Origin of the sequence: Microbispora siamensis, from assembly GCF_016863095.1 — a bacterium.
GTDB lineage: Bacteria > Actinomycetota > Actinomycetes > Streptosporangiales > Streptosporangiaceae > Microbispora > Microbispora siamensis.
The window spans coordinates 1-56,377 of sequence record NZ_BOOF01000022.1 but is presented as its reverse complement, the minus strand read 5'-3'; the positions used below and the strand labels follow the sequence as shown (position 1 = coordinate 56,377).

Annotated in this window: 52 protein-coding genes, 1 tRNA gene and 1 pseudogene (1 of these 54 cut by a window edge); 24 read left to right on the top strand and 30 right to left on the bottom strand. The window is 71.5% G+C overall.

The genetic code is table 11. The features are described 5' to 3' along the window. The 7 genes from Msi02_RS19520 to mfd form a co-directional block, all read right to left on the bottom strand. Positions 1-346, bottom strand: partial view of a Ppx/GppA phosphatase family protein gene (locus Msi02_RS19520; RefSeq protein ID WP_204049676.1) — the 5' portion only. Its footprint begins 596 nt before the window's first position; only the first 346 of its 942 coding nucleotides appear in the window; the start codon lies at positions 344-346; its stop codon lies off the left edge, out of view. A gap of 76 nt (positions 347-422) precedes the next feature. Beyond that, the gene (locus Msi02_RS19515; RefSeq protein WP_204049675.1) at positions 423-1,034 is read right to left on the bottom strand and encodes a DUF501 domain-containing protein; all 612 of its coding nucleotides are present in this window, start codon (positions 1,032-1,034) and stop codon (positions 423-425) included. Then, positions 1,031-1,492, bottom strand: a complete 462-nt coding sequence (locus tag Msi02_RS19510) for an FtsB family cell division protein (RefSeq protein ID WP_239108533.1) — start codon at positions 1,490-1,492, stop codon at positions 1,031-1,033. The genes Msi02_RS19515 and Msi02_RS19510 overlap by 4 nt, the downstream gene beginning before the upstream one ends. A gap of 160 nt (positions 1,493-1,652) precedes the next feature. Next, positions 1,653-2,933 carry a phosphopyruvate hydratase gene (gene eno / locus Msi02_RS19505; protein WP_079315698.1) on the bottom strand — a complete coding sequence of 427 codons (1,281 nt, stop codon included), beginning with the start codon at positions 2,931-2,933 and terminating at the stop codon, positions 1,653-1,655. Positions 2,934-3,015: 82 nt separating this feature from the next. Further along, the gene (locus tag Msi02_RS19500; RefSeq protein WP_204049674.1) at positions 3,016-4,014 is read right to left on the bottom strand and encodes a nucleoside triphosphate pyrophosphohydrolase; all 999 of its coding nucleotides are present in this window, start codon (positions 4,012-4,014) and stop codon (positions 3,016-3,018) included. A 214-nt stretch (positions 4,015-4,228) separates the two neighbouring features. Continuing rightward, entirely contained in the window at positions 4,229-4,876 is a 648-nt protein-coding gene (locus tag Msi02_RS19495; RefSeq protein ID WP_204049673.1) for a hypothetical protein, read from the bottom strand. Between the two features lie 52 nt (positions 4,877-4,928). Continuing rightward, positions 4,929-8,426, bottom strand: coding sequence for a transcription-repair coupling factor (gene mfd, locus Msi02_RS19490; protein WP_204049672.1), 3,498 nt, complete (start codon positions 8,424-8,426; stop codon positions 4,929-4,931). A gap of 227 nt (positions 8,427-8,653) precedes the next feature. On the opposite strand from mfd, the gene Msi02_RS19485 reads away from it, so the two are divergent. Continuing rightward, positions 8,654-9,385 carry a methyltransferase domain-containing protein gene (locus Msi02_RS19485; protein WP_179155213.1) on the top strand — a complete coding sequence of 244 codons (732 nt, stop codon included), beginning with the start codon at positions 8,654-8,656 and terminating at the stop codon, positions 9,383-9,385. A 4-nt stretch (positions 9,386-9,389) separates the two neighbouring features. Here the strand turns inward: Msi02_RS19485 and Msi02_RS19480 are convergent, their stop codons facing one another. Continuing rightward, complete coding sequence (locus Msi02_RS19480; RefSeq protein ID WP_204049671.1) at positions 9,390-10,652, bottom strand: WD40 repeat domain-containing protein; 1,263 nt, start codon at positions 10,650-10,652, stop codon at positions 9,390-9,392. Continuing rightward, complete coding sequence (locus tag Msi02_RS19475) at positions 10,649-11,179, bottom strand: SigE family RNA polymerase sigma factor (RefSeq protein ID WP_372974696.1); 531 nt, start codon at positions 11,177-11,179, stop codon at positions 10,649-10,651. Before Msi02_RS19475 ends, Msi02_RS19480 begins: the two co-directional genes overlap by 4 nt. A 112-nt stretch (positions 11,180-11,291) precedes the next feature. Between Msi02_RS19475 and cysC the strand changes: the two genes are divergently transcribed. Further along, positions 11,292-12,509 (top strand): adenylyl-sulfate kinase, encoded by a 1,218-nt coding sequence (gene cysC / locus Msi02_RS19470; RefSeq protein WP_204049670.1) that lies wholly within the window; start codon positions 11,292-11,294, stop codon positions 12,507-12,509. 16 nt (positions 12,510-12,525) lie between these two features. Here the strand turns inward: cysC and Msi02_RS19465 are convergent, their stop codons facing one another. Beyond that, positions 12,526-13,557, bottom strand: coding sequence for a glycoside hydrolase family 26 protein (locus Msi02_RS19465; protein ID WP_204049669.1), 1,032 nt, complete (start codon positions 13,555-13,557; stop codon positions 12,526-12,528). Positions 13,558-13,867: 310 nt separating this feature from the next. Here Msi02_RS19465 and Msi02_RS19460 point away from each other — a divergent pair, with 310 nt between their 5' ends. From Msi02_RS19460 to Msi02_RS19435, 6 genes are read left to right on the top strand one after another with little or no spacing between them, the layout of a single operon-like run. Then, positions 13,868-15,160, top strand: coding sequence for a YveK family protein (locus Msi02_RS19460; RefSeq protein WP_204049668.1), 1,293 nt, complete (start codon positions 13,868-13,870; stop codon positions 15,158-15,160). After that, complete coding sequence (locus tag Msi02_RS19455; RefSeq protein WP_239108532.1) at positions 15,157-16,521, top strand: hypothetical protein; 1,365 nt, start codon at positions 15,157-15,159, stop codon at positions 16,519-16,521. The genes Msi02_RS19460 and Msi02_RS19455 overlap by 4 nt, the downstream gene beginning before the upstream one ends. After that, positions 16,518-17,468: a hypothetical protein gene (locus tag Msi02_RS19450; protein WP_204049667.1), complete on the top strand. Its 951-nt coding sequence runs from the start codon at positions 16,518-16,520 to the stop codon at positions 17,466-17,468. Before Msi02_RS19455 ends, Msi02_RS19450 begins: the two co-directional genes overlap by 4 nt. Then, positions 17,456-18,319 carry a sulfotransferase domain-containing protein gene (locus tag Msi02_RS19445; protein WP_373308283.1) on the top strand — a complete coding sequence of 288 codons (864 nt, stop codon included), beginning with the start codon at positions 17,456-17,458 and terminating at the stop codon, positions 18,317-18,319. Before Msi02_RS19450 ends, Msi02_RS19445 begins: the two co-directional genes overlap by 13 nt. Before the next feature lie 26 nt (positions 18,320-18,345). Beyond that, positions 18,346-19,614, top strand: coding sequence for a lipopolysaccharide biosynthesis protein (locus tag Msi02_RS19440; protein WP_204049665.1), 1,269 nt, complete (start codon positions 18,346-18,348; stop codon positions 19,612-19,614). Then, complete coding sequence (locus Msi02_RS19435) at positions 19,611-20,546, top strand: sulfotransferase domain-containing protein (RefSeq protein ID WP_204049664.1); 936 nt, start codon at positions 19,611-19,613, stop codon at positions 20,544-20,546. The genes Msi02_RS19440 and Msi02_RS19435 overlap by 4 nt, the downstream gene beginning before the upstream one ends. On the opposite strand, the gene Msi02_RS19430 is transcribed toward Msi02_RS19435, so the two are convergent. Next, a complete protein-coding gene (locus Msi02_RS19430; protein WP_204049663.1) occupies positions 20,527-21,135 on the bottom strand; it encodes a TetR/AcrR family transcriptional regulator in 609 nt (202 codons plus the stop codon). The genes Msi02_RS19435 and Msi02_RS19430 overlap by 20 nt on opposite strands. Positions 21,136-21,253: 118 nt before the next feature. On the opposite strand from Msi02_RS19430, the gene Msi02_RS19425 reads away from it, so the two are divergent. Further along, complete coding sequence (locus Msi02_RS19425) at positions 21,254-21,493, top strand: hypothetical protein (RefSeq protein WP_239108531.1); 240 nt, start codon at positions 21,254-21,256, stop codon at positions 21,491-21,493. Positions 21,494-21,773: 280 nt separating this feature from the next. Here Msi02_RS19425 and Msi02_RS19420 read toward each other — a convergent pair whose 3' ends face one another. Both Msi02_RS19420 and Msi02_RS19415 read right to left on the bottom strand, forming a co-directional pair. Continuing rightward, the gene (locus tag Msi02_RS19420; RefSeq protein WP_204049662.1) at positions 21,774-23,069 is read right to left on the bottom strand and encodes a Fic family protein; all 1,296 of its coding nucleotides are present in this window, start codon (positions 23,067-23,069) and stop codon (positions 21,774-21,776) included. Positions 23,070-23,164: 95 nt separating this feature from the next. Continuing rightward, on the bottom strand, positions 23,165-23,665 hold the full coding sequence (locus Msi02_RS19415; RefSeq protein ID WP_204049661.1) for a MarR family winged helix-turn-helix transcriptional regulator: 501 nt from the start codon (positions 23,663-23,665) through the stop codon (positions 23,165-23,167). 106 nt (positions 23,666-23,771) lie between these two features. Between Msi02_RS19415 and Msi02_RS19410 the strand changes: the two genes are divergently transcribed. The 3 genes from Msi02_RS19410 (at position 23,772) to Msi02_RS19400 (ending at position 26,321) form a co-directional block, all read left to right on the top strand. Next, positions 23,772-24,716: an EamA family transporter gene (locus tag Msi02_RS19410; protein WP_204049660.1), complete on the top strand. Its 945-nt coding sequence runs from the start codon at positions 23,772-23,774 to the stop codon at positions 24,714-24,716. 109 nt (positions 24,717-24,825) lie between these two features. Beyond that, complete coding sequence (locus tag Msi02_RS19405) at positions 24,826-25,479, top strand: cyclodeaminase/cyclohydrolase family protein (RefSeq protein ID WP_239108530.1); 654 nt, start codon at positions 24,826-24,828, stop codon at positions 25,477-25,479. Further along, positions 25,476-26,321 (top strand): bifunctional 5,10-methylenetetrahydrofolate dehydrogenase/5,10-methenyltetrahydrofolate cyclohydrolase, encoded by an 846-nt coding sequence (locus tag Msi02_RS19400; RefSeq protein WP_204049659.1) that lies wholly within the window; start codon positions 25,476-25,478, stop codon positions 26,319-26,321. Before Msi02_RS19405 ends, Msi02_RS19400 begins: the two co-directional genes overlap by 4 nt. Before the next feature lie 55 nt (positions 26,322-26,376). Here Msi02_RS19400 and Msi02_RS19395 read toward each other — a convergent pair whose 3' ends face one another. The 3 genes from Msi02_RS19395 to Msi02_RS19385 are packed head-to-tail and all read right to left on the bottom strand — an operon-like array spanning position 26,377 to position 28,615. Continuing rightward, on the bottom strand, positions 26,377-27,618 hold the full coding sequence (locus Msi02_RS19395) for an RNA polymerase sigma factor (protein ID WP_204049658.1): 1,242 nt from the start codon (positions 27,616-27,618) through the stop codon (positions 26,377-26,379). Continuing rightward, complete coding sequence (locus Msi02_RS19390; protein WP_204049657.1) at positions 27,615-27,938, bottom strand: YciI family protein; 324 nt, start codon at positions 27,936-27,938, stop codon at positions 27,615-27,617. The genes Msi02_RS19395 and Msi02_RS19390 overlap by 4 nt, the downstream gene beginning before the upstream one ends. A gap of 53 nt (positions 27,939-27,991) precedes the next feature. After that, entirely contained in the window at positions 27,992-28,615 is a 624-nt protein-coding gene (locus tag Msi02_RS19385) for a dihydrofolate reductase family protein (protein WP_204049656.1), read from the bottom strand. 276 nt (positions 28,616-28,891) lie between these two features. Between Msi02_RS19385 and Msi02_RS19380 the strand changes: the two genes are divergently transcribed. Next, entirely contained in the window at positions 28,892-32,269 is a 3,378-nt protein-coding gene (locus Msi02_RS19380; protein WP_204049655.1) for a phosphodiester glycosidase family protein, read from the top strand. A 171-nt stretch (positions 32,270-32,440) separates the two neighbouring features. Then, on the top strand, positions 32,441-32,815 hold the full coding sequence (locus Msi02_RS19375; RefSeq protein WP_079320308.1) for a DoxX family protein: 375 nt from the start codon (positions 32,441-32,443) through the stop codon (positions 32,813-32,815). Positions 32,816-32,908: 93 nt separating this feature from the next. Here the strand turns inward: Msi02_RS19375 and Msi02_RS19370 are convergent, their stop codons facing one another. From Msi02_RS19370 to Msi02_RS19350, 5 genes are all read right to left on the bottom strand, one after another. Next, entirely contained in the window at positions 32,909-34,030 is a 1,122-nt protein-coding gene (locus Msi02_RS19370) for a serine hydrolase domain-containing protein (RefSeq protein ID WP_239108535.1), read from the bottom strand. Positions 34,031-34,294: 264 nt separating this feature from the next. Further along, on the bottom strand, positions 34,295-35,143 hold the full coding sequence (locus Msi02_RS19365) for a WecB/TagA/CpsF family glycosyltransferase (RefSeq protein ID WP_204049653.1): 849 nt from the start codon (positions 35,141-35,143) through the stop codon (positions 34,295-34,297). A 197-nt stretch (positions 35,144-35,340) separates the two neighbouring features. Then, a complete protein-coding gene (locus Msi02_RS19360; protein WP_204049652.1) occupies positions 35,341-36,276 on the bottom strand; it encodes a glycosyltransferase family 2 protein in 936 nt (311 codons plus the stop codon). After that, on the bottom strand, positions 36,273-37,196 hold the full coding sequence (locus Msi02_RS19355; RefSeq protein WP_239108528.1) for a sulfotransferase family protein: 924 nt from the start codon (positions 37,194-37,196) through the stop codon (positions 36,273-36,275). The genes Msi02_RS19360 and Msi02_RS19355 overlap by 4 nt, the downstream gene beginning before the upstream one ends. 167 nt (positions 37,197-37,363) lie before the next feature. Then, the gene (locus Msi02_RS19350; protein ID WP_204049651.1) at positions 37,364-38,053 is read right to left on the bottom strand and encodes a helix-turn-helix transcriptional regulator; all 690 of its coding nucleotides are present in this window, start codon (positions 38,051-38,053) and stop codon (positions 37,364-37,366) included. A 129-nt stretch (positions 38,054-38,182) separates the two neighbouring features. On the opposite strand from Msi02_RS19350, the gene Msi02_RS19345 reads away from it, so the two are divergent. The 4 genes from Msi02_RS19345 to Msi02_RS19330 are packed head-to-tail and all read left to right on the top strand — an operon-like array spanning position 38,183 to position 40,850. Next, positions 38,183-38,701: a DUF2231 domain-containing protein gene (locus Msi02_RS19345; RefSeq protein ID WP_204049650.1), complete on the top strand. Its 519-nt coding sequence runs from the start codon at positions 38,183-38,185 to the stop codon at positions 38,699-38,701. Between the two features lie 34 nt (positions 38,702-38,735). Then, positions 38,736-39,014: a hypothetical protein gene (locus Msi02_RS19340; protein ID WP_204049649.1), complete on the top strand. Its 279-nt coding sequence runs from the start codon at positions 38,736-38,738 to the stop codon at positions 39,012-39,014. Between the two features lies 1 nt (position 39,015). Continuing rightward, positions 39,016-39,615, top strand: coding sequence for a GTP cyclohydrolase I FolE (folE, locus tag Msi02_RS19335; protein WP_204049648.1), 600 nt, complete (start codon positions 39,016-39,018; stop codon positions 39,613-39,615). 17 nt (positions 39,616-39,632) lie between these two features. Continuing rightward, a complete protein-coding gene (locus Msi02_RS19330; protein ID WP_239108527.1) occupies positions 39,633-40,850 on the top strand; it encodes an NAD(P)/FAD-dependent oxidoreductase in 1,218 nt (405 codons plus the stop codon). A 119-nt stretch (positions 40,851-40,969) separates the two neighbouring features. On the opposite strand, the gene cysN is transcribed toward Msi02_RS19330, so the two are convergent. From cysN to Msi02_RS19310, 4 genes are read right to left on the bottom strand one after another with little or no spacing between them, the layout of a single operon-like run. Beyond that, positions 40,970-42,232, bottom strand: a complete 1,263-nt coding sequence (gene cysN / locus Msi02_RS19325) for a sulfate adenylyltransferase subunit CysN (RefSeq protein ID WP_079320300.1) — start codon at positions 42,230-42,232, stop codon at positions 40,970-40,972. After that, positions 42,232-43,146 carry a sulfate adenylyltransferase subunit CysD gene (cysD, locus tag Msi02_RS19320; protein WP_079320299.1) on the bottom strand — a complete coding sequence of 305 codons (915 nt, stop codon included), beginning with the start codon at positions 43,144-43,146 and terminating at the stop codon, positions 42,232-42,234. The genes cysN and cysD overlap by 1 nt, the downstream gene beginning before the upstream one ends. 12 nt (positions 43,147-43,158) lie before the next feature. Then, positions 43,159-43,947 (bottom strand): 3'(2'),5'-bisphosphate nucleotidase CysQ, encoded by a 789-nt coding sequence (locus Msi02_RS19315; RefSeq protein WP_204049647.1) that lies wholly within the window; start codon positions 43,945-43,947, stop codon positions 43,159-43,161. Positions 43,948-43,950: 3 nt separating this feature from the next. Further along, on the bottom strand, positions 43,951-45,348 hold the full coding sequence (locus Msi02_RS19310; RefSeq protein ID WP_239108534.1) for a sugar transferase: 1,398 nt from the start codon (positions 45,346-45,348) through the stop codon (positions 43,951-43,953). Between the two features lie 140 nt (positions 45,349-45,488). Here Msi02_RS19310 and Msi02_RS19305 point away from each other — a divergent pair, with 140 nt between their 5' ends. Beyond that, positions 45,489-46,112, top strand: a complete 624-nt coding sequence (locus tag Msi02_RS19305; RefSeq protein ID WP_079320296.1) for a 3'-5' exonuclease family protein — start codon at positions 45,489-45,491, stop codon at positions 46,110-46,112. Here the strand turns inward: Msi02_RS19305 and pth are convergent. Both pth and Msi02_RS19295 read right to left on the bottom strand, forming a co-directional pair. Beyond that, positions 46,087-46,698, bottom strand: coding sequence for an aminoacyl-tRNA hydrolase (gene pth / locus Msi02_RS19300; protein ID WP_079320295.1), 612 nt, complete (start codon positions 46,696-46,698; stop codon positions 46,087-46,089). The two genes, Msi02_RS19305 and pth, sit on opposite strands and share 26 nt — an antisense overlap. Positions 46,699-46,779: 81 nt before the next feature. After that, the gene (locus tag Msi02_RS19295) at positions 46,780-47,379 is read right to left on the bottom strand and encodes a 50S ribosomal protein L25/general stress protein Ctc (RefSeq protein ID WP_204049645.1); all 600 of its coding nucleotides are present in this window, start codon (positions 47,377-47,379) and stop codon (positions 46,780-46,782) included. A 194-nt stretch (positions 47,380-47,573) separates the two neighbouring features. Between Msi02_RS19295 and Msi02_RS19290 the strand changes: the two genes are divergently transcribed. The 3 genes from Msi02_RS19290 (at position 47,574) to trpS (ending at position 50,982) form a co-directional block, all read left to right on the top strand. Beyond that, positions 47,574-48,203: a TetR/AcrR family transcriptional regulator gene (locus tag Msi02_RS19290; RefSeq protein WP_204049644.1), complete on the top strand. Its 630-nt coding sequence runs from the start codon at positions 47,574-47,576 to the stop codon at positions 48,201-48,203. Between the two features lie 128 nt (positions 48,204-48,331). After that, complete coding sequence (locus tag Msi02_RS19285; protein ID WP_204049643.1) at positions 48,332-49,603, top strand: hypothetical protein; 1,272 nt, start codon at positions 48,332-48,334, stop codon at positions 49,601-49,603. A 290-nt stretch (positions 49,604-49,893) separates the two neighbouring features. Then, a complete protein-coding gene (gene trpS, locus Msi02_RS19280; protein WP_204049642.1) occupies positions 49,894-50,982 on the top strand; it encodes a tryptophan--tRNA ligase in 1,089 nt (362 codons plus the stop codon). Between the two features lie 41 nt (positions 50,983-51,023). Here trpS and Msi02_RS19275 read toward each other — a convergent pair whose 3' ends face one another. The 3 genes from Msi02_RS19275 to Msi02_RS19265 form a co-directional block, all read right to left on the bottom strand. Further along, positions 51,024-52,001, bottom strand: coding sequence for a ribose-phosphate diphosphokinase (locus Msi02_RS19275; protein WP_079321066.1), 978 nt, complete (start codon positions 51,999-52,001; stop codon positions 51,024-51,026). Positions 52,002-52,247: 246 nt separating this feature from the next. Next, a complete protein-coding gene (gene glmU / locus Msi02_RS19270; protein WP_079321065.1) occupies positions 52,248-53,717 on the bottom strand; it encodes a bifunctional UDP-N-acetylglucosamine diphosphorylase/glucosamine-1-phosphate N-acetyltransferase GlmU in 1,470 nt (489 codons plus the stop codon). 182 nt (positions 53,718-53,899) lie between these two features. Further along, positions 53,900-53,970: transfer RNA gene (locus Msi02_RS19265), tRNA-Gln, on the bottom strand. Between the two features lie 519 nt (positions 53,971-54,489). On the opposite strand from Msi02_RS19265, the gene Msi02_RS19260 reads away from it, so the two are divergent. Both Msi02_RS19260 and Msi02_RS19255 read left to right on the top strand, forming a co-directional pair. Then, on the top strand, positions 54,490-55,428 hold the full coding sequence (locus Msi02_RS19260) for an acyl-CoA desaturase (protein ID WP_204049641.1): 939 nt from the start codon (positions 54,490-54,492) through the stop codon (positions 55,426-55,428). Positions 55,429-55,675: 247 nt separating this feature from the next. Next, positions 55,676-56,311, top strand: a pseudogene (locus Msi02_RS19255) (TetR/AcrR family transcriptional regulator); the annotation flags it as partial. Between the last annotated feature and the right edge of the window lie 66 nt (positions 56,312-56,377).

Below are 56,377 nucleotides of genomic sequence, written 5' to 3'. Positions count from 1 at the left end.
CGTCACCGGTCACCACCTCGGGCTCCACGCCGAAGATGTCCCGCACGCCGGAGACGAAGTCGGCCCGGTTGGCGGCGTCGCGGGTCGCCGAGGTGGCGACCACGCGGACCGGCACGGGACCGTCCGGGGAGTGCTCCCTGATCAGCTTGGCGTACCCGCGCATGGCCGTGAACGTCCGCTCCAGGGCCTCCGGCGCGAGCCGTCCCGTACGGTCGACGTCCTGGCCGAGCCTGACGATCTCCATCCGCCGCTCGACGTCGGCAAGGTCATCGCCCGAAATGTCCGCGATGAGAAGGCGGACCGAGTTGGTCCCGCAATCGATGGCCGCGACCCGCTTCGTCTTCACGCTCATCCCCTCCGGCCTCCGGTCGGCTCCCCGCACCACGACGGCGCTCCCGTTTCGGTCCCGCGCCCGGCCGGGCTCATGACTGCTCTTCGGATTTCTCCACGGCCACGCAGGGGCCGCCGGCCCACCACTCGGGCAGCGCGTCGAGGGCCTCGCGGCCGAACGGGTTGACCCCCGGCGCGGCGAGCTCGTGGGCGACCAGCGCGTGCAGGCACTTGACCCGGCCCGGCATGCCGCCGGCACTCTGCATGCCGGGCGGCAGCGGCTCCAGGCCCTCCTCGTCGGCCGCCCGGTCGCGGCGGGCGACGTAGTCCTCGTGGGCCGCCCGGTAGGCCTCGGCCAGCTCGGGGTCCTCGGAAAGCCGGGCCTGCATGCTCTTCATCAGGCCGGAGGACTCCAGCGTGCCGATCGCCGAGGCGGCCTTCGGGCAGGTCAGGTAGAACAACGTGGGGAACGGCGCACCGTCGGGCAGCCGCGGCGCGGTCTCCAGCACGTCGGGCAGCCCGCAGGGGCACCGGTGGGCGACGGCCCGCACCCCGCGCGGCTGCCGCCCGAGCTGCGCCCACGCCGCCGCCAGGTCCGCGGGGTCCACACGGCCCGCGTGGCCCACGTGGTCCGCCTGGTCGTCCACCACGTCGATCTCCTCGCCCTTCACGATGCCCTGCCCGGGCGCGTCCGCGGTCCTCATCCCGCCGGGGCCGACGCCGGCGCGGATGCGGACGCCGTCGGTGCGGGGCTCCGCCCCGCCGCGGGCGCGGCGGGCCGCCCCTTGTCGGCCGCCTCGAACGACCGCCAGAGAGTGACGTACCAGGCGGGCCGCTCGGGCTGCTTCGCCCCCGCCTTGGCGGCGGCGGTCCCGGCCGTCTCGTCGTCGAGCACCTGGTAGCAGTCCGCGCCCGGCTCGCAGTAGAACAGCCGCTCCTTGGCCAGGCGCTTGATGTAGTCCGGGTCCTCCAGCCGCCGGCGCCGCTGCTCCAGATTCTGGAGCTTGCGCAGCGCGTTCGCCTGCTGCTCCTCCAACTGGGCGATCTGCCGGCGCTGGGCGACGTACTCCCGCACGGGGTAGGCCAGGCTCATGGCGATGGCGCACACGACGACCGCGAGGATCGCCGCGCGCCCGGTGAGCTGCGGCCGCTTCGCCGCCACGAAACCACCCCTCCCGGTCGGTCAGCGCATGGCCCGGTCAACGGCCACACTAACCGCCCGTCCCGGCCGTACACGCCCGGACGGGCACGGCGTCGCCGCGCCCATCGCCACACCAGGCGTCCGGAACGTGTCCAGCCGGGCTACCCCCGTGTGCCGCCGACTAGCCCTGGAAGCGCGGGAAGGCGGCGCGACCGGCGTACCGCGCCGCGTCGTCGAGCAGCTCCTCGATGCGCAGGAGCTGGTTGTACTTGGCCACCCGGTCCGAACGGGCCGGGGCGCCGGTCTTGATCTGGCCGCAGTTGGTGGCCACGGCGAGGTCGGCGATCGTGGTGTCCTCGGTCTCACCCGAGCGGTGGCTCATCATGCAGCGGTAGCCGCTGCGGTGGGCCAGGTCGACCGCGTCGAGGGTCTCCGACAGCGTGCCGATCTGGTTCACCTTCACCAGCAGCGCGTTGGCCGCGCCCTCGGCGATGCCGCGGCCGAGGCGCTCGGGGTTGGTGACGAACAGGTCGTCGCCCACGAGCTGGACCTTGGCGCCGAGCGAGGTGGTGATGGCCTTCCAGCCCTCCCAGTCCTCCTCGTTCAGCGGGTCCTCGATCGAGACCAGCGGGTAGGAGCGGACCAGGTCCTCGTAGAAGGAGATCAGCTCGGCCGCCGACACGCCCTTGCCGTCGATCGTGTAGACGCCGTCGTTGTGGAACTCGCTGGCCGCGACGTCGAGCGCGAGCGCGATGTCCTGGCCGGGCGTGTAGCCGGCCTTCTCGATGGCGACCATGATCAGGTCGAGGGCGTCGCGGTTGGACGGCAGGTTGGGCGCGAAGCCGCCCTCGTCGCCCAGGCCGGTGGCGTAGCCCTTCTCCTTCAGCACGCCCTTGAGCGTGTGGTAGGTCTCCGCGCCCATGCGCAGCGCCTCGGAGAACGTCTCGGCGCCGATCGGCGCGATCATGAACTCCTGGATGTCCACGTTGGTGTCGGCGTGCGCGCCGCCGTTCAGGATGTTCATCATCGGCACGGGCAGGATGTGCGCGTTCGGCCCGCCGACGTAGCGGAACAGGGGCAGGTCGGCGCTGTCGGCGGCGGCCTTGGCGACGGCCAGCGAGATGCCGAGGATCGCGTTGGCCCCGAGGCGGGCCTTGTTGGGCGTGCCGTCCAGGTCGATCATCGTCTGGTCGATGAGACGCTGCTCCTCGGCGTCGAAGCCGATGAGCTCGTCGGCGATCTCGTCGGTCACGCCGAGGACGGCCTTCTCGACACCCTTGCCGAGATAGCGCTTCTTGTCCCCGTCGCGCAGCTCGACGGCCTCGAACTGACCGGTGGAGGCGCCACTCGGAACGGCGGCACGGCCGGTGCTGTAGTCGTCCAGCAGTACCTCGACCTCGACCGTGGGGTTCCCACGGGAGTCGAGGATCTCGCGGGCGGTGATGGCCTCGATGGCAGCCACGAACGCTCCTAGCAAAATGGCGGGCGGTTTGCCTCCCGAGCCTATCGGTCCCTACTACTCGGTACGGCGCAGGGCCGCCCGTTCACGGCGTGTCCGGCGGCGTCACCACTCGGCCGCTCTCCCACTCCTCCACGCGCCGCCGGTACTCCCTGGCCGCCGCCCTCAGCTCGGCCTCGGGATCGAGCCCCGCGTCCTGGGTCTCCCGTACGAGCGCGAACAGGCGGGCGCCGGCGGGCGGGGCCAGGTCGCCGGCGAGAGAGGCGGGCGCGCCGGCCCGGCCGGCCCGGCGCAGGAGCTGGGCGGCCAGGGAGATCGCCGGCTGGCCCATGGGCACGCCGCTGAGCGCCGAGGCGGTCTCCCCCTTGGCGGCCCGCTCGGCCGCCTTGATCGTCTCCCAGTTGTCGCTGACCTCACCGGCGCCGGAGACCTCGACCTCCGCGAAGACGTGCGGGTGACGGCGGACCAGCTTCTCCACGATCCCGGCGGCGACGTCGTCGATGTCGAAGCCGTCCCCGGCCGTCCCCTCCGGGCCCATCCGTTCCTGGGCGAGCCGGGCGTGGAACATCACCTGGAGCAGCAGGTCGCCGAGCTCCTCGCGCAGCGGCGGGCCGTAGTCGCCCTCGTGGATGGTCTCCAGCACCTCGTAGGCCTCTTCGACCAGGTAGGGCACGAGCGACTCGTGGGTCTGCTTGCGGTCCCACGGGCACTCGCGGCGCAGCCGGTCCATGACCTGGACGAGGTCGAGCAGCCGGGCGCCGGGCAGGTCGTAGGAGCCGGGGACGACCTCGATCTCCGGCGGCTCGTCCAGGGAGATCGCGGCGTGGCCGACCGCGCGCATGAAGTCCTCGTCGCCGTCCTGCGCGGCCAGCCACACCACCGTCCCCGTACGGCTCTCGCGGGCGATCGCGCCGGGGTCGGGGGTCACCACCTCGACCCGGACGCCGGCCTCGTCGAGATAGGGGAGGTAGGGATGGTCCGGGGTGCCGGTGAGCACCCGGCCTCGGGTGAGGGCCTTCCACGCGGCGGGCGCGAGCAGGCCCGGAGCGACCCGAGGCGAGGTGGTCACCACGATCAACGCCATGGCCTCAGCCTAATGTGAAGGCCGTTCACTACGGCGTACGAGGAGCGGAGCGGGCGGAAGCGAGGACCGCGGCGAAGCCCGGCGGAGCGGGCTTCGTGAGGACCGGAGTTTTCGCCCGGCGCGGTGACGTCCCAACGACCCACCACGGCACAGCACACCGGCCGCCCGACGGATGGTCCGGGCGGCCGTCTCGAAAGGCCGTGGGGGTCGCGGCTCAGCCGGCCTGGGGGGCGCCGGCCGCACCCGCGGCGGCCCCGCCCGCCGGGGCCGTGCTCGATGCGCCGAAGCGGTCGTCGGGCACGAAAATCGCCTGCTTGGGGTCGTACTTGCCGTAGCGCGGGCTGTACTTCACCGGCACGGTGGAGTCGGCCTCCTCCATGACCTTCTGCACCGCCGCCTGCTGGCTCGCCTGGTCCTGGCCGGCCCCGGCCTGCTGCATCAGCTTGATGCGGATGACGTAGGCGCGCAGGAAGTCACGGCCCTGGTCCAGCGGGATGGCGCTGGCCAGCAGCACCTTCTTGAACTGGTCCCAGCCGCCCTGCGCCGCGGCGATGTCGTCGACGTCCCGGTCCGTAGCCGTGACGCCCTTGCGCTGGCCGAACTCCTGGAACTGCCTGCTGAAGCTCATGTTGAGCAACACCATCTGCGGCAGCGAGGCGGGCAGCTGGAGCTGCTCCTCGGGGATCTTGTTGGCGGCCAGGTCGGCGCGCAGCGCGCGGACCTCGTCGTTCAGCTTGCTGGAGGTGATGCGCTCCTTGCCCACGATGGCCGCGGAACCCGCCTGCACGGGGCCGCCGCACGCGGTCACGGCGATCCCCGCCGCCGCCAGCGCCACGGCGACGCGCACTCGATACGACTTCACGGACGATCCTCCCGAACGACACCGGCCACGCGTATGTTGACAATTTCGCGGGTCACTGTACCCGCATCGGCTCCAGGAACAGGGCCTCGACCAGGTCCCCACACCATTTCAGCAGGTCGAGGTCGCGTAGTGGCTGACCACCGATCGGCTTCGTCTTGGGCACCGGCACGAGCAGGATGCCCGTCGCCTGCTTCCAGATGGAGCGGGGATAGAGCCGCTGCAACCGCACCTGCTGGGAGTCCCTCAGCTCCACGGGCGCGAACCTGATCTGCTGGCCCTGCAGCGTCACGTCGGTCAGCCCCGCCTTGCGGGCCTTGATCCGGAAGCGTGCCACCTCCAGCAGGTTGTCCACCTCCTGGGGCGGCCTGCCGTACCGGTCGGTGAGCTCGTCGCGGACCGCCGTGATGTCGTCCTCCGAGCCGATCGCCGCGATCCGCTTGTACGCCTCCAGGCGCAGCCGCTCCGAGGTGACGTAGTCGTGCGGCACGTGGGCGTTGATCGGCAGCTCGACCTTGACCTCGGGCCGCTCCTCCACCTTCGCCTCGCCCGCGAGCTTGGACTTCTGCTCCTGGACGGCCTCGGCCATCATGCGGACGTACAGGTCGAAGCCGACGCCGGCGATGTGGCCCGACTGCTCGGCCCCGAGGATGTTGCCGGCGCCGCGGATCTCCAGGTCCTTCATCGCGACGTACATGCCCGCGCCCATCTCGGTGTGCTGCGCGATCGTGGCGAGCCGCTCGTGCGCGGTCTCGGTCAGCGGCGACTCCGGCGGATAGAGGAAGTAGGCGTAGCCGCGCTCGCGGCCCCGGCCGACCCGGCCGCGCAGCTGGTGGAGCTGCGACAGGCCGTAGTTGTCCGCCCGGTCCACGATGAGCGTGTTGGCGTTGGGCACGTCGAGGCCGGACTCGACGATCGTGGTGGAGACGAGCACGTCGAAGTTGCGCTCCCAGAAGTCCACCATGATCTTTTCGAGCTGGCTCTCGTTCATCTGGCCGTGGGCGACCGCGATCCGCGCCTCCGGCACCAGCTCGTGCAGCCGCGAGGCGACCTTGTCGATCGTGCGGACCCGGTTATGGACGAAGAACACCTGACCGTCGCGCATCAGCTCGCGCCGGATCGCCGCCGCGATCTGCTTCTCGTCGTACGGCCCGACGAACGTGAGGATCGGGTGCCGCTCCTCCGGCGGGGTGAGGATGGTCGACATCTCGCGGATGCCGGTGAGGCCCATCTCCAGCGTCCGCGGGATCGGCGTCGCCGACATGGCGAGCACGTCCACCTGCGTGCGCATGTGCTTCATGGCCTCTTTGTGCTCGACGCCGAACCGCTGCTCCTCGTCCACGATGATCAGCCCGAGCTCCTTGAACTTCACCTCGGGCGACAGCAGCCGGTGGGTGCCGATCACCACGTCGACCGCGCCCGTACGCAGGCCGTCGAGGGTCTCCCGCACCTCCGCGTCGGTCTGGAACCGGGAGATCGGCTTCACCGTGACGGGGAAGCTGGCGAACCGCTCGCCGAACGTCGACAGGTGCTGCTGCACGAGCAGCGTCGTCGGCACGAGCACGGCGACCTGCTTGCCGTCCTGCACCGCCTTGAACGCCGCCCGCACCGCGATCTCGGTCTTGCCGTAGCCGACGTCGCCGCAGATCAGGCGGTCCATGGGGACCGGCCGCTCCATGTCCCGTTTGACCTCGTCGATCGCTTCGAGCTGATCGCCCGTCTCGGCGTACGGGAAGGCGTCCTCCATCTCCCGCTGCCAGGGGCTGTCGGGGGCGAACGCGTGACCGGGCGAGGCCATCCGGGCCGAGTAGAGCCGGATCAGCTCGCCCGCGATCTCCCTGACCGCCTTCTTCGCCCTGGTCTTCGCCTTGGCCCAGTCGGCCCCGCCCATGCGGTTGAGCGTGGGCGCCTCGCCGCCGACATAGCGCGTGACCTCGTCGAGCTGGTCGGTCGGCACATAGAGGCGGTCGCCCCTGGCGTACTCGATCACCAGGTATTCGCGGGTCGCGCCCTGGATCGTGCGCTGCACCATCTCGACGTAGCGGCCCACGCCGTGCTGCTCGTGCACCACGTGGTCGCCGACCTTGAGCTGGAGCGGGTCGACCATGTTGCGGCGGCGCGACGGCAGCCGCCGCATGTCCTTGGTGGACGCCTTCTGGCCGACGAGGTCGAGGTGGGTCACCACGGCGACGTCCGGCGTGACGAAGCCGTGGTCGATGCGGCCCGTCGTGACCTGGACGACGTCCTTCGGCGGCGGACCGTCGAGGGACGGCACCAGCCGCGCCGCCACGTCCACGCCCTTGAGCAGCTCGACCATGCGCTCGGCCGGGCCGTGCCCCTCGCTCAGCAGCACGACGGCCTTGCCCGTGCCCATCCAGCCCTTGATGTCGGCGAGCGCCCGCTGCGTGTCGCCCCGGTATGCCTCGACGTCCTGCGCGTCCAGCTCCACGCCCTCCCCGAAGGGGGCGATGCTCCACCACGGCTGGCCCAGCTCGCCGGCGTGGTCGCGCACCTCCTCCAGCGTGCGGAAGGCGGCCGCCTCCAGGTCGATCGGGGCCTCGCCGCCCGCCGCCGCGGCGATCCAGGACGCCTCCATGAACTCCTGGCTGGTGTGGACCAGCTCGACGGCCCGGCCGCGGATCCGCTCGGGGTCGCAGACGAACACGGCCGACCGGATCGGCAGGTGGTCGAGCAGCAGGTCCATCTCCCCGGCGAGCACGGGCGCGAACGCCTCCATGCCCTCCACCGGCACGCCCTCGGCGAGCTGGTCGAGCACCTCCTTCAGCGCCGGGTGCTCCTCCCCCAGCTCGCGGGCGCGCCGCCGTACGTCGTCGGTGAGCAGCAGCTCGCGGCAGGGCGCGGCGAACAGCCCGTCCTGGGCGACCTCGAGCGAGCGCTGGTCGGCCACCTTGAACCAGCGGATCTCCTCGATCGTGTCGCCCCAGAACTCCAGCCGCAGCGGGTGCTCCTCGGTGGGCGGGAACACGTCGAGCAGGCCGCCGCGCACGGCCACCTCGCCGCGCTTCTCCACCATGTCCACCCGGTGGTAGCCGTTCTCGACCAGCCGGGCCACCACGTCGTCCAGGTCGGCGTCGTCGCCCGCGCGCAGCCGTACGGGCGCCAGGTCGCCGAGCCCGGCCACGATGGGCTGGAGCAGCGAGCGGATCGGGGCCACCACGATCCGCAGCGGGCCGGCCGCCGGGTCGCCCTCGATCGGGTGCGCCAGCCGCCGCAGCACGGCAAGGCGCTGGCCGACCGTGTCGCTGCGCGGCGACAGGCGCTCGTGCGGCAGCGTCTCCCAAGCGGGGAAGACGGCCACGGAGTTCTCGTCGACCAGGCTCGTGAGCGCGGCGGCGAGATCCTCCGCCTCGCGCCCGGTCGCCGTGACGGCGAGCACCGGCCGTACGCGGGACAGCGCGGCCACGGCGAACGGCCGCAGCGCGGGCGGCGCCACGAGCTCGGCGCCAGGGTGGGCGGCCTGCCCGGCGGCGTCGAGCGCGGCGGCCAGCCTGGGTTCGGCGGATACGAGGTCGAGCAGTCCGGAAAGAGACATCGATGCCTTCAAAAGCCCCGTGACAAAGACAGCCGGCGTGCGGACGCGGCCCCGTTCATCCGGCCGATCCCCCTAACGGAGGAGATCCGCGAGACGCTCCCAACCGGGCCGCGGCTACCAAGGCTACGCCCTGTCCACCCGCCTCGCTCCGCTCGCTCCTCGCTCCGGACATGATGGGTGACGGCAAATGCGCAACTGAACGTCGTCAAATGATTACTCTCAGTGGCATGACAGAGGTTCGGTTGTCGTCCGCCGACCAGGACGACGTGTTCAGCCAGCGGATTCGCGAGCAGTGGACCGACCAGCTCGGGCGGCGGCTCGACATCCTCATCGCCGGATGCGGCCGGGGCGGCGCCCTCGACGTGGGTCGCTACGAGCCGAGGATGACGGGGGTGGACGAGGATCTGCCGCCCCTGCGGGCCCACACCGCCAACCGCGGCGACCTGGAGGCGTCCTACCTGGGCGATCTGCGTCTCGTGCCGATTCCGCCGCGCTCCTTCGACGTCGTCTACGTGTCGTTCCTCCTCGAACGCATCCGGCACGCCGAGCTCGTGCTCGACCGGCTCGTCGCCGGGCTGCGTCCCGGCGGCCTGCTGCTGCTGAAGATGCGCGACCGCAAGTCGGCGTACGGCTTCTGCGACCGGGTGACGCCCCGCTGGCTGCGGCGGGCGCTGTGGCGCACGCTCGCCCCGGCCGGGTCGGTGGGGCCGCTTCCCGCGGTCTACGAGCCGCTGGCCTCCCGCGAGGGCATCCAGGCGTACTGCCTGATGCGCGGGCTCATGATCGCCGAGGACTACTCGGCGGTGAGCGGCCCGGCCCGGCGGGGTCCGCACGGCGGTCTGGTCGCCGTGGTCTGCCGGGCCGTGGCCGCGCTCTCGCGAGGCGGGCTCAACGGCACCGAGGACGAGATCACCATGGTGATCCGCCGTCCGCAGAACCACTTCGCCCGCCTCATCTGAGCCGCTACCTGAGGGTCAGGACCGGCTGCCACGTTCCGGACTCCTGGCTGTTCTTCCGGTAGACCGAGAGCTGGACCATGTCCCCGCCGTCGACGCCCACCAGGACCAGGCCGTTGTGGAACTCGTTTCCGCACGTGTCCGCGCAGCCCAGCGCGACCAGGCGGCGGTCGTCGGCCCAGGCGAGAAGCTGGAGCACCTGCTGGTGGCCCACGGTCTCGCCCGTCGACAGCTCGGTGACCTTGGTGGGCATGCCGTCGGGGCCGGCGAGCAGCGTGCCGTCGGGCGACACGCCCGCCTTCGACTCCGAGCTGACGTAGCCGGGAGGTGCGTCGTGCGGTCTGCCCTCCAGGTCCAGGAAGGCGTCCGGCCGCTTCCAGACGTTGCTGCGCTCGCGGATCAGGGTGCCGTCGTCGCTCCACTCGAAGTCGCGCCTGACGTTGCTGTTTTCGGTCCAGCAGGGGTCGACGGCGTGGAAGTCGCCCGCCGTCCCGGTCGCCGCGTCGACGACGTAGAAGCCGGTGCGGCTGGTGGAGATCATCTGGAACGGCGGCTGCAGGGGGTCGTCAGGCGTCGCCGCCACCCGCGCCGGGCACCGCCGCTCCTCGACGGACACGTTGTCCAGGTCCGGGTAGTCGTCGTAGGCGGTGGCGAGGAGCCGCGTGCCGTCCGGCGACCAGGACACGCCGCCCACGGGATGGTCCACCGGCACCCACGCTCTCACCTGGCGCGTCTCCATGTCGAAGATCCCGATCCTGCGTGCGGGGAGGTCCTTCTCCAGGACCGCCGCCCAGCGCAGGCCGGGCGCGACCTCGACCCAGCCCCACTCCGTCTTCTCGTACCGGCTCGTCGCAGGGTTGAGGAGATACCAGGTCCGGTCGAACAGTTTGCGCCCGGCGACGGTGCGCCACCGCCACGTGTAGTAGGCGGAGACGGCCACCCGGCCCGCCGCGATCATCGTCTCCGGCGGCGAGTTCTCGGTGTCGGTCAGCACGTCCTCCGCGGGGGTCGCCTGCCGGTAGGGCTCGACGGGCACCACCACCGGCGGGCCGCCGACCTGCGAGATCGACTCCTCGGTGAAGAGGGGGACCACGACCAGCGGCACCAGCAGGGCCACGGCCGCAACGACGGCCGCGCACGAGACCGCCCCCGCGAATCTCGTCAGGCGCAGCCGCGACCGGCGGCGCAGCGCGCGGTCGGCGAGGTCGCCGGGCACGCGGGCCTCCCGCGACCACTCCTCCAGCGTCTGCTTCAGCATCCGGGGCGTCATGAGATCACCTCACTCAGGCGCAGATCGGCGAGTTCCGGCGCGGTCGTCCGCAGCCGGGCGAGGGATCGGTGCGCGGTGCTGCGCACGGTCCCCACGGAGCAGCCGAGGATTCGGGCCACCTCGTCCTCGGGCAGGTCTTCGAGATAGCGCAGCACGAGCACGGCGCGCTGGCGGGGCGTCAGCCGGGCGAGCGCCCGGCGCAGGATCATCCGAAGCTCGGCCTCGTCGGTGCCCGCGCGGCCGGCCGGGTGCTCCGGCACGTCGGCCACACTGGTCTCCCGCTGCCGCCACGCCAGCCGCCACCAGCTGATCTGCTGGCGGTACATGACCTGCCGCACGTACGCCTCGGGCTCGTCGAGCCGCCCCCACCGCGTGACGACCTTGGCCAGGGCGGTCTGCAGCAGGTCCTCCGCGGAGTGCTGGTCCCCTCCGGTCAGCAGATAGGCCAGCCGCATCAGCGCCGGCGCGCGGGCCGACACGAATTCGCGGAATCGTCGCTCTTCCGCGTCGTCGCGGATGGCGTTCACGAGCACCTCCTCCTCGGATTAATGTCTGCCTGTAGACGCCGCGAGCACCGGCGCGCTATGCGTGCGGTTGCCAGTAGGGTGCGTATTCGATTAACCGAGCGAAACGGAAGCCATGACCGAGTGGACGCCCGACGCGCGTGAGCTGGCCGACCTGGAGCTGCTGCTGTCCGGGGCGTACGCGCCGCTGACCGGCTTCCTCACCTCGGCCGAGGTGGAGAGCGTGGTCGAGCGCGGGCGGCTGTCCGGCGGGGCGCCCTGGCCCGATCCGATCACCATCGCGCTCCCCGAGGAGTTCGGGCCCGGCGACCGGGTGACGCTCAAGGACCCCGAAGGCGCGGCGGTCGCGGTGCTGACCGTCGTGGAGCGGGACGGCCACCACGCCGCCGGACCGGTCGAGGCGCTCGACGCCCCCGTGTACGGACCGTTCTCCCGGCTGCGCCGTACGCCGGAGGAGGTGCGCAAGGACCTGCCGGACGGCGAGGTCCTCGCGGTGACCATGCGCGGGCCGCTCGACGGGGCCGCGCTCGACGACGTGGCGGCGACCGCCGAGGAACTGGACGCGACCGTGCTCCTCATGCCGCTCGTCTTCGGCGAGGGCGGGCCTGCCGTGGTGCGGGCCGCGCTCAAGGCGGCGGAGCGGCTCCCCGGGGCGATGGTGGTGGCGGTGCCGCTCGCGCCGCGCGAGGACACCGAGATCGACCTCGAACTCCGCGAGCACGTGGCTCGCAACTACGGCGCCACCGAGCACTACGCCGGTCCCGCGCCGGTCACCATCCCGGGGCCGCCGCACAAGCGGGGTCTCGTGGTGTTCTTCACCGGACTGTCCGGCTCGGGCAAGTCGACGATCGCCCGGGGGCTGCGCGACGCGCTGCTCGAACGGGGCGGCCGCACGGTCACCTACCTGGACGGCGACGTCGTGCGGCGGATGCTGTCGGCGGGGCTCACGTTCTCGCGGGAGGACCGCGACCGCAACATCCGCAGGATCGGCTTCGTGGCCGCCGAGGTGGCCCGCCACGGCGGCCTGGCCATCTGCGCGCCCATCGCGCCGTACGCGGCGACCCGGGACGAGGTGCGGGCGATGGTCGAGGAGGTCGGCGGCGACTTCCTGCTCGTCCACGTGGCCACGCCGCTGGAGGAGTGCGAGCGCCGCGACCGCAAGGGCCTGTACGCCAAGGCGCGGGCCGGGCTGATTCCGGAGTTCACCGGGATCTCCGACCCGTACGAGGAGCCGGAGGACGCCGACCTCGTCCTCGACACCACGGACATGACGATCGAGCGGGCGGTCGGCGCCGTGCTGAACCTCGTCACATCGGGCGGCTGGGTCCGCTGAGGCGTCCGCCGAAGGCTCAGGAGGGCGGCACCGGCGTGGACGTGAAGCGGGGCAGCCGCCCGAGCTGCGCGAACGCCCGGGTGGCGCCCGGCGTGGTGTCGAACCTGGTGTCGCCCCGGGGCGCCAGCGGCGAGTCGAAGTAGACCAGCGCCTTGATCTGGGGATAGTCCCCGATCTGACGCCGGACCGACTCGAAGAAGTCGCGCTTGAACCCGGGCGCCCCGCGCCGCTCGAAGGCGCCCCACTCGGCGACCATGATCGGCTTGGCCGGGAACCTGGCCTGCATCCACCGGTAGAACCCGGGCCAGCCCGGCGCGTCGGGCCGGGTCTTGTCGACCAGCCCGGCGAAGTCCGTCACCCGATCGTCCGCGTACGGGTCGAAGGCCACCCAGTCGACCACGTCGTCACCGGGGTAGAGCCTGCCGAACCACGGCTTGACCGCCCAGTTGGGCGCGCCCATGTACGTCATCACGGTCACCGCGTTGTGCACCCCCTGTTGCCGCAGGCGGGTCACCACGTGGCGGTACATCGCGACGTAGTCGGCGGGCGAGTATCCCCCGCCCTCGCGTACGTCGTTCTCCGGCTCGTGGTGGATCGTGAGGAAGAACCGGCCGGGGAAGGTGCGCCGGATGTGCTCGGCGAGCCGGTCGAGGCGCCCGTCCACCTCGCCGCGCGCGACCTCGGCCCAGGTGTGGTCGAGCGCCGGCTTCCAGTTCACCAGCAGCAGGCGGGGCCCCTTGGCGATCTCCCGCTCCTCGGCGGTCGGGAAGAGTTCGCCGCCCCGGTGGTAGACGTGCACGATGTCGGCCCGGCGGCCCATGCGCCGTTCGGCCATGTCCACCGCGCGGACCGGGCCGCGTCCGGAGAAGACGTCGGGCGCGATCCCCCACCACGCCCCGCACGTCGGGATGAGCTTGTCGGTGACCACGCAGGCGACCGGCGTCGTCCCGGCGCCGCCGCCCGGCACCCGCCCGCTCGTGGCGGTGCCCGTGCAGGCCGTCGCGCACGCCCCCGCCACCAGTACGGCCAAGCCGGCGATGAGTCTCATCGCGCCCCCTTCCTCGGCAGACCACGCAATGAACGGATGGGCAAACACCATCCCATCAATCGGCGTGGCTTTGAGGGCCGTTTCCTCATATCACGTGTACGGAAATATCCGTTTTCATCGGCTAATTTCGCGGCCATTGCCTGACGCAATTCGGCAATAGCCGGGGACGAAACTCCGCGGCGGCTTATAGTTCGAGACCGGATCCCGCCGGACCACCGCCGGGACCACGAACGCGCCCGGCCGCCCCTCCCTCGTCCCGGGGGCCACTGATGGCCGCGGCCGCGTGACGAACGAGGGCACGGGGAGTTCCATGAGCCTGCCGCCGCACAGCCGCGACCTTTCCGAATACGGTTCGGTGCTCGGGCGCAGGCGCCTGATCGCCACCGTCTGCCTGCTCGCGGGAGTCGGCGGCGGGGCCGCGGCGCTCGCGGTGACCCCCGCGCGCTACACCGCGGTCGCCCAGGTGCAGGTGTTGCCGACCGGCGCGCAGGAACAGTTCAACGTGCCGAGTTCCCGGCAACGGGAACCGCTCAACCTCGACACCGAATCGCAGATCGCACGGTCGGCGGTCGTTTCCACCCTGGCCGCCGCGATTCTCCGGAATCCGGATCCGGAGGAATTGCGGGAGCACGTGACAGTGGACGTTCCTCCCAATTCCGCTATTCTCTCCATTTCTTACTCGGCGTCCGATCCCCGGGCCGCGGCCGCGGGGGCCCAGGCGTACGCGGAGGCCTATCTGCGCAACCGCGCCCGCGCCGCCGAGGACGCGATCGACGCCCAGTTGAAGCTGATCGCCGCGCGACTGCGCGAGGTCAAGGACGACCTCGACGGGACCACCACGCCCCAGGCGGTGACCACCCAAACAGCCCAGGCCGCGCAGACCACGCAGGCCGTGACCGCCCAGACCCCGCAGGGAACGGCCAGGCGGCAGGCCATGCTCGCCCGGCAGGTGTCGGACCTCACGCTGCGCTACGACGCGCTCAAGACCGTCGCGGTGACGCCGGGCACGGTGATCAGCCCTGCCAGGCCGCCCGCGCGGCCGGCCCATCCGAGTCCTCCGCTGTTCCTCGGCAGCGGGCTGTTCCTCGGCGTACTCGCCGGGGCGGGGGCCGCGTTCGGCCGCGACCGGCTCGACACCCGCATCCGCACGGGCGCGGACATCGAGAGGCTGTGCGGCCTGCCGCTGCTCGCCGAGCTTCCGGCCCGGCCGGATCCGGCGTTCCTCGACGAGATGGCCGCCGCCGTCGCGACGTCGCTGGGCGGCGGGCCCCACCGGCTGCTCCTCGAAGGCGTGGGGGCGGGAAGCCTCGAAGGCGTGGGGGCACGGAGCCTGGAAGGCGCGGGAGCGCGGAGCACCGTCAGGCCGCTCGCCAAAGGCCTCGGCTCCGCGCTGGCGCATCTGGTGCCGGTGACGGTCGTGACCGGCCGGTCCGCCCACCCCGACGCCGCCCTGTTGCTGGTCGGCCTGCGGCGGACGACCTCCCCTGAAGTCACCCGGGCCGTACGGCAACTCGCCCGGCAGGGCGCCCGCGTGCTCGGCGCCGTCGCGGTGCCGCCGGGGTTCGTCGCGCCCGTCCCCGAGACCGCGGAGTGGGGCGCGTGACCATCCCCGCCCCCCGCACCGCCCTGCCGCCTGCGGTCCGCCCCGGCCCCCGCCCCCGGCACCGGCGCCGTCCCGCGCGGGCGGCGTGGCCGATCGCGGCGTTCCTGCTCGGTTATCCGGTCTGGTGGGCGCTCGGCCTGGGCGGGCTGTCGGTGGTGGTGCTGGCCGTGCCGATGGCGGTGGTGCTGTTGCGCAGGCGGCCGATCCGGGCGCCGAAGGGCTTCGGCCTGTGGGCGCTGCTGCTGGCGGGCTACCTGGTCAGCGCGCTCGCGCTCGCCGAGACCCCCGACGGCACGTACGGCGAGCTCACCGCCGGCCGGGTCGTCGGCTACCTGATGCGGCTGGCCGTCTACGTCTCGCTCCTGATCATGGTGCTCTACCTGGGCAACCTCACCCATGACGAGCTGCCGCAGCGCACCCTGGTCAGGTGGCTCGGCGTGCTGTTCCTGACGGCCGTCGCGGGCGGGCTGCTCGGCGTGCTCGCGCCGGGCTTCGCGTTCACCTCGCCGCTGGAGACGGCGCTGCCGTCGTCGATCGCCGGCAACCCGTTCGTCGCCAACCTGATCCATCCGACGGCGGCCCAGATGCAGCACGTGCTCGGGCACGCCGAGCCGCGCCCGGAGGCGCCGTTCGAGTGGGCCAACGCCTGGGGCAGCGACGTCTCGGTGCTGGTGATCTGGTTCGTGGTGGGCTGGTGGACCTACGGCGGGCCGTACCGGCGCGTGGCGGCCGTGCTCGCGCTCGCCGCAGCCGCGGTCCCGGTCGTCTACTCGCTCAACCGGGGCCTGTGGATCGGGCTCGGGATCTCGGCGGCCTACCTGGTGATCCGGGGCGCCCGCCCCCTCCTGGCCGCGGCGGTCGCCGCCGTCGCCGCGGCGGCGTTCCTGCTGTCGCCGCTGAGCACGATCGTCGCGCAGCGGCTGGACAACCCGCACAGCAACGGCATCCGCGCGTTCACGGTCGCCGCCACCGTCCGGGTCGCGGCAACGTCACCGGTCATCGGCTACGGCAACACGCGCAACGCGTACGGCAGCCACCGCACGGTCACGACGGGCCGCAGCCCGTGGTGCGTGGAGTGCGGCCATCCCCCGCTCGGCAGCGACGGGCAACTGTGGCTGCTGCTGATCAGCCAGGGCGTCGCAGGGGCGCTGCTGTACGTCGCCTTCTTCGCCGGAGCGGTGCGGCGCTACTGGGCGGACCGTACGCCGATCGGCAAGGCGGGAACGCTCGTGATGATCCTCGTGCTGCTCTACATGTTCGTCTACGACGGGCTGATCAGCGCCCTGACCCTGTATCTGATCTCCTTCGCCCTGCTCTGGCGCAACGCCGCCGGCACATCGGACCTCCGGGAGGCGCGATGAGAGACGCGGCCGATCGTCTCCACTACCTGGACGAGGTGATGAACCTGCTGTTCCCCCCTTCCCGGTCCGGCGCCCGGCCGGGCGTCCGCAGCGTGCTGCCGCACCGCCTCGTCCCCCGGCGGGTCGTCCCGCGCGCCTGGTGGCACACCGCGCTGGGCCGCGGCCTGCCCGTCGGCCGCGGGACCGACACGATCGAGACGCACCTGAGCGACGTCCTCGGCCGCCGGATGCGGGTCGTCGTCCACGTCAGGCCCGCCCGCCGCGCCAACCGCAAGCCGATCCTGGAGGCGTACGACGAGTCGGGGCTCGCGGGGTTCGTGAAGATCGGCGACTCGCCGCGGGCCAGGCGGCTGGTGCGATACGAGAGCGAGGTGCTGCGCATGCTCGCCGGACGGCCGTTGAAGGTCGTCGTGCCGCCCGACGTGCTGTATCACGGCGAGTGGCGGGGCCTCGAGGTGCTGATGCTGTCGCCGCTGCCTGTGACCTCCCGCCGCGTGGGTTCTCGCCGCGTGCCCGCCCCCTTGCTCGCCTCGGCCATGCGAGAGATCGCCGCCGTCCGCCCGCACGGCGAGGAGACGGACTCCGGGGAGGCGGCCTGGCACGGCGACCTCACCCCCTGGAACATCGCGGCGGGGGCGGACGGGCGGCTGCTCGTGTGGGACTGGGAGCGGTTCGCCGTGGGCGTGCCGCTCGGCTTCGACGCCCTGCACCACTTCTTCCACCGGGCACTGCGCCGGATGCCGCCTCCGGTCGCCGCCCGAGCCTGCCTCGCCCAGGCGAGCGGGCTCCTGGAACCGTTCGGCGTCGACGTGGCCCGGGCACGCCGTACGGCGGTCCACTACCTGGTCGCCCTGGCCGAGCGGCACCGCCGCGACGGCCACGAGCCGCTCGGGCCGCCCGCCGTCTGGCTGAACCCTCTGGTCGATCACCTGGAGTGCCTGCTGTGAGGTCCACTCTGAAGCACTCGGCGCACGCCGTCTCGCTCGCCGCCGGGAGGGCGACCAGCGCGGGCAGGGTGCTGCCGTCGTTCCTGATCATCGGGGCCCAGCGGTGCGGCACGACCTCGCTGTACCGCGCCCTCTCCCGGCATCCGCTCGTCATGAAGCCGGTGCTGCGCAAGGGCGTGCACTACTTCGACATGGCCTACGAGCGGGGCCTGCCGTGGTATCGCGCCCACTTCCCGCTGGCGTCCAGGGCGCGGGCGCTCAGGTTCCGGTGGGGCCATGCCCCCCAGGCGTTCGAGTCGGCCCCCTATTACCTGTTCCATCCCCTGGCGGGGGCCCGCATCGCCGGTGACCTTCCCGGGGTCAAGCTGATCGCCCTGGTCCGGGACCCGGTCGAGCGGGCCTGCTCCGCGCACGCGCACGAGCTGGCGCGGGGGTTCGAGACCGAGCCGTGCTTCGAGCGCGCCCTCGCGCTGGAGCCGGAGCGCCTCGCGGGCGAGGACGAACGGCTGCGGACCGTCCCCGGGTACGCGAGCCACGCGCACCGGCACCAGGCGTACCTGGCCCGGGGACGGTACGCCGAGCAGTTCGCCCGGCTGGAGCCGCTCGTGGGACGCGACCGGATCCTGGTCCTCGACAGCGGACTGCTGTTCCGGGATCCCGGCGCCGCGTACGACCGGGTGCTGGGGTTCCTGGGACTGCCCCGGCTCGGCGGCGTGGAGTTCGAGCGGCACAACGCCAGGCCGCGGGAGGCCATGCCCGCGTCGGTCTACCGGCGGCTTCGCGAGCACTTCGAGCCGTGGGACGCGCTGCTCGTCCCGTGGCTGGGAGCGGTGCCCTCGTGGCGGCGCTGACCGGTCTTCCGCGGCCGGGCGGCCTGATGAGGCACGGAGTCGCCGGTCTGGCCACGGCGGGTGCCACGGCGGGCGGGCAGTTCGCGCTCGTGCTGGTGGTGACGCGGTCGCTCGCCCCGGCGGCCGCCGGGGCGTTCTTCACGGCCACCGCGCTGTGCCTGATGCTCGCGGGCGTCGTCCGCCTCGACACCGGCAACGGCCTGGTCCACGCCCTGGCCCGCAGCCGCGTCGACGGCGCCGGTGGCGATGGGGGCCGGCGGCTGGTCCGCGGGGTCCTCGCGCCGGTGGCCGCGCTCGCGTCCGTGACGGGGGCCGGTGTGGTTCTGGCCTCCGGGCCGCTGGCCCGGCTCACCGGCGTGCCCGGCGGCGTCTGGGTCGTGCTGGCCGCCGCCCTGCCGTTCGTCGTCCTGTCGGACGTGCTGATCTGTGCCACCCGCGGCCTCGGCACCATGCGGCCGACACTGCTGCTCGCCGGGGCCGTCCAGCCGCTCGGGCAGCTCGCCCTCGTCACCGCGGCCGTGCTCGCCGGGGCCCCGCCGCCGGTGCTGGCCGCCGCCTGGGCGCTTCCCTCCGTGGCCGGGGCGGTGCTGGCCGCCGTACGGCTGCGCGGGCTCGGGCCGTACGACGTGGGGGAGGTGGGCGCCTTCTGGCGGCACACCGCGCCGCGGTCGGCCGCGGCGGCCGTGCAGTCGGTGTTCCAGCGGCTCGACGTGGTGATCGTCGCGCTGCTCGCGGGTCCCGCCGCCGCGGCCGTCTATACGGCGGCGACGCGGTTCAAGGTGCTCGGGCAGCTCGCCGGTCAGGGGCTCGCCCAGGCCGCGCAGGCCCGGCTGGTCAGGGCCCTGGCCGAGGGCGACCTGGACGGCGCCCGGGCGCTGTACCAGACGGCCACCAGGTGGCTGGTCGTGCTCACCTGGCCGCTCTGGCTGGGGTACGCGGCGCTCGCGCCGTGGCTGCTGCCGCTGTTCGGGTCCGCCTACGCCGGCGGCGGCGCGATCGCGCTCGTCCTGTCTGCGACCATGATGGTCGCGACCGCCTGCGGCATGGTCGACGTCGTGCTCGTCGCGGGCGGGCGTACGGCCGCCAGCCTGGCCAACGTGACCACGGCCGTCGCCGTGACGATCGCCCTCGACGTGCTGCTCGTCCCCGCGTACGGCGCGCTGGGGGCGGCGCTGGGCTGGTCGGGCGGCGTGCTCGTGAAGAACCTGCTGCCCGCCGTGCAGGTCCACCGTCGCTACGGCCTGCGCCCCTTCGGCCTGGGCCGGTCGGTCAAGGCCGCGAGGGCGACGTCGTGACCGCCGGTCCGCCCGTGCTGGTCACCGGCCTGCCGCGCAGCGGCACGAGCTGGGTGGGCCGGATGCTCACGGTGAGCGGACGCCTGGTCTACGTCAACGAGCCGCTGAACCCGCAGCGCCCGCCGGGCCGCTCCCCCGGTGTGCTCGACGCGTCCGTGACGCACCGATTCCAGTACATCTGCCCCGACAACGAGACGCCCTGGCTGGCGGCCTTCTCCCGTACGGTCGCGCTGCGCTACAACTGGCGGGCCGAGATCCGGCGCAACCACGGGCCCGGCGACCTCGCGCGGATGGCCAAGTACGGCACGGCCTTCACCGTCGGCCGCCTGCTGGCGAGACGGGCGCTGCTCGACGACCCGTTCGCGCTCCTGTCCGCCGAGTGGCTCGCCCGCCGCCTGGGGTGCCGGGTGCTCGTCGTGGTCCGCGACCCCGTGTCGTTCGCCGGGAGCTGGCGGCGGCTCGGCTGGAGGGTGGACGTGCGCGAGCTGCTCGACCAGCCCCTCCTGCTGCGCGATCACCCGTGCGTGGCCGAGCTCGGGCCGCTCGCCGGAAACCGGGACGTGGTCACGGGCGCGGCTCTGCTGTGGAAGGTCGCGCGGCAGGTCACCGACACGGTGGCACGGCGCACCCCCGGCATCAGGGTCGTGCGGTATGAGGATCTGTGCGCCGCGCCCCTAGACGGCTTCCGCGACCTGTACGACTGGTGCGGCCTGCCCTGGACCGGCCGGGCCGCCCGCCGGATCACCGCCGCCTGCACGTCCTCCCGCTCTGGATCTCGCCCCGCCTTCGCCTGGACCGGCCTGTCCCGTACGGCCTACCGCCCGATGGACTCCCGGCAGGCGCTCACGTCGTCCTCCCTCCCCCACGCGGACGCCGCCCGCGTACGGGCCCTGACCGCCGATCCAGCCGCGTTCACTCACCGTTCGTCGTGAAGATGCGGGCAAGCTGGTGGTCGATCACGGCCACGGCGTCTTCGGCGGACCGCTGCCTCAGCAGAATGCTCGACTGCATCCCCTCGGCGCCTGCCACCAGGAATGCGGCCTCCGCCGCCGCGTCGATGGTCCGGGGCACCTGACCGGTTTCCTGGCCTTGCGCGATCAGGTCGGCGACCAGGTTCTCCAGCGCACGCGGCGCGTCGTGGGCGACCTTGGCCAGGGCGGGGTCGGTCAGGAAGCGGACGAAGTAGGCGGCGTACACCAGGTGCCGGTTGCGCCGTTCCTCATCCAGCGGGAGCAGTTCGAGCAGCACGCCCCGCACTATCGCGTGCATGCCGGGTGCTTCGCCGAGCATCGCGAGGCGTTCGCGGGCCCGCTGCTCGGCATCGTCGTTGAGGATCTCCAGCGCGCCGAGCAGCAGTTGCTCGCGGGTGCCGAAGTAGTACTGCAGCAGCCGGACAGAGACCTCGGCCTCCGCGGCGACCTGCCTCAAGGTGACGTCTTCCAGGCCGCCGCGGGTGGCCAGGCGCCAGACGGCTTCCGCGATCTGGCGACGGCGCTGGTCGTGGTCCGCCTTTCTCGGCATGCCATCCGTCCCTCATGGCTTAGTTGTGGTGCGATCGTACCAACACGAGTTATGGTTCGATCGCACCACAAAAATGCGGGGGCGTGTCCACGCCTTCCGTCGCGGCCCTCTAAAGGAGATGGGAGACGAAGCGCACATGAAATATGTCACCGCGCTGATCTCCGGCATGCTGCTGCTGGTCCTGGGAGCACAGGGCGCCATCCGGCTGCTGGCCGACCATGACAATGCCGGGCTGCTCGCCTGGCTGCCCGGCGGTTTCGCGGTACGGCTCGCGGGTTACGCGATTGCCGCCGTCGCCGGAGCACTCCTGGCCGGTTGGGGCGGCAGGCAGGCCAAGCAGAGCGGACGCGGGCAATGATCGCCTAAGTATTCACGGCGCCGGTGAGCGTGTCGATGCTCGCGGCAGACGCTCACCCCGCTCATGCCGGCGAGATCTCCGGCCCTGTCGCCGGCGAGGGCGCTGGGCACGGGGTCCACCGCTTCCGCGGCATCCCGTACGCTGCCCCGCCCCAGGTAGCCGACCAGATCCATGGTTGAGATTCCAGCTATCCTTTCATCGCCGCCTTCGGCATGAAAGGATAAGTGCTTTCCTTTCGCGCCTGAGGTCCTGGTGAAAGGAAACGGGCGGTGCTCCGGCGTCACCGCTGAGGGCGCGCCGGCACGACCCTCCGGGGCGGAGACTCACGGGTATCCCAACGCGTGCTTGCCAATCGACGCTCCGTCAGCGTGAGTAGGTCGAAGATCTCACGCGCCAGGTAGCCCCGAGTGTTTCTCTCGACCTGTTTGGGGTGCAGGATGCCGGCGCCTGCGAGCTCCTCCAACGCCTGCCGAGCGGCGGGGTGCGTGACCGAAAGTATGCGCTGCACGGTGCGAGCGGTGACCACGGGAACCGCAGGCAGAAGGTCAAGCAGGCGCGCGACCGCCGAATCGGATCGAGGGACGGGCCGCAGCCCTTGCGACTCGCGAAACCGGCGATGACGTTCCAGCCAGTCTTCGTGCACCTGCGTCAACTCGTCGGCGAACTTCTCGGCCTGCTCCGCCGCCGTCCTCGCCGCCGTGACGAACAGGCGCAGCCAGGTGGCCACCGCTTCCTGCGCTTCGGGCGAACCGGGCTCTCCGGAGTAGCGGTACGCCATGAGACCGGCGACGTACTCGTCCGAGCGGGTGAGCAGAACCAGACTGATCGGAAGGATGGCGCTGGGCATCAGGCCTCGCCGGGCGAGGACCGTGTGGATGAGCGCGCGTCCCACTCTTCCGTTGCCGTCAGTGAAGGGATGAATGGTCTCGAACTGGGCGTGGACCAAGGCAGCCTGGATCAGCGCCGCGTGTTCGGCGCCGTTAAGGTACGTCACCAGATCGTCCATCAGCGAGGGAACGTGCTCTGGTGGCGGCGGAACGAACTCCGCCTCCAACGGATGCCAGTCACCGCCCCCGACCCAGTTCTGCACTTGTCGCAACCCGTGGTGTCGCTCCTCCGGGAGAAGCACGTGATGAAGAGCGACGATGTCCGAGGTGGACACGGACTCGGACTCCACCAGGTCGGTGACCGCCTGCCGCAAGGCCGTCACGTTGTTGGCGACGAGCCGCGCAGTCGCGGTGAACCCTTTGGACACTCCGTCGTCGTACCCCGCGAGTTCGGCGAGAGCGACCTGATGAGGAGATGCCTGGAGGCCCTCGATCCGCGAGGAGGCGATCGCCTCAGACCGGAGAAGAAACCGGGCAAGACCATCAATGCCGTGGCCTGCGGGATGGGCGACAAGCCGCCGCACCATGCCCTCGACGACGGAGACCTCGCGGGCGACGTCGGGTGGCATGACAAGGACACGACCTACCAGGCGATCCGGCAGATACGGGCGGTAGACACCACCGCGTCTGTCACGCTTGCCGGGAGCATCCCACGCGGTCGGCCACGACGCCTCCTGATACCCAGCCATGCCGGTTATCCTTTCACGCACCACCCTGTCGTGAAAGGATAATCAGTATCCTTTCACGGCTACGGGCGTGCCGAAAGGATAGAGAGGGCACCGAGCTAGCCGAGGGTCGTGTCGCCGAGGGAGGCGAGGAGGGTGCGCAGGGCGCCGGCGAGGTGCTCCCGTTCCCGGGGGTCCAGCGACGCCAGCAGGCGCGCCTCGTTCGCGACGTGCGGCTCCAGCACCTCGTCCACCAGCGCGAGGCCGCGGTCGGTGAGCCTCACCCGGACCGACCGCCGGTCGCCGGAGTCGGGGATCCGCTCGACCAGTCCCCTGGCCGCCATGCGGTCGATGCGGTTGGTGATCGCGCCGGAGGTCACCATCGCCGCCTTGTTCAGCGCTCCCGCCGTCAGCTCGTAGGGCGGCCCCGATCGGCGTAGCGTCGCGAGCACGTCGAACTCCCAGCGCTCCAGGCCGTACGCGGCGAAGAACTCCTTCAGCTCCCGGTCGAGCAGTCGCGACAGCCGGCTGATCCGACCCATGATCCCCATCGGCCACACGTCCAGGTCAGGCCGTTCCCGCGCCCACTGCGTCATCAGCAGATCGACGGCATCGCCCATGGCACGACCCCTAAACACTAAGTATCTCAACGTTGAGTAGTTTGACGTCTATGTGAGTCTCATGCTGTTATTTCAACGTTGAGATTATCAACGAGGAGCAATCTTCATGAGCACGTTCGCCACATCCCGGTCCGGTTCTGCCGGAACGCTGACCCTCACCGCGCTGACGCCGCTCGCCTGGGGCTCGACGTACGCCGTGACCACGGAGTTCCTGCCGCCCGACCGCCCGATGTTCACCGCGGTGATGAGAGCGCTGCCCGCCGGACTGGTGTTGCTGGTCATCGGCCGCGTGCTGCCGCGCGGCGTCTGGATCTGGCGGGCCACGGCGCTCGGCGTGTTGAACATCGGGGCGTTCTTCCCCTTGCTGTTCCTGGCGGCGTACCGGCTGCCCGGCGGCGTCGCGGCCGTGCTGGGCGCGGTGGGCCCGCTGTTCGCGCTCGTCTTCGCCGCCCTGTTGCTCGCCGAGCGTCCGACCGCACGCAAGGTGCTCGCCGGGCTCCTCGGACTGCTCGGCGTCGGGTTGGTCGTGCTGCGCGCCGAGGCGCGGCTCGACATGGTCGGCGTGCTCGCCGGGCTGGCCGGAGCCGCGTCCATGTCGGCCGGAACCGTGCTGACCAAGCGCTGGGGCCGCCCCGAGGGCGTCGGGGCCCTCGCCCTCACCGGATGGCAGCTCACCGCGGGCGGGCTGCTGCTCGTCCCGGTCGCCCTGCTCGTCGAGGGCGCGCCGCCGGCGCTCAGCGGCGAGAACCTGCTCGGCTACGTCTACCTGGGCATCGTCGGCACCGCCCTCAGCTACTGGATCTGGTTCCGCGGAATCTCCCGGCTCCCCGCGACGTCCGTGGCCTTCCTCGCGCTGCTGAGTCCGGTTTCCGCCGCCGTCATCGGCTGGGCGGCGCTCGGTCAGTCCCTCAGCCCGGTTCAGTTGCTCGGCATGGTCCTCGCCCTCGGCGGCACCCTGCTCGGCCAGGCCCCGGCCGGGCCCTCCAGGAGCGCCGGCGCCCCGCCCGAGCCCGTACGGCCCGCGGCTAGTACGGCCTGCCCGTCCCGCTGACACGTACGAGCCCCATACGCGGAGCGACCTGCGGGACGTGGGAGGATTTTCCCGGGCCGCGCCATGCGCGAACTGTGCCATGCGCCGTGCTCATGCGCGAGCCGTGCTCATGCGCGAACAGGACGACCGGAGGACGAACGCGATGCGCGACGAGAAGATCAGCGATTTCCTGTCCCGCCTCGCCGACCGGGTGCCCGCGCCGGGCGGAGGCGCCGCCGCGGCCCTGCAGGCCGCGCAGGCCGCGGCCCTGCTGGGCATGGTCGCGCGCTACACCACCGGCGAGAAGTACGCCGAGCACGCGGCCGTGATCGAACGGATCATCGGCGAGACCGACGAGCTGCGGTCGAGCGCCCTGCGCCTCGCCGAGGACGACGCGGTGGCGTTCACGGCGGTCACCGAGGCGTACAAGCTGCCCAAGGACACCGACGAGGCGAAGGCCGCCCGATCGGCAGCCATCGCAGAGGCGCTGGTGGGGGCGGGCAGGGTCCCGGCCGAAGTCGTCGGCGTCGCGAAGAAGGCCGTCGGCATCGCCGAGGAACTGCTGCCCATCGGCAACCGCAACGTCGTCTCCGACATCGCCGCCGCCACCGAGGCCGCGCGGGCCGCGGCGACCACCGCCCGGGTGAACATCGAGATCAACCTCGGGGGGATCAAGGACGAGCTGGCCCGCGCCGAACTGACCGCCGAGGCGGCCGGCGTGGACGAGGTCGCCGCGCGGGCCGAACGGGTCACCGCGGCCGTCCGTGAGGAGATCGCGAAGTGAGCGCCCGCGTTCTGTCCGGCAAGGAGCTCGCGGCGTCCATCCGGGCCGAGGCCGCCGAGCGGGCCGCCGCGCTCGCCGCGGCCGGTACGCCGCCGAAGCTCGCGGTCGTCGTCGCCACTGCGGACGAGTCCAGCGCCTGGTACGTCCGCTCGATCGCCCGTGCCGCCGAGAAGGCCGGCATCACCTGCGACATCGTCGACCTCGGCGCGGAGGCCGCCCCCGATCTGATCCGTGACCGGCTGGCGGCGCTGAGCGCCGACGACACCGTGCACGGGATCATCCTCCAGACCCCGCTGCCGGAGGGGGCGAAGCTGGAGGATCTGGCCGGCGCGATCGCGTTCGGGAAGGACGTCGACGGCGCCAACCCGCTGTCGCTGGGCCGCCTGGCCGCGGGCCTGCCCGCGTTCGCTCCGGCGACCGCCGAGGCCGTCGTGGCGATCCTCGACCACTACGGGATCGACCTGACCGGCCTGCACGTCGCGGTGGTCGGCCGGTCCACCGTGGTCGGCAAGCCCGCCGCCCATCTCCTGCTGGACAGGAACGCCACCGTGACGGTCTGCCACTCCCGTACGCGGGAGCTGGCCGCCGTCACCTCCGCGGCCGACGTGGTCGTGGCCGCGGTCGGCCGCGCCGGGCTGATCACGGCCGAACACGTGCGGGCCGGAGCGGTGGTCGTGGACGTCGGCACCAACCCCACCGAGGACGGCGGCCTGGTCGGCGACGTCGACGCGGTCGGGGTCGCCGACCAGGCCGGGGCGCTCACGCCCGTGCCCGGCGGGGTCGGGCCGGTCACCACCGCGCTGCTGCTGCGGCACACCGTGCAGGCCGCCGGCCGCGGCTGAACCGAACCACCCCGCGCCCACCTTGGGACCTGCCGCGCGAGATGCGTCCGTGGCGCTAGCGCAGTTGGTCGCGGCGGCGGGTCAGGTAGGCGATCTCGGCGGTGTTGCCGGCCAGGCCGACGGCTCTGTCGTAGGCCGCGCGCGACTCCCGGCCGCGGCCCAGCCGGCGCAGCAGGTCGGCGCGGGTGGCGTGGTAGGCGTGATAGCCGGCCAACTGGGGCTCGAGACGGTCGACGGCCGCCAGTGCCACCTCCGGGCCGTCGAGCTCGGCGACCGCGATGGCCCGGTTGAGGGCGATGATCGGCGAGGGGTCGAGGCGGACGAGCTGGTCGTAGAGGGCGAGGACCTGCGACCAGTCGGTGTCGCGCATGTCGCGGGCGGAGGTGTGCACGGCGTTGATCGCCGCGAGAATCTGGTAGCGACCCGGAGCCGCACCGGCGGCGGCAGCGGCGAGGCGCTCGCGCACAAGCCGATGACCCTCGGCGATCAGTTCCGCGTCCCAGGCCCCACGGTCCTGCTCGTCGAGAGCGACCAGCTCGCCGCCCGCCGAGACCCGGGCGGTGCGGCGGGCCTCGATGAGGAGCATCAGCGCCAGCAGCCCGGCCACCTCACCGTCCTGTGGCAGGAGCTCGCGGATCAGGCGAGTGAGCCGGATCGCCTCGGCGGTCAGCTCGCGCCGTACGGGATCGGTGTCGGGGCCGGTGGCCAGGTAGCCCTCGTTGAACACGAGGAACAGGACGGCCAGGACGCCGGAGACGCGCGCCGGGAGATCCTCCGCCGACGGCACCCGATAGGGGATGCGCGCCGCCTTGATCTTGGCCTTCGCCCGGGTGATCCGCTGCCCCATGGCGCTCTCGGCCACCAGGAAGGCGCGGGCGATCTCGGGCATGGTCAGGCCGGCGACCATGCGCAGCGTCAGCGCCACGCGGGCCTCCATCGCCAGCGCGGGGTGACAGCAGGTGAAGATCAGCCGGAGCCGGTCGTCGTCGATGGCGCCGACAGGCTCGGGCGGGTCGTCGTCGTAGACCATCTGAGCCTTCCTGTGCTTGTCGTCGCGTTTGTTCTCGCGCCTGATCCGGTCGATGGCCTGGCGGTTGGCGGTAGTGGTCAGCCAGGCGCCCGGGTTGGGGGGCACGCCGTCGGCCGGCCACCGCTGGACGGCGGTCGCGAACGCCTCGGCCGCCGCCTCCTCGGCGATGTCGAGGTCGCCGAAGCGCCTGGTCAGGGAGGCGACCACCCGCGCCCACTCCTCACGGTGGGCCCGGATGATCACATCACGGACGTCGAGGTCGTTCACAGGAACGGCCGCACTTCGATCTTCCGATCGCAAATCTTCGACGCCTCGGCGGCGAGCTTGAGCGCCACATCCAGATCGGGGGCCTCCCACACCCAGACGCCGGCGAGGTACTCCTTCGACTCCACGAAAGGCCCGTCGCTGAACACCGCCTGCTCGCCCCGGTTGTCGATGACGGTGGCCGCGTCGGTGTCCGCGAGTCCGCCCGAGAAAACCCAGTAACCCTCGGCGATGAGTCGTTCGTTGAACGCGCTGATGGCAGGCTGCCTGTCCGTGCTGCCGGGATTGCTCTTGTCGTCGATCACGGAAACCAGGTACCGCATCTGAAGATCATCTCCTGTGGTGTCAGGACAACGTGGTTCGGTGGTCAGGGACTTCAGGCCGTTGGCGCATACTGCGGGCGTCCGGCCGGCCGGTAGACCTGGATCGTCACACCCTTGGAGTCGACGCGCGACTCGACCAGGTCGAGCGCGAGATCCGGGCCGGCGTCGGGGAACAGCCGCGCGCCCTGGCCGACGACCACCGGGACGATGATCAGAGTCATCTCGTCGACCAGATCGTTCTCCAGCAGCCACCGGATCAGGATGCCACTGCCGTGCACCTGCAGCTCACCCCCCGGCTTGGCCTTCAGTTCCCGGACGGCGGCCGCGACGTCTCCGGACAGGACGGTCGTGTCCGACCACGCCGGATCCGTGAGCGTGGTCGACGCCACGTACTTGGGCCGTGTGTTCAACGCTTCCACGACGCCCTCCCAGCCAGGGGCATCCTGGACCGTCATGGTCCCCCACGAGCCGGCGAACAGCTCGTAGGTCCGCCGGCCGAACAGGAACGCCTCGGCGCGCTGGTAGGTCTGGTTGATGAACGCGTGGGTCTCGTTGTCGCCCTTGCCCAGGGCCCATCCGCCGCGCTCGAATCCGTTCCTGCGGTCCTCGTCCGACGCGCCGCCGTTTCCCTGCACCACCCCGTCGACGGTGACCTGAGTGATGGTCGTCAGCTTCATGATCGCGGTTCCTTTACCGTGGCGCCGTCCCCTTGTGGGCGGCCTCACCCCTGCTACGAACACCACCGCCCCGATCCGACACCGCCTCCCGGATTTCTTCGAAGAACTTTTTCGGGACGCGGTCGCCGAGCGCGCCCCCCGAAAGCAGATCCGTCGTTCATGGGGTGGTCATGGCGGCGTCATGCCGTGGACGGAAGATCGGTTTAGAGATTGTCTACCTTCAGGCCCGTTAATGCTTGGAGGTACAAAATGCGCAAATTTGCGCACGTTGTCGTCGTGGCAGCCGTCGTCGCCGCGGGCTCCGTGGCCGTCGGCGGGACCGCATGGGCCGAGGCGCCACCCGGTGACAGGCCGGCCGAACCGCCCGGCTACCAGACCACCGTCCCCGGCGAGTCGGTCGAGGCGGACCGCACCGACCGCGTGATCGCCCCCGGCATCGTGCTGACGTCGTTCGACACCTTCGGCCGTACGGGCTGGACCCGCGCGCACGTGCTCAACGCCGACCTGGCGGACGACCGGGTGGACGTGAGCATGGTCGGCGGCACGCTGACCGAGACGCGGGCGCTGTCGAAGTCGGCGGACGCCGCGGGAGCCGTGGCCGCGGTCAACGGGGACTACTACGACATCAACCAGACCAACGCGGTCATCGGCCCCGAGGTCAGGGACGGCCAGGTGCGCAAGGCGACCACCCAGCCCGCGACGGTCGCCTCGGTGGGCGAGGACAAGATCGCCCGGCTCGCGAGCGCGCTGCTGGAGAGCACGGTGACCGTGGGCGGCACGGATCATCCGGTCGCCTCGCTCAACTCGGCGTCCCTGCCCGCGAACGCCGTCTCCGTCTTCACCGACCAGTGGGGACCCGGCCTGCGTACGCTGATCGGCCATGCCACGCCCGTCACCGAACTGGTCGTCTCCGGCGGCGTCGTCACGGCGGTGAACGACACGGTCACGACGACCCCGGTGCCCGCCGGGGGCCTGGTGGTCGTGGGCGTGGGGAACGCGGCGGCCCCGCTCGCCACCGCCAAGACCGGCGACCCGGTGACGCTCACCACCGGCCTGCGCACCGACTCCCCCGCGAAGCTGCGCACCGCGCTGGGCAGCGGAGCGGTCCTCGTGCGGGACGGTCAGGCGATCGACTTCCCGCCCTCGACGGGCAACGACGCGCCGAAGCCGCGTACGGCGATCGGCTGGCGCGACGGCGGCAGGCGGCTGCTGCTCGTGACCGTCGACGGCTCGGCCAACTTCTCGGCCGGTCTGAGCTTCGACGAGACGGCCAAGCTCCTCGTACGGCTCGGCGCGGACGAGGCGTTCATGCTCGACGGCGGCGGCTCGTCCGATCTCGTCGCCCGCACGCCCGGGGACGCCGGGGTGAGCGTGGTCAACACCCCGTCGGACGGCGGTGAACGGCCCATCCCGAGCGGAGTCGGGCTGTTCGCCGCGAAGGGATCGGGGGCCCTCAAGGGCATCGCGGTGCGGACGAGTGCGCCGCGCGTCTTCCCCGGACTCACCCTCCGCGTCTCCGCCGCCGGGTACGACGAGTCGTACGCCCCGGTCGCCCTCGACGGCGGCAAGGGCAACTCCGTCCGCTGGAACGCCGGGAAGCTGGGCACGGTGCGCGACGGCGTGCTGCACGCCGAGCGCTCCGGGGAGGGCGAGGTCGAGGCCCACTCCGGGCGGGCGCACGGCGCGGCGGACGTCCGCGTGCTCGATGCCCTGTCCACCGTCGCGTTCACCGAAACGAGCCTGACCCTGGACGCCGGCGGCTCGGCCGTCGTGGGGGTCACCGGCACCGACGCCGACGGCTTCGACGCGCCGATCGCCGCGCGCGACGTCGACCTGGACTACGACACGGCCGTGGTGAAGGTGGAGCCGCGGGACGACGGGTCGTTCGCGGTCACCGGGCTGGAGGCGGCCGACGGCCGCGGCGCCGTGATCACCGCGACCGTCCAGGGCAAGGTGGCGCACCTGCCCGTCGCCGTCGGGCTGAAGCGCGGGTCGCTGGCCGAGTTCGACGGTGGCGAGCCCTGGGGCGTGTCGACCGCCAAGGCCACCGCGACGGTGGCGAGCGTGGACGCCGCGGACCGCCCCGGCGCGGCGGCCGGCAACCAGGCGCTCGCGCTCACCTACGACTTCAGCGGCACCTCCGGCACCTCGGCGGCGTACGCGGTGGCCAAGCCCGGGCCGCTCACCCTGCCGACCGGCACCAGGCGGCTCGGCATGTGGGTGTACGGCGACGGCCGCGGGCACTGGCTGCGGGCCACGCTGCGGTCGCAGGGCACGACGAACGTCCCCTTCACCTTCGCCTCCGTCGTCGACTGGACCGGGTGGAAGTGGGTCGAGGGCGCCCTGCCCACCGGTTTCACCGAGCCGATCACTCTGCTCAACGTGTACGTGGTGGAGACGTCCAACCTCGCCAAGGACGCGGGACAGCTCAGGTTCGACGGGCTCACCGCGCTGGTCGGGCAGGATCTGGCCACCGGCGACGCCCGGACCCCCGATCCGTTCGTCCTGGAGCAGGCCGGCATCGACCGTACGCGCTGGCGGTTCGCGATCATGTCCGACCTGCACGTGGGCGCGGCCGGGGGCACGACGTCGTTCGCGGCGCAGCAGGCGGCCGCCGCGCTGAAGCAGGCCGTCGCCGCTAAGCCCGACTTCATCGTGATCAACGGCGACTTCGTGGACAACAACACGCCGGCCGACTTCGCGCTCGCGGAGGAGGTGCTCAAGGCCAACGTGCCGGCTGACCTGCCGGTCTACTGGACGCCGGGCAACCACGAGTCCGGGGCCACGGCGACGGGCACCCTCGACAACTTCCTCGCCACCGGGCGGCAAGCCCACCAGGTGTTCGACCACAAGGGCACCCGCTTCGTCCTGCTCAACACCACCCTGGGCGGGCTGCGGTCGTCCGACTGGTCGCAGGTGCCGGAACTGCGGCAGAACCTGGACGCCGCGGCGAAGGACAGGTCGGTGAAGTCCGTCGCCGTCGTCTTCCACCACCCTCTCCGCGACCCCTCGGGGGCGGGCGCGTCCCAGTTCTCCGACCAGCGCGAGGCAGACCTCGTCGAGAAGTGGCTCGCCGACTGGCGTGAGTCGTCGGGCAAGCCGGTCGTGTTGTTCACCGGCCACGCCCACACCGCCGCCGCCACCAGATCGGACGGCGTGCTGGAGGTCACCACGCCGCCGGTGGGCAAGACGCCCTACAGCTCGCCTGACAAGGGCGGGTTCTTCGGGTGGGACCTCGTCGGCGTCGACCCCCGGCCGGGGAAGGTCGAGGCGGGCCGTCCCAGCCCGGAGACCCGCGACTGGATCGTGGCGCGGACGAACCCGCTGATCGACAAGATCTCCCTGTCGGCGCCCGGCACGCTCGCCCCGGACGCCTCGGCGGAGGTCTCGGCGACGGGCAGCACCAGCGGCGCCAACCTGACGTTCCCGCTGGCGTACCCGGCCAGCGTGACGTGGAGCGGCGACCGCGCCCTCGCCGTGGCCGAGTCGGCTGCGGACGCGAAGAAGGCGGCACGCCGCCACGGCGTCGTCGCCGTCCTCGACGTGTCCACGCACACGCTGACCGGCGTACGGCCCGGCCAGGCCACCCTCACGGTCACGTCGGGAGGGCAGACCGCCTCGGCCACGATCACCGTGGCCGAGCAGGCCCGATGAGAGCAGCTCAGTAGGCCTGATGAGAGCGACGGGCCGGCCTCCCTCACCGAGGGCGGCCGACCCGCCGTTCCCCCATACGCGGTCGCGACAGGCGTGACGGCGATCCGCGACGACGGCCGTGGCCCGCCCATCCGCTACATTGCGCTCTGAAGTCGCAAGAACGGACTCCCCATGAACGTCGTCCTGTGGGTCATCGCCGGCCTGCTCACTCTCGCCTTCCTCGTCGCCGGGGTGATGAAACTCGCCCAGCCGAAGGACAGGCTGGCCATGTCCGGCATGGCCTGGACCGAGGACTTCTCCGCGGGCGCGGTCAAGGGCCTCGGCGCTCTCGAGGTGCTGATCGCCTTCGGCCTCGTCCTGCCCGCCGTCACGGGCATCGCCCCGGTGCTGACGCCGCTCGCCGCGCTCGGCGTCGCCCTGATCATGGCCGGAGCGGTCGTCGTCCACGCCCGCCGCGCCGAGTCCCAGGTCATCGTCGTCAACCTGGTGCTCCTGGTCCTGGCCGTTGTCGTCGCCTGGGGCCGCTTCGGCCCGTACGCCTTCTAGCCTCTGCTTCCTAGTCTCTGCTTCGCGGCCCGAAGGCCCTGCGTACCAGGGCGCGCCCGGTAGGCCGGCCCGCTGCCGAGGGGGCGGGGTTTCTCAGGAGCCGAAGGCTGCGCCGATGAGCCGGGTGACGAGCGCGAAGTCGTTGCCGCCGCCGGTGACGGGGTTGAAGGAGTAGACGAGACGGCGGCGCAGGTCGCGGGTGGTGAACATGCCGTCGGTGTAGCCGAAAGTGCTGCCGGTCTTGCCCCAGACGGTCAATCCGTCGGGGAGGGTGACCCGCATCAGTCCCGCGCTGTAATAGGCCCGGCCGTGGCCCGGGTCCTGGGCGGTACCGCCGAGGTAGGCGACATCGGGAACGGTGAACAGTTCGGCCATCTGGGAGGGCGGCAGGAGACGTCCCCGGAAGAGGGCGGTCAGGAAGCGGTCCAGGTCGCCCGTCGTGGAGATCATGCCGCCGGCGCCCGGGTTCTGGTCGGTGATGTCGACCAGCTGGGTTCCGCCGCCTGCCTGGGGCGCGGCGATGTAGCCGTGGGAGTGGGGGCCGGGGATCGTGGTGTCGGTCTGCGGGGCGGTCGTGTGCCGCAGATGCAGCGGGCGCAGGATCCGCTTGGTGATCTCCTGCTGGTAGCTGTTGCCGGTGAGCTTCTCGATGAGCATCCCGGCGACGTAGTAGCCGGTGGCTCCGTAGACCTGCGTTGTGCCGGGGTCTTTGAAAGGCCGGTCGTGCCGTACCGCCATCGCCACCAGTTCGGCGAACGGGTGGTCGTCGAAGCGGTGCTCGACTATCCCCTCCGGAGTGGTCGGCAGATCGTCCGCTGTCAGCTCCGGCAGGCTGCTGGTGAAGTTGAGCAGTGAGCGTACGGGGATCGGCGGGTAGCTATCGGGGAGCACGCCCGGGAGGTACCGCTGAACGGGCTTGCCGAGGTCGACCCTGTCCTCGGCGGCCATCTGCAGCACCACCGTGGCGATGAAAGCCTTGGTGACGCTACCGAGGCGGAACCGGCCGTCGACCGGCACAGGCTCTCCCGTCACCGTGTCGGCGACCCCATACGTGCCACTCCACTTCCCAGCCGGCCCGCTGACCTGTGCCAGCGCCGCCGTCACCCTGTCAGGCGCACTGGACAGCGCACGCTGAAGGGTGTCAGGGTCCAGCCTGGGAAGCGAGCTGTGGGCACGATCGGCGGCGACAGCGGTTGTCACAGCCGGAGCGGCCATAGCCGGAGCGGCGGTGCCGACGATCATTGCGGCCAAGGTCACGCAGGACAGCACCGTCAGCGGCAACCGCGTGCGACGCGGCCGTGCGGCAGCCGGAGTGCGGTCGGAGAAACAAGGCTTGGGAGTCATGCCTCGGAGCCTGTCGGACGACGGCTGTCCGCCTCATCCGGGAACGCCCCCCGCGCACCCCTACCAGCCCCTTACTCACCATCAGGGTCATCTCTGAACTTCCGCCCCAACAGGCCCACAGCCGACGTGGCGGGATCACCGGCAGGTCATCGAGGGGATCTCCTTGCGGTCCCGACGCGTGAGGCGGCGCAGCAGGCAGCCGGTCAGCAGACGGAGAGCGAAGGGGAGGTCGTCGAGCAGGTAGCGGCGGGCGAGCCGCCTCGGCTCACCGATCAGGCGAAACAGCCATTCCAGCCCGTGGTCGCCCATCCACGCCGGCGCCCGCCGCGCCGAACCGGCCGCGAAGGCGATCGCCGCCCCGCACCCGACGAACCACGCGCCCGGAAGGTCGTCCCGGAGCGCGGCGATCAGGCGGTCCTGCTTGGGGAAGCCGAGCCCGGCGAACACCAGTGCCGGTCGCGCCGCGACCAGCCGCGCCCGCACCTCCGCCAGCGCCGCCGCGCAGGTCTCGAACCCGTACGGCGGAGCGTCCACCCCCGCCACCACGAGGCCGGGATGGCGCTCGCACAACGCGTCCCGCGCCGCCTCGGCCACCCCCGCCGGGCCCCCGATCAGATAGACCGGCAACCCGTGTACGGCCGCCGCCTCGGTCAACGACCAGATCAGGTCGGCCCCGGTCACCCGTTCCGGCAGCGTACGGCCGAGCAACCGGGCAGCCCACACCAGCGGCATGCCGTCCGCCACCGCGAGGTCGGCGGCGTTGACCAGCTCCCGCAACGACGGGTCGCGTCCAGCGGCGCGGCAGATGTCCACGTTCGGGGTGACGAGATGACCGCCCTGTCCACGCAGCGACGCCCCGATGATGTGCTCCACGACCTGCGCCTCGGTCAGCGGGTCGAGCCGTACACCCGCGATCTCCACCCTGCCGGTACGGCCGCGTCCCACCGGCAGGGGCACCACGGCTTCGCCGCCTGCCTGTCCCATCGGCTCGACTCCCCGACCAGGCCGAGAGCCGGTCGATGAAAGCGCCGCCAGCACGGTCCCAGTGGGCTCGTGGTCCGTCAGGCCCGGGCCGGCCTCGGAGGGGCCACCGTCAGACAACGTGATGCCGGGCAGCACAGTGCGGGGCAGCACAGTACGGGACGGTCCTCGTGGGGCCGAAACCGGCGCGGGCTCTGCCATCAGATGCCGTGGCCGCGAAGGTGGAGGGCGTGCAGCACGGCGCGCGGGCTGACCAGCCCTCCGGCGACCGCCAGAGCCACCGCCGCCCGCGGTTCGCCCGGCCGCGCGGAGAAGGCGCGCAGTGACCAGCGTGCGGCCTCGCGCCGCCGTCCGAGGGCGGCGTGGCAGAAGGCGAGTTGCCCGTAGACGCGGGCCGCGCCCCGCGGTTCCGCGGCCAGCCCGGGATGCCGGGCGAGCATCCACTCCAGCCCCGCGATCCGGTCGGCCCAGCGCCCCACGTAGTGCGAAGAGCCCCAGCGCACCCGCACGAGCGGCCGGTCGACGTGGACGATCGGATGCCGCCAGGCGGCCCGCAGTGCGAGGTCCCAGTCCTCGTTCTGACCGGCCGGTGCGCTCTCGTCCACCCACGTCCAGCCCCGGCGGAACAGGAATGTCGAGGAGTGCACCATCATCATGCGCGAGCGGGTGAGGTGCCGATGGGTCACCCGGCCGGTGCCGGCCAGCCGCGGCACCCGGCGGTCGCCGTACTCGACCTCGACGGCGCAGCTCGCGAAGCCCGCCTCGGGCTCCTCCGCCAGCGCTGTGACCTGGGCGGACAGCTTGCCGGGCAGCCAGAGGTCGTCGTCGTCGCAGAAGGCGACGAGATCCGTGCCGAGCACCGAGATCCCGGTGTTGCGCGCGCCCGGCAGGCCGGCGGCACGCCGGTTGCCCAGCACGCGGACGGTCCGAACCGCTTCGGCGGCCGCAGAACCGGCAACAGAACCGGCGACGCCGGACACCTGCTGGGCGACGAGGGAGGCGGGGACCTCGTCGGCCACGACCACCACCTCGACCCGGCCGGCGTACTCCTGGGCGAGCACGCCGGTCAGCGCGGCGCGCAGCGGGCCTGGCCGGTCACCCCGGGTGGGGATGACCACGCCGGCGGACGGCCTCATCCCCGGGCTCCCGGCCGGTAGGCGAGGCGATAGCCGTAGAAGAGCAGAAGGGGGAGGGTGATCGCGGTGACCAGCCACCGCTGGGACCTGGGCAGGGGCGCCGGACGGTGGCGTATCTCGATCGGTCCCACAGAGAAACGCATCGGGTTGCCGGAGACGGTGTGCGCGACGCCGAGCAGCGCTTCGCGGTCGTCCAGGAAGGCGAGGCCGCCGGCGGGAAGCCCGAGTCGCGCGGCCAGGCGTCCCAGGGTCGCGCGCGGATCGCGCACCAGGTCCTCGTGCCGCACCCGGACGACCTGCACGCCCTTGCGGCGCAGCACCTCGAAGGCGAGGTTCTGGGCCAGCCAGTGGACGGCGGTGCGCGCGGGGGTCCAGCGGGTCATCGGCCGCCCGTCCTCGGGCCTGCGCACCCTGCGCCGCCACGACGCGGCCACCGCCCGCGGATCGCGCACCACCTGCACGACCCGCATCTCCATGATCGCCGCCAGGCAGTACGCCAGGGAGGCGTGCTTGCTGGAGTCGACGACGACCCGGGCGTCGGCCACCTCCGCCGCCGCCGCGTAGATGCGGGAGTACGACCGGACGTACTCGGCCAGTTCGGCCTCACGGGTCGTGAGCCCGAGGGCGAGGGCGGGCACGCGGCGGGTCCGGTCGACACGGGCGCGCAGGCCGGGCAGCCACCCCGCCTGGCTCTGCCGCCACTGCCCGAACGCGCGGGCGCCCACCTTCGTCCAGAACGGGCACTGGGAGAACCGCTGCCCGCAGCCGCACGGCTCGTCGGCGCGTACGCCACGGTCCCACAGGTGGACGACCTCGCCGAGCGGCGCCACACCGGGCACCTCGCCGAGGAGGCGTTCGAGCAGAGTGCTACCGCTGCGTCCCAGGCCGCCCACGAAGATCACCGGCTGAGCGTCGGCCACGTGTCCTCCATGAATGGATGCGAAACGTGACGACCCTAGCGCGCACGGTAATCGGACGGCCGCCGATCGCCAAAGGATCTACGAGCCCGCCCGCCCGCAGCGGAACCCGGTGGCGAGGGGGCGGTGAACATTGCCGCGAGAGGTCATGCTTCCGCCGGAAAGCCCGCTCAGGAGGAGCGCAGTTCGACACAGCACTCTCCCGGCCGCGGCACCAGGACGGCCCGCACCCTGGTGGCTTCCAGACCGGTGAGCATGCCGTCGAGGAAGGCGTGGTTGACCCCGCAGACCAGTTCGGGGGCTCGCGCCGCCAGTGGGTGAAACGGGCAGTTGCGTAGCCGTACGCAGGTGGGAGACTCGCGGCCGGGCTCGAAGCCGTGCCGCGCGAGCAGGCCTTCGAGCAGGGTGAGAGCGCGTTCGGCGCCGAGCCGTCCGGGCTTGACCCGGGCGCGTTCCGCGGCGCCGATCTCCTCGCCGCGCCGGCAGGCCACCCGGACCGCCGCCTGGCGGGCGCTCTCCCCTTCGCTCTCCGCGAGAACGGCGTCCATGAGGATGTCGGCCAGCACCTCGTGCCGGCGTTCGGGGATCATGACGCGGATGTCGGTCTCGGTGGGTTCGTAGACCTTCGGGGTGCGGCCGACCTTACGGATGCCGCCGACGGCCTCATAGCGGGCGCGCAGCAGGCCGGCGTCGACCAGTTTGTCCAGATGGAAGGCGGCCAGCTTGCGGGAGATCCCGACCGAGGCGGCGGCCTCGTCCCGGGTCACCGGACGACGCGCCCCACGAATGTAGGCGTACATGCCCTGCCGCAGCTCGTCGTCCAGCGCGGCCACCGCACTGATCGAGGGATCCGTCGTCACCCTGCCACGATAACGCCCGCCTCTACGGTCGAAAACCATAGCCCCTTCGATGTACGCGAACACCTTGACCGTCAGACCGAATAAGACCAACATTCATTGGCGTAACTAGCGGCGCATGCGGAGGTCCGGATGACCGGTGGACTGCACGACGCGAAACGACCGGTGAGCGCCCTGGCCGGGCCGTACGGCCATCCGTTCCACCCCATGCTGGTCGCGGTGCCCATCGGGACCTGGGTGGCGAGCATGGTCTTCGACCTGGCGTCCCGGTTCGCGCCCGATCCGGGTTTCCTGGCCGAGGGCTCGAAGTGGCTGATCGCCATCGGCGTGCTCGGCGCGCTGGCCGCGGCGATGGCCGGGTTCCTCGACCTTTTCGCCATCCCGGCCGGCACCCCGGTGTTCCGCACGGGTCTGCTCCACATGGGGTTGAACCTCGTGATCACCACCGCGTACGCCGCCGGTTTCCTGTGGCGCCAGGCCGGCACGGCGGCGGGCACGGCGGCAGGCGCGGTCGCGCTCGGCCCGCTGCTGCTCTCGGCGGGCAGCCTGGCGCTGCTCGCGGTCTCCGGTTATCTGGGCGGCAAGCTCGCCTACCGCTACGGCGTACGGGTGGCCGACGAGGCCACCCAGGCCGACGGTTTCCGGCGCTGACCCTCATCCCACCATCGCAGGAGGAGAACTCATCATGGGTATCGCGGCACTGGTCGCCTGGTTGCTCACCGCGGTGGGCGGCTTCGTGATGCTGGGCGTCTGGATCACCAGAGGCGGCCGGCATACCAGCCGTTTCTCACCAGGTCTGATCTTCGGTCACTTCGCGCTGGCCGCCGCCGGGCCCGGCGCCACCGGCACGGCGGGACCGCCCGAGCGGCACTTCCCGGTCGCGGTCGTGGCCGGACACGGTCTGCTGGCAGTGGCCACCGTGGTGCTGGTGCTGCTGGCCGCGCTCGGCGTGAACGGCGGCTGAGATGCGTTCCGGTAGCGCCCTGCGGGTGATCGCCGAGCCGCGCGACGGTGTGGACCTGGCCGCCGCCGAGCGGGCGGCCGGCGAGTTCCTGGAGGCGCTGGGCATTCCGACGGATTCCGAGAGCCTGCGGGAGACCCCGGCGCGGATGGCCCGGGCGTACGCCGAACTGTTCACGCCACGCCCGTTCGACCTGACCACCTTCCCCAACGAGGAGGGCTACGACGAACTCGTGCTGGCCCGGGCGATCCCGGTCCATTCGGTCTGCGAGCATCACCTGCTGCCCTTCGCCGGAGTCGCTCATGTCGGCTACCTCCCCGGCAACCGCATCCTCGGGCTGTCCAAGCTGGCCCGCGTCGTCGAGCACTTCGCCCGCCGGCCGCAGGTGCAGGAACGGCTCACCAAACAGGTGGCCGACTGGATCTCCGACCGGTTGCGACCCGCGGGGGTCGGCGTCGTGATCGAGGCCGAGCACACCTGCATGACCCTGCGGGGAGTACGGGCCGTCGGCTCGACCACCGTCACCTCGACGCTGCTGGGCGTCCTGCGGGAGGACGCCCGATCCCGTCAGGAGTTCTTCACCCTCACCGGCACCCGCCCCTGAACAAGGAGACCATCGCCGTGACACAGCAGAGGTTCGTGATCGTCGGAGCCGGTCTGGCCGGCGCCAAGGCCGCCGAAGCCCTGCGTGAGCAGGGATTCGACGGGCGGATCACGCTGATCGGCGCCGAGCCGCACCGCCCCTACGAGCGGCCCCCGCTGTCCAAGGGTTACCTGACGGGCACGACCGACCGGGCCGGCGTCTTCGTCCACCAGGAAGGCTGGTACGCCGACCACGACGTCGAACTGCGGCTCGGCGTGGCCGCGACCGGCCTCGACCGCGGTGCTCACCGTGTCGAACTGGCCGACGGCAGTGCGATCGATTACGACAAATTGCTACTGGCCACCGGCGCCCGCCCGCGAAAGCCGCCGATCCCCGGCGCGGACGCACCCCACGTGCGTTACCTGCGCAGGATCGAGGACTGCGAGTCGCTCAAGGACGTCCTCGGGAGCGTGTCCCGGCTGGCGATGATCGGGGCCGGCTGGATCGGGCTGGAGGTCACCGCCGCCGCCCGGCAGGCGGGCGTCGCGGTCACGGTGCTGGAGGCGGCGCGGCTGCCCCTGCTGCGCGTGCTCGGACCCGAGGCCGCCCGGATCTTCGCCGACCTGCACCGTGACCACGGCGTCGACCTCCGGCTCGGGGCCGCCGTCAGCGAGATCACACCCTCGGGCGTACGTCTGGGCGACGGCGGCGAGATCGCCGCCGACGCCGTCCTCGTCGGTGTCGGCGCCGAACCCGAGGTACGGCTCGCCCTGTCCGCAGGGCTGCACGTGGACGACGGCATCGTGGTGGACGCGGCCCTGCGCACCGGCGACCCGGACATCGTCGCCGCGGGGGACGTCGCCAATGCCTACCACCCTCTGCTGGGCAGGCACGTACGGGTCGAACACTGGGCCAACGCGCTCAAGCAGCCCGCGGTCGCCGCCGCCGCCATGCTGGGCCGGGACGCGGCCTACGAGGAGCTGCCCTACTTCTACACCGACCAGTACGACCTCGGCATGGAGTACGTCGGCCACGTCGAGCCCGGCGGCTACGACCAGGTCGTCTTCCGGGGCGACGTCGCGGCACGGGAGTTCGTCGCCTTCTGGCTCAGCGGCGATCGCGTCCTGGCCGGCATGAACGTCAACGTCTGGGACGTCGTCGAGCCGATCAAGACGTTGATCCGCACCGGAACACCCGTCACCCCCCAAGCGCTGGCCGACCCCAGCGTGCCCCTGGAGATCCTCACCACCCCGTAGAGCGACATGGCCTGCGGAAGGGGCACGGGCAGCGCCGACTCCATGAGCCGGCTCACTGTCCTGTGCCTCGCCCCGCAGGCCGTCCGAGCGGACCTTCCAGATCCTTCGGCGAGCGCCGGTCAGCGCGCGTCGACGATCATCCCGGCGCCGACGGTGCCGTTGGTGGCCTCGTCGATCAGGATGAAGCCGCCGGTGAGGCGGTTGCGGGCGTAGTCGTCCACGAACAACGGCTGGGTCGTCCGCAGCGACACCCGGCCGATCTCGTTCAGGCCGAGGGCGGTGGCCGACTCGTCCCGGTGGAGGGTGTTGACGTCGAGCCGGTAGTGCAGGTCGCGCACGAGGGCCCGGGCCGTACGGGTGGTGTGCTTGATGATCAGCTTGGAGCGTGGCTGGAGCTTCAGGCCGTCGGCCATCCAGCAGATCATCGCGTCGATCTCCTGGGCGACCTGCGGCTGGTTGTTCGGCCGGCAGATCATGTCGCCCCGGGAGATGTCGATGTCGTCGCCCAGGCGCAGCGTGACCGACATCGGCGCGAACGCCTCCTCCACCGGGCCGTCGAAGGTGTCGATCGCGGTGATCGTCGTGGTCAGGCCGGAGGGCAGGTGCAGCACCTCGTCGCCCGGCTTGAGCACGCCTCCCGCGACCTGCCCGGCGTACCCGCGGTAGTCGTGCAGCTCCTGGCTGGTCGCGCTGTGCGGGCGGATGACGTACTGCACGGGGAAGCGCACGTCGACCAGGTTGCGGTCGGAGGCGATGTGCACGTTCTCCAGGTGGTGCAGCAGCGAGGAGCCCTCGTACCACGGCATGTTCTCCGAGCGGGAGACCACGTTGTCGCCGTGCAGCGCCGAGATCGGGATGAACGTGAGGTCGGTCGCGTTCAGCTTGCTGGCGAACGAGGTGAACTCCTCGCGGATCTCCTCGAACCGGGCCTCGGAGTAGTCGACGAGGTCCATCTTGTTGACCGCGAGCACCAGGTGCGGCACCCGCAGCAGCGTGGTCAGGAAGGCGTGCCGCCGCGACTGCTCCAGCACGCCCTTGCGCGCGTCGATCAGGATGATCGCCAGGTCGGCGGTGGAGGCGCCGGTGACCATGTTCCGGGTGTACTGGATGTGCCCGGGGGTGTCGGCGATGATGAACTTCCGCTTGGGCGTGGCGAAGTAACGGTAGGCCACGTCGATCGTGATGCCCTGCTCGCGCTCTGCCCGCAGGCCGTCGGTGAGCAGCGACAGGTCGGTGTACTCCGTGCCCCGGTCGCGGGAGGTGCGCTCGACCGCCTCGAGCTGGTCCTCGAAGATCGCCTTGGAGTCGAACAGCAGCCGCCCGATCAGCGTCGACTTGCCGTCGTCGACGCTGCCCGCCGTCGCGAAACGAAGGATGTCCATCAGAAGTAGCCTTCCTTCTTGCGATCTTCCATGGCGGCCTCGGAGGCCCGGTCGTCGGCGCGGGTGGCGCCGCGCTCGGTGATCCGGGTCACGGCGATCTCCTCGATGATCTGCTCGACCGTGGTGGCGGTGGAGGCGACGGCGCCGGTGCAGGTCATGTCGCCGACCGTGCGGTAGCGGACGACCGCGTCGAACGCCGGCTCGTCGTCGCCCCGCTGGACCACCTCGGCGTCGGCCAGCAGCATGCCGTCGCGCTCGAAGACCCGGCGCGAGTGGGCGAAGTAGATCGACGGGATCTCGATGCCCTCTCGCCGGATGTAGTGCCACACGTCCAGCTCGGTCCAGTTCGACAGCGGGAACACGCGGATGTGCTCTCCCCTGCTGATCTTGGTGTTGTAGAGGTTCCACAGCTCGGGACGCTGGTTCTTCGGGTCCCACTGGCCGAACTCGTCCCGGAAGGAGAACACCCGCTCCTTGGCCCGGGCCTTCTCCTCGTCGCGCCGGGCCCCGCCGAACACCGCGTCGAACTCGTGCTCCTCGATGGCGTCCAGCAGCGTCGTGGTCTGCAGCCGGTTGCGGGAGGCCCGCCGTCCGGTCTGCTCGACCACCCGCCCGGCGTCGATGGACGCCTGGACCGACGCGACCACCAGCCGCGCCCCAAGCTCGGCGACCCGCCGGTCGCGGAACTCGATGACCTCGGGGAAGTTGTGCCCGGTGTCGACGTGCATCAGGGGGAAGGGGATCGGCGCCGGCCAGAAGGCCTTCTCGGCGACCCGCAGCATGACGATGGAGTCCTTGCCGCCGGAGAAGAGCAGACACGGGCGCTCGAACTCGGCCGCGACCTCACGCATGATGTGGATCGCCTCGGCCTCGAGCACGTCGAGCTGCGACGTGGTGTAGTCACGCTGAAGCATTGGGGACTTCCTTCACGGAGTCTGGCGATGCAGGTCACGGATTCCGGCGAGCAACGTTGGCGCCAGATCCGGTAGGGAGACCAGGATATCCGGCAGCGAAGGGTCCCCCTGGTTATAGGTCAGGGGTGAGCCGTCGATCCTGCTCGCGTGGGCCCCCGCCGCGACCGCCACCGCGACCGGCGCGGCCGAGTCCCACTCGTACTGGCCCCCGGCGTGCACGTACGCCTCGACCTCTCCGGTGAGGACCGCGGCGATCTTGGCGCCGGCCGAGCCGATGGGGACGAGTTCCCCGCCGAGGCGGGCGGCCAGCTCACGGACGAACTCGGGCGGCCGGGTGCGGCTGACCGCTATGCGGAACGGCTCGCGCACCTTCTCCGGCAGCTCGGGCGGCGCCGCCGTCGTGAGCGTACGCCCCTGTGCTGATCCCGGCCATGCGGGCAGGGCGACCGCTCCGGCGGTGAGGGCACCGCGTTCCCACAGGGCCACGTGGACGGCCCAGTCGGCGCGGCCCTGCTCGGAGAACTCACGGGTGCCGTCGAGCGGGTCCACGATCCACACGCGCTCGGCCGACAGCCGCCGGGGGTCCATCCGCTCCTCGCGGGTCGCCTCCTCCGACAGCACGGCGTCGTCCGGACGCAGTCGCCTCAGGGCGTCCATGAGGAACTCGTGGGACGCGCGGTCCCCCGCGTCCTTCAACGCCCGGCCGTCCTCGAACCCGAGACGGGCGCGCAGCTCCAGGAGGCGCTCCCCCGCCTCCGTCGCCAGCTCTCCGGCGAGGGAATGGTCGTCCCGCATCGTCATTTCTCAGTACGCTCCCGCCCCGCGTGCGACCGCAGACCACGTCTTCCATAAGATCTGCAGATCCAGCATGAGAGACCAGTTCTCGACATAACGCAGGTCCAACCGTACCGATTCCTCCCAGGAGAGGTCGGACCGGCCGTTGACCTGCCAGAGCCCGGTCATCCCGGGCCGGACCACGAGCCTGCGGCGCACGTCGTCGCCATACCGCGCGACCTCCTCGGGCAGCGGCGGGCGCGGCCCGACGAGCGACATGTCGCCCCGCAGCACGTTGACGAGCTGCGGCAGCTCGTCGAGCGAGTAACGCCGCAGCGCGGCGCCGAGCGGAGTCACCCGCGGATCCCTGCGCACCTTGAACAGCACGCCGTCGGCGTCGCTGACCAGCTCGATCTTGCGCGCCTCCGCGTCCCGCCGCATCGTGCGGAACTTCAGGATCGTGAACTCCACGCCGTCCCTGCCGACCCGCCGCTGGCGGAACAGGGCGGGCCCCGGACTGGTCGCCCGTACGGCCACGGCGACGGCGGCCAGCAGCGGGGCGAGCACGACCAGCGCCGCGGCGGCGACCAGCCGGTCGAACACGTCCTTGACCAGCCGGCGCCCTCCCGCCAGCTCGGGATGCTCCACGTGCAGCAGCGGGAGCCCGGCGACGGGCCTGATCGCGATCCGCGGGCCGGCCACCTCCATCAGCGCGGGCGCCACCACGAGGTCGGTGCGCGTCCGCTCCAGCCGCCAGGCCAGCCTGCGCAGGGCCGTGCCGTCGATCTCGGGGCAGGCGAGCACCGCCACCGTGTCCGCCCGGACCTGCTCGACCACCAGCGGCACGTCGGTGAAGTCGCCGAGCACCGGCACGTCCGCGACCCGGCCGGCGGCACGGGCGGGCACGCAGGCGGCCACCACCTCCATCCCGTGGTAGCGCTCCCTGCGGAAGGTGCCGACCAGCTCGGCGATCGCCGCCCGGTGGCCCACGGCCACGACCCTGCGCATGCAGCCCTCACCCCTGGCCCGCCTGCGGTGCAGCCGCTGCCGCAGGCCATACCTGGCCGCGAGGGTGAGGACGGTGGCGAGCGGCAGCGCGATCAGCACGTAACCGCGGGCGATCTCGGTCTTCGACGCGTACGCCGCGATCGCGACGCCCGCGATCAGCGTGAAGCCGCCCCGCGCGACCCGGCGGAACTCCTCGGCCCCCACGCCGATCAGGCGCGGCTCGTACGCCCGGCTCAGGACCAGGAGCACCACCCAGACGGCGGGCAGCACGGCGCTCGCCACCACATACGGCATCACGTACGGAGTAACCTCGCCGAACCGGATCACCACGGCGGTGACCCCCGCGAGAAGGGCGCCCACGATGTCGCAGAGGGCCGCGACGAGCCGATACCGGACGGCCCACGCGGGCGGCCGCGGCATCGGATGGGCGGGCGAGCCCCGGGAGGTGCCCACGGCGACCGAGGACGTGTCGCCGTCCAGCACTGTCGCCCCCTGTGATTCTCCGACTACCGACCGTGCTGGAATGCTAGCCGCCCGCACCGACATCTCAGGGAGATTCGTTGAAAGCCGAAACGTACATATCGGTTGATGTCGAGGCGGACGGCCCGATTCCGGGGCCGTACTCGATGGTCAGCTTCGGCATGACCGTGGCCGGCCGGATGACCGGGCGGCGGTTCGAGCGGACCGACCCGGAGTCCCTGACGTTCTACGCCGAGTTACGTCCGATCAGCGACGACTACGTGCCGGAGGCGCTGGCGGTGAGCGGCCTCGACCGGGCGACGCTGCTGCGTGAGGGACGCGACCCGGCGGAGGCGATGACGGCGGCGGCGGCCTGGGTGCGCGAGGTGTGCGGCGACGACCTGCCGGTGCTCGCGGCCTTCCCGCTGTCGTACGACTGGATGTGGATGTACTGGTACTTCCTCCGCTTCACCGGGCAGTCGCCCTTCGGCCACTCCCGGTGCATCGACATCAAGACGCTGTACGCCGCCAAGGCCGTGGTGCCGGTGGCCTGGGCGACCAAGCGCCAGATGCCGCGCGAGGTGCGGTCGCGGCGCCCGCACACCCACAACGCGCTCGACGACGCCGTCGAGCAGGCGGAGTTGCTGCAGAACCTCATGCTCTGGCCGGGCGCAACCCGCGAGCGCGACGCGAGCGACGTCAGCGGGGCGGCTTCGCCGGATTGAGGTCGGCGGCGTGGAAGCGGTTCTGCGTGGCCTCCAGACCGGCGGTCATCAGCGACTCCACCATGTCGGCCGCCCGGTCCACGAGGAACGGCAGGTCCTTGCGCTCGGCCGTGGCGAAGTCGCGCAGCACGAACGTCGCCGGGTCCATGCGGCCCGGCGGGCGGCCGATGCCGAACCTGATCCGCGGGTAGTCGCGCGTGCCGAGCGACTTCGTGATCGACTTCAGGCCGTTGTGGCCGTTGTCCCCGCCGCCGATCTTCGCGCGCAGCGCGCCGTACGGGATGTCCAGCTCGTCGTGGACCACGATCACCCGGTCGGGGGTGACCTTGTAGAAGTCGGCCAGCGCCTTCACCGGCCCGCCCGACAGGTTCATGAACGACAGCGGCTTGGCCAGCACGACCGGGAGCCCGGCCAGGCGGCCCTCGACCACCTCGGCCCGCGACTTGTGCGCCTTGAACCGCCCGCCCACCCGGGCCGCCAGCTCGTCGAGCACCATGAAGCCCGCGTTGTGCCGGTTCCCGGCGTACTCCGGCCCCGGATTGCCCAGGCCCGCCACGAGCCACCGCTGCGCGGACGTGTCGGACATCGCTGTCTCCTCCGCTGTCTGTCCCACATGGAAGAGTCCTCCACAGGACACCCTGTGGAGGACTCTCTCACGAACGAAGTCCTACTCGGCGGCCTCGGCGCTCTCGCCCTCGGCGGCGGCCTCGCCCTCCTCGGGCAGCTCGGCGGCCGGGGCGCCGATCACCTGCAGCACCAGGGCCTCGGGGTCACCGGCGAGCGTGGTGCCGCTAGGCAGCTTCAGGTCGCTCGCGTGCACCGCGAAGCCGACGTCCTTGCCGTCCACGTCCACCTCGACACCGGTCGGGATGTGAGTCGCCTCGGTCTCGACGGAGATCGTGACGAGCTGCTGCTCGACCATGGCGCTGCCGATCGGGTCGCCGGTGACGGTGACCGGGATCTCGACGGTGACCTTCTCGCCGCGCTTGACCAGCAGCAGGTCGACGTGCTCGAGGAAGCCCTTGATCGGGTCGCGCTGGACGCCCTTGGGCAGCGCGATCTCGTCCACGCCCTCGCCCTGCAGGCGGATGAGCACGTTCGGCGTGCGCAGCGCGAGCAGCAGGTCGTGACCGGGGAGGGTCAGGTGCTTGGGCTCGGTGCCGTGGCCGTACAGGACGGCGGGGACCTTGTTCGCCCGGCGGATCTTGCGGGCGGCGCCCTTGCCGAACTCGTTGCGAAGCTCGGCGGCGATACGTACTTCGGACACGGCACATCTCCTAGGGGATGACTCGATCGACGGATTGACGCGCTCCCCCTCACCCGCCCTAGCGGAAGGCGTTACGAGCGCAACCCAACCACCCTACCGCGCCTCCTGCCGGAGGCATGCCACGAGCGTTCGTTCACGAACGTCACCAAATTTATCCATTGAATGGAAGTTTCCCCATGATGTAGGTTTTTGCCGTGGAGGAGTCGCGACGTGCACGGAAGAAGCGGCTGACCAGGCAGCGGATCATCTCGGCGGCGATCCGGCTGTTCGAGCAGCAGGGGTACGACGAGACCACGGTGGCGGAGATCGCCGAGGCGGCGGATGTCGATACCAAGACGTTCTTCAACTACTTCCGCACCAAGGCTGAGGTGCTGTTCAACGAGCTCGACCTGGAACTCGACGTACTGCTCGCCGCGATCGCGGGCCGCCGACCCGAGGAAAGCCCCGGTCAGGTGTTGCGGAGGGCGGTGCAGGAGTACGCCACCCACCGCCGGCCCAACGTTCCCCGCAGGGAGCCCGCAGAGCTGTCGGCAGCGGCCCGGCTGGCCCTGACGACGCCGACGCTGCAGGCCAAGGGGCTGCATCTCCTGCTGGACCTGCAGCAGCGGATCGCGGCCGAGTTGTTGAAGGCGTTCCCGGGCGCGCTGGATCCGGTCACCGCGGCGGCGATGACCGGGGCCGTGCTCGGCGCCATCCAGCAGGCCAGTGTGACGAGCGCGCAGCTCGGCCGGTCGCAGGACCAGCTGTGGGAGGCCGCCGCACACGCCCTCGACGTCGCCACGTACGGCCTGCTCTCGGCACCACAACGATTCGACGGGCAGTAACGAGACCGGGGAAGGATCTGAGCAACATGAGGGAAAGTCGCCGACAGCTCGCCCGCGACGCGCGGCGGGCAGTGCGGGAAGCGCCCGAAGAAATTGCCCGGAGACAGCGTGCCCGCCTGGCCGATCTGGTGGCTTACGCACGCGCGAATTCGCCGTACTACCGCGAGCTGTATCGGGAACTGCCGGAGCAGGTCGACGACCCGGCCTTGCTCCCGGTCACCGACAAAAAGAAGCTGATGGCCCGGTTCGACGACTGGGTCACCGACCGCGAGGTGACCCTGGAGAAGGTGGAGACCTTCGTGGCGGACCCCGGCCTCGTGGGACACCGGTTCCTGAACAGGTACCTCGTGGCCAGCACCTCCGGTACCAGCGGCGTGCGCGGCCTCTTCCTACTGGACGAGCGGAGCACGAGCATGGAAACCGCCCTCGGGTCGCGGGCCGCCGGCATGGTGGGCGTCCGCGACGCGATCCGCATACTCGCCCGCGGCGGCCGGACGGCCATCGCCACCGCACCCGGCGGTCACTTCTACACCGTGGCTGGAACGGCCCGGTTCCAGCTGGACCACCCGCGGCTCGGCCGCAGGATGCGGATCTTCTCCATCCGCCGGCCGCTGCCGGAACTTGTCGACGAGCTCAACCGGTTCAACCCCGCCGTCCTCAGCGGCTTCCTCGGCATGCTCACGGTACTGGCCGGTGAGCAGGAAGCCGGCCGCCTGCGCATCCGCCCCGCATTGGTCATCCCGGGCGGCGAGACGTTGACCATGGACCTCAGAAGGCGGCTCGCCGCCGTATTCGGCGCCAAGGTCCGCGCCGCGTACGCCGCCACCGAGTGCGGCTTCCTCTCCATCGGCTGCGCGCACGGCTGGTATCACGTCAACAGTGACTGGGCCGTTCTGGAGCCCGTCGACGCCGACCACCGGCCGACTCCGCCAGGCGAACTGTCGCACACGGTCCTGCTCAGCAACCTCGCCAACCGGGTCCAGCCGTTCCTGCGCTACGACCTGGGCGACAGCGTCCTGCTGCGGCCCGACCCGTGCCCGTGCGGCAGCGTGTTCCCCGCCGTCAAGGTGCAGGGCCGCGCCGCCGACCTGCTCAGGTTTCCCACCGCCCACGGCGAGCCCGTCACTATGTCACCAATGCTCTTCGGTACCTTGCTGGACCGCCTCCCCGGCATCGGGCAGTTCCAAGTCGTCCAGACCGCGCCCAGCACCCTGCGCGTGCGCCTGCGGCCCACGGACGGCGCCGACGCCGACCCGGTATGGCAGACCGTACGCGGTGAGATCATCCGCCTGCTCACCGAGCACAGGGTCGCCGACATCACCCTCGAACGCGCCGACGAACCGCCACAGCAGGAACCCGGCGGCAAGTTCCGCCGGGTCATCCCACTGACCGAGCCGTAAGGACTCCCTCACAATCCCCGAACACCGTGCGCGCCGCTCGCATGGTCGACGTCTCCCATCGGCGCTCGGCCCGGCGTTCCGCGCTTCGCTCGGGGTCTCCCGCAGGGCCTTTGGTGGCCGTTACACTGGCCGCGTGATTCGTACGCTGTGCCAGGGCTGGTGGCGCTCCACGTAGGAGCGGCCATCTCACACGCGTACGACCGGGCCGTTCGGATGGACGGCCCTTTTTCGTGCTCCCTGGACGAGGGGTCCCCGTCGGAACGGCGGACCACCTGCCAAGGAGAGACCACATGAGCACGACCCTCGACACCACTACGTCCGACGACCTCGGCGTGCCCGCCGCGCGACGGCGCAGCGCCGAACTGGAGAGATCGATCCGGGAGCAGCCCGGAGGATTCCGCGCGCTGACCGGGGACCGCCCGACCGGCCGGCTGCACCTTGGGCACTATTTCGGCACCCTGCACAACCGCGTCCGCCTGCAGAACCTGGGCGTGGACATGATGGTGCTCGTCGCGGACTACCAGGTGCTGACCGACCGCGATGTGGCCGACCGGCTCGCGGAGCACGTGGAGGACCTGGTGCTCGACTACCTGGCCGCAGGCATCGACCCGGACCGGGCCACGATCTTCACGCACAGCGCGATTCCCGCGCTCAACCAGTTGCTCCTGCCGTTCCTCAGCCTGGTCTCGGTCTCCGAGCTGGGCCGCAACCCCACCGTCAAGGACGAGATCGCCCATTCGAGTCAGTCGGCGGTCAGCGGGCTGATGTTCACCTATCCGGTCCACCAGGCGGCCGACATCCTGTTCTGCAAGGCAAGCCTCGTCCCGGTCGGGCAGGACCAGCTCCCCCACCTGGAGGTCGCCCGCACCGTCGCGCGCCGCTTCAACAACCGCTACAGCACCCCGTCGAACCCCGTGTTCCCCGAGCCCGAGGCCCTGCTGTCCGCGGCCCCGCTGCTGCTCGGCACCGACGGAGGCAAGATGAGCAAGAGCCGGGGCAACGCCATCGCCCTGGCCGCGACCGCCGACGAGACCGCCCGGATGATCCGCGGCGCCAAGACCGACGCGGACCGCCACATCACGTACGACCCGGTGGCCCGGCCCGAGGTCTCCAGCCTGGTCCTCCTGGCCGCGCTGTGCCTCGACCGGGACCCGCACGAGGTGGCCGAGGAGATCGGCGGCCGGGGAGCCGCCGCGCTGAAGGCCGTCGTCACCGACGCGATCAACGACTACTTCGCGCCCATCCGGGCGCGGCGCGCCGAGCTGGCCAGGGACCGCGCCCACATCCGCGGGGTGCTCCGCGAGGGCAACGAACGCGCCACCGCGATCGCCGACGCGACGCTCAGGGAGGTGCGCGCGGCGATGAACTCTCTCTACTGACTACGGAAACGGGCCCCCGGACGCCCCGGGGGCCCGGCAGTTCAGCTGTCGCCTTCGAAGAGGCTGGTGACGGAGCCGTCGGTGAAGACCTGTTCGATGGCCCGGGCGATCAGCGGGGCGATCGACAGGACCGTGAGGCTGTCGAACCTCTTCTCCTCCGGGATGGGCAGCGTGTTGGTCACGACCACCTCGGAGATGCGGGAGTTCTTGAGCCGGTCCACGGCCGGGTCGGAGAAGATGGCGTGCGTGGCGGCCACGACGACGTCGGTCGCGCCGTGCTCGTACAGCGCGTCGGCCGCCTTGCAGATCGAGCCGCCCGTGTCGATCATGTCGTCGATCAGCACGCAGGTCCTGCCGCGCACCTTGCCGACCACCTCGTGCACCTTCACCTGGTTGGCCACGTCGAGGTCGCGCCGCTTGTGGATGAACGCCACCGGCGTGCCCAGGCTGTCGGACCAGCGCTCGGCCAGCCGTACGCGGCCGGTGTCGGGAGAGACGATCGTGGTGGTCGCCGGGTCGAGCTTGCCGCGCAGGTAGTTGATCAGGACCGGCAGAGCGAACAGGTGGTCCACCGGGCCGTCGAAGAAGCCCTGGATCTGCGAGGTGTGCAGGTCGATGGACATCATCCGGTCGGCGCCCGCCTGCTTGAACAGGTCGGCCATCAGCCTGGCGGTGATCGGCTCGCGGCCGCGGCCCTTCTTGTCCTGCCGGCTGTAGCCGTAGAACGGCATGATCACGGTGACCCGCTTGGCCGAGGCCCGCTTGAGGGCGTCCACCATGATCAGCTGTTCCATGATCCACTGGTTGATCGGCGCGGTGTGGCTCTGCATGACGAAGGCGTCGCAGCCGCGCACGGACTCCAGGTATCGCACGTAGATCTCGCCGTTGGCGAAGTCACGCAGCGCCGTCGGGGTGATCTCGACGCCGAGGGCGTTCGCGACCTCGTCGGCCAGTTCGGGGTGGGACCGGCCGGAGAAGAACATGAGGTTCCGCTCACCGGTCGTCTTCTTGCCGCTCATGCCGCGCTCCTCGCGTGTCGAGCCTGTTCGCCGTACCGGGCCTGGTTCTGCGGCCGGGCCGGCCGTAACGCCGTTCCCTCGCTTCGCCCGGGGGTCGCAAACCCCTTCGCCCGGTCGATGTGGTCGGTCACGGTGTCCTCCTGGCCTGGCCCTTCGGCGCTACGCGGTCATACCGCGCCTCGTACTCTTACCTGTCCCCGTACGGCCCGCGGGGAGGCGGGCCGCAGGTGGTCCTAATCGCCGGCCCTAATCACCGGCGGGGTCTCCGCCGTTCGCCGCGGCCGCGTCGCGGGCTTCGATCGCCCGCTGGGCCGCCTCCGCCGACTTGGTGCCGGCACGGCGGCGTGTCACCCAGCCCTCGATGTTGCGCTGCTTGCCGCGGGCGACCGCCATCGCCCCTGGCGGCACGTCCGACGTGATCACGGATCCGGCGGCCGTGTACGCTCCGTCCCCGATCGTGACCGGGGCGACGAGCATGTTGTCGCTGCCCACGCGCACGTGGTCGCCCACGATCGTGTGGTGCTTGGAGACGCCGTCGTAGTTGACGAAAACGCAGGCGGCACCGATGTTCGAGCCGACCCCGATGGTCGCGTCGCCGACGTACGTCAGGTGCGGGACCTTGGAGCCCTCGCCGATCCGCGCGTTCTTGGTCTCGACGTACGCGCCGATCTTGCCCTTGGCCCCGAGCACGGTGCCGGGGCGCAAGTAGGCGAAGGGACCCACGGCGGCGCCGGGACCGATCTCCGCGCCGTCGGCGACGGTGTTGCGCACGACGGCCTCCTCGCCGACGACCGTGTCGGTCAGCGTGCTGCCCGGGCCGACCTCCGCTCCGGCGCCGATCCTGGTGGCGCCCCTGAGCTGGGTGCCGGGGTGGATCACGGCGTCGGGCTCCATCTCGACCCCGGCGTCGACCCACGTGCTGCCCGGGTCGACGACGGTCACCCCGGCGCGCATGTGCGCCTGCAGGATGCGGTCGTTGAGCACGCGCCGGACGAAGGCGAGCTGGACGCGGTCGTTGACGCCCTCCACCTCGGCGTGGTCGGCGGCCACGTGCGCGCCCACCCGGTGGCCGTCCTCGCGGAGGATGGCCAGCACGTCGGTCAGGTACTCCTCGCCCTGGGCGTTGGCGGCGCCGATCCGCTTCAGGCCGTCGGCCAGGAGCGCGCCGTCGAAGGCGTACACGCCCGAGTTCATCTCGGCGATCGCGCGCTGCTCGGGCGTCGCGTCCTTCTCCTCGACGATCTCCAGCACCGCGCCGTCCTCGGCGCGCACGATCCGGCCGTAGCCGGTCGGGTCGGGGACGACGGCGGTCAGCACCGTGACGGCGTTGCCGTCGGCGGCGTGCCGTTCGAGCAGGGCCGCCAGGGTCTCGGTGCGCAGCAGCGGCGTGTCGCCGTACGTCACCAGAACGGTGCCGTCGATCGGGCCCTCGGCCTCGAGCGCGGTGCGCACGGCGTGGCCGGTGCCGTTCTGCTTGTCCTGGACGACCGTACGAGCGTCCGCGGCGGTCGTCGCGAGATGGGCGCCGACCTGCTCGCGCGCATGCCCGATGACCACGATCAGCCGCTCGGGCGACAGGCCGCGCGCGGCGGCGAGCATGTGGTCGACGAGCGCTCGGCCACAGACCTCGTGGAGGACTTTGGGGGTTTTCGATTTCATCCGGGTGCCCTCGCCGGCGGCGAGGACGATCACGGCTGCCGGGCGCGGCACACTCACGGACTGAGGCTCCCTCGGCGTCGCGGCTTACTACACGGATCGTGCCTGTACGGATCGGGTGCGGTTGCCCACGCGTCCACTACCCAGGAACCGCACGGTCACCCGCTCGACAAGGTGAGCTTACCTGCCGTACCCCGGGAGGGAACCAGCCCCCCTGGGGCTGGAACGGCTGGATGAAGGGGCTCCCGGGGGAGGATTCGAACCTCCGTTGACAGAACCAAAATCTGTAGTCTTGCCCCTAGACGACCCGGGAAGGGCACAACGTGCCGTTTTGCCGGATTACGGCAGCCGCCGGAATCCGCACTCAGGATACAGAGCCGCCCCCCTGGCGCGCGCCCCCAAATTCAGCGCATCGTCGGCCCCACCTCGATGCCGCCCATCGGTCGCCCCGCGGATCCAAGCCGGGGCCGCCGCTCACGTCGTCGCCGCTCACGTCGTCGCCGCACGCTCGGCGCCCGCCTCGTCGGCGCGGCCCGGCATCACCCGCCCGCCCGACAAGCCCGCGCATGGCGGGAAAAACGGCGAATCCGGATGTTATCGAGAGGGCCCTGCGGGCAGGTCGCCGTGGACGCCGCGGCGTCGACGGCGCGGCCCCGCAAGCGAGCACGAGGCATTACCAGATGGCCGACCGTTGGTGCAAGGCATGGATTCGCCACCAGATGTGGCCCGGAGCGTCACCTTCCACACATTCGCTCTTAGGCATTCCTAACTTACGATGGCGTAGGTTACGGTTGCGTAGCCAGACAATCTTCCCCATCTCGTGAGGTAGCCCATGACCGTCCTGACCGAACGTCCCTCACCACAGCCGAAGCCGGAGTTCGAGCCGGAAGGCAAGAGCAAAGCCGATCTGGTCGTCTTCGCACTCGTCGTCGGCCTTCCGATCCTCGCGGTCATCGCCGCGGTGCCGTTCGCCTGGGGATGGGGCCTGGGCTGGACGGACGTCGCGATCGCCGCCGTGTTCTACGTCGTGTCCGGCTTGGGGGTCACGGTCGGGTTCCACCGGTATTTCACCCACGGCTCGTTCAAGGCCAACCGGCCTCTGAAGATCGCCCTCGGGATCGCCGGCAGCCTCTCGCTGGAGATGTCGGTGCTGGACTGGGTGGCCGCCCACCGCAAGCACCACAAGTTCTCCGACAAGGAGGGCGACCCCCACTCGCCGTGGCGGTTCGGGCCCGGCTTCAAGTCGATGTGCAAGGGCCTGCTGTACGCGCACGTGGGCTGGCTCTTCGAGGTCGAGCGCGTCAACCGCGCCAAGTACGCCCCGGACCTGCTGAAGGACCCGGACATCATGAAGCTGCACCGGTGGTTCCCGACGATGGCGCTCACCTCCCTGCTGCTCCCGCCGGTCCTGGGCGGCCTCATCACCTGGTCGTGGCAGGGCGCGCTGACCGCCTTCTTCTGGGGCACGCTGATCCGGATCGGGCTGCTGCACCACGTGACCTGGTCGATCAACTCCATCTGCCACGTGTTCGGCGAGGAGGTGTTCGAGTCGCGCGACAAGTCCCGCAACGTCTGGTGGCTGGCCATCCCGTCGTTCGGCGAGTCGTGGCACAACCTGCACCACTCCGACCCCACCTGCGCGCGGCACGGCGCCCTGAAGGGCCAGATCGACCTCAGCGCGGGCCTGATCCGCTGGTTCGAGAAGGCCGGATGGGCCTACGACGTGCGCTGGCCGACCCCCGAGCGGCTGGCGGCGAAGCGACTTGGCTGACGACTCAGTCAGCGTTGACGGCAGGGCCGCTCCACGGAACGCGGCGGCCCTGTCCCTCACACCGACCTCCCCCGCATCGGCGCTCCCTTCTCCGGCGGCGCCCTCCACACCCGCCCTCCCGGCACCGGCCGGCACCGGCACTCGTACGGCCCCCGCCTCCGCGGTGGCCGTACCGGCACGTCGGGCGACTTCTCCGGAAAAGACGCGGACCGGCCCGAGCCGGGTCAGGGCCCCCGCACCCGCCATGATGGAACCCGTGAGCGAGTCTTCCCGATCCCGAAGACGCATGACCGGCGCGGAACGGCGCGAGCAGCTGATCCAGGTCGGCCGTGCCCTGTTCGCCGACAAGGGTTTCGACGGCACCTCGGTCGAGGAGATCGCGGCCAGCGCCAAGGTGTCCAAGCCGGTGGTGTACGAGCACTTCGGCGGCAAGGAGGGCATCTACGCCGTCGTCATCGACCGGGAGATGCAGCGCCTGCTCAGCCTGGTCACCCAGGCCCTGTCGGCCTCGCACGCCCGCATCAAGCTGGAGCGGGCCGCGCTCGCCCTCCTGCAGTACATCGAGGAGAGCAGCGAGGGCTTCCGCATCCTCGTCCGCGACTCCCACGCCGCCTCGGGTACGGGCACCTTCGCCAGCCTGATCAGCGACATCGCCAGCCAGGTGGAGGACGTGCTGGCGGACGAGTTCCGGGAGCGCGGCTACGACCCCAAGCTCGCGCCGATGTACGCCCAGATGCTCGTGGGGATGACCGCTCTCACCGGCCAGTGGTGGCTGGAGGTGCGCAAGCCGCGCCGCGAGGAGGTCGCCGCCCACCTGGTGAACCTGTCCTGGAACGGCCTGACCGGCCTCGATTCCAATCCCACGCTCACCGCCGCCACGCGCGGCCTGGTCCTGTCCCCCGCCGCGGAGACCCGTACGGCGCGACCCGCCGAGCGCGACTCGAAGGAG

Coding starts and splice junctions, on each gene's coding strand:
- Msi02_RS19515 (WP_204049675.1), bottom strand. CDS start 1,034: ATGAGGACCGCGGACGCGCCCGGGCAGGGCATCGTGAAGGGCGAGGAG.
- Msi02_RS19500 (WP_204049674.1), bottom strand. CDS start 4,014: ATGGCGTTGATCGTGGTGACCACCTCGCCTCGGGTCGCTCCGGGCCTG.
- mfd (WP_204049672.1), bottom strand. CDS start 8,426: ATGTCTCTTTCCGGACTGCTCGACCTCGTATCCGCCGAACCCAGGCTG.
- Msi02_RS19485 (WP_179155213.1), top strand. CDS start 8,654: ATGACAGAGGTTCGGTTGTCGTCCGCCGACCAGGACGACGTGTTCAGC.
- Msi02_RS19480 (WP_204049671.1), bottom strand. CDS start 10,652: ATGACGCCCCGGATGCTGAAGCAGACGCTGGAGGAGTGGTCGCGGGAG.
- cysC (WP_204049670.1), top strand. CDS start 11,292: ATGACCGAGTGGACGCCCGACGCGCGTGAGCTGGCCGACCTGGAGCTG.
- Msi02_RS19465 (WP_204049669.1), bottom strand. CDS start 13,557: ATGAGACTCATCGCCGGCTTGGCCGTACTGGTGGCGGGGGCGTGCGCG.
- Msi02_RS19460 (WP_204049668.1), top strand. CDS start 13,868: ATGAGCCTGCCGCCGCACAGCCGCGACCTTTCCGAATACGGTTCGGTG.
- Msi02_RS19450 (WP_204049667.1), top strand. CDS start 16,518: ATGAGAGACGCGGCCGATCGTCTCCACTACCTGGACGAGGTGATGAAC.
- Msi02_RS19440 (WP_204049665.1), top strand. CDS start 18,346: ATGAGGCACGGAGTCGCCGGTCTGGCCACGGCGGGTGCCACGGCGGGC.
- Msi02_RS19430 (WP_204049663.1), bottom strand. CDS start 21,135: ATGCCGAGAAAGGCGGACCACGACCAGCGCCGTCGCCAGATCGCGGAA.
- Msi02_RS19425 (WP_239108531.1), top strand. CDS start 21,254: ATGGGAGACGAAGCGCACATGAAATATGTCACCGCGCTGATCTCCGGC.
- Msi02_RS19420 (WP_204049662.1), bottom strand. CDS start 23,069: ATGGCTGGGTATCAGGAGGCGTCGTGGCCGACCGCGTGGGATGCTCCC.
- Msi02_RS19415 (WP_204049661.1), bottom strand. CDS start 23,665: ATGGGCGATGCCGTCGATCTGCTGATGACGCAGTGGGCGCGGGAACGG.
- Msi02_RS19410 (WP_204049660.1), top strand. CDS start 23,772: ATGAGCACGTTCGCCACATCCCGGTCCGGTTCTGCCGGAACGCTGACC.
- Msi02_RS19405 (WP_239108530.1), top strand. CDS start 24,826: ATGCGCGAACAGGACGACCGGAGGACGAACGCGATGCGCGACGAGAAG.
- Msi02_RS19390 (WP_204049657.1), bottom strand. CDS start 27,938: ATGCGGTACCTGGTTTCCGTGATCGACGACAAGAGCAATCCCGGCAGC.
- Msi02_RS19385 (WP_204049656.1), bottom strand. CDS start 28,615: ATGAAGCTGACGACCATCACTCAGGTCACCGTCGACGGGGTGGTGCAG.
- Msi02_RS19375 (WP_079320308.1), top strand. CDS start 32,441: ATGAACGTCGTCCTGTGGGTCATCGCCGGCCTGCTCACTCTCGCCTTC.
- Msi02_RS19370 (WP_239108535.1), bottom strand. CDS start 34,030: ATGGCCGCTCCGGCTGTGACAACCGCTGTCGCCGCCGATCGTGCCCAC.
- Msi02_RS19365 (WP_204049653.1), bottom strand. CDS start 35,143: ATGGGACAGGCAGGCGGCGAAGCCGTGGTGCCCCTGCCGGTGGGACGC.
- Msi02_RS19360 (WP_204049652.1), bottom strand. CDS start 36,276: ATGAGGCCGTCCGCCGGCGTGGTCATCCCCACCCGGGGTGACCGGCCA.
- Msi02_RS19345 (WP_204049650.1), top strand. CDS start 38,183: ATGACCGGTGGACTGCACGACGCGAAACGACCGGTGAGCGCCCTGGCC.
- Msi02_RS19340 (WP_204049649.1), top strand. CDS start 38,736: ATGGGTATCGCGGCACTGGTCGCCTGGTTGCTCACCGCGGTGGGCGGC.
- folE (WP_204049648.1), top strand. CDS start 39,016: ATGCGTTCCGGTAGCGCCCTGCGGGTGATCGCCGAGCCGCGCGACGGT.
- cysN (WP_079320300.1), bottom strand. CDS start 42,232: ATGGACATCCTTCGTTTCGCGACGGCGGGCAGCGTCGACGACGGCAAG.
- cysD (WP_079320299.1), bottom strand. CDS start 43,146: ATGCTTCAGCGTGACTACACCACGTCGCAGCTCGACGTGCTCGAGGCC.
- Msi02_RS19315 (WP_204049647.1), bottom strand. CDS start 43,947: ATGACGATGCGGGACGACCATTCCCTCGCCGGAGAGCTGGCGACGGAG.
- Msi02_RS19310 (WP_239108534.1), bottom strand. CDS start 45,348: ATGCCGCGGCCGCCCGCGTGGGCCGTCCGGTATCGGCTCGTCGCGGCC.
- pth (WP_079320295.1), bottom strand. CDS start 46,698: ATGTCCGACACGTCCGCGCAGCGGTGGCTCGTGGCGGGCCTGGGCAAT.
- trpS (WP_204049642.1), top strand. CDS start 49,894: ATGAGCACGACCCTCGACACCACTACGTCCGACGACCTCGGCGTGCCC.
- Msi02_RS19275 (WP_079321066.1), bottom strand. CDS start 52,001: ATGAGCGGCAAGAAGACGACCGGTGAGCGGAACCTCATGTTCTTCTCC.
- Msi02_RS19260 (WP_204049641.1), top strand. CDS start 54,490: ATGACCGTCCTGACCGAACGTCCCTCACCACAGCCGAAGCCGGAGTTC.